48 protein-coding genes, 3 tRNA genes and 2 pseudogenes (2 of these 53 cut by a window edge) are annotated in these 57,671 nt (G+C 39.2%); 22 read left to right on the forward strand and 31 right to left on the reverse strand.

Going from position 1 to position 57,671, the window contains the following annotated elements:
• Together HMPREF9018_RS08060 and HMPREF9018_RS08065 are read right to left on the reverse strand one after the other, a co-directional pair.
• Positions 1-2,009, reverse strand: the 5' portion of a protein-coding gene (locus HMPREF9018_RS08060) for a transketolase family protein (RefSeq protein WP_039864686.1). 10 nt of this gene lie to the left of the window's left edge; the window shows 2,009 of its 2,019 coding nt (coding positions 1-2,009); it begins with the start codon at positions 2,007-2,009; its stop codon lies off the left edge, out of view.
• Between the two features lie 108 nt (positions 2,010-2,117).
• Positions 2,118-2,759 (reverse strand): HdeD family acid-resistance protein, encoded by a 642-nt coding sequence (locus HMPREF9018_RS08065; RefSeq protein ID WP_008450412.1) that lies wholly within the window; start codon positions 2,757-2,759, stop codon positions 2,118-2,120.
• Between the two features lie 82 nt (positions 2,760-2,841).
• Between HMPREF9018_RS08065 and HMPREF9018_RS08070 the strand changes: the two genes are divergently transcribed.
• The 5 genes from HMPREF9018_RS08070 to pyk all read left to right on the forward strand — a co-directional run bounded on the left by HMPREF9018_RS08070 (position 2,842) and on the right by pyk (position 7,193).
• Positions 2,842-3,366: a histidine phosphatase family protein gene (locus tag HMPREF9018_RS08070; RefSeq protein ID WP_008450507.1), complete on the forward strand. Its 525-nt coding sequence runs from the start codon at positions 2,842-2,844 to the stop codon at positions 3,364-3,366.
• Positions 3,367-3,427: 61 nt separating this feature from the next.
• Positions 3,428-4,522, forward strand: a complete 1,095-nt coding sequence (gene dinB / locus HMPREF9018_RS08075) for a DNA polymerase IV (RefSeq protein WP_008450399.1) — start codon at positions 3,428-3,430, stop codon at positions 4,520-4,522.
• A gap of 76 nt (positions 4,523-4,598) precedes the next feature.
• Positions 4,599-5,345, forward strand: a complete 747-nt coding sequence (locus tag HMPREF9018_RS08080; RefSeq protein WP_008450240.1) for a hypothetical protein — start codon at positions 4,599-4,601, stop codon at positions 5,343-5,345.
• A 25-nt stretch (positions 5,346-5,370) separates the two neighbouring features.
• A complete protein-coding gene (locus tag HMPREF9018_RS08085; protein ID WP_008450428.1) occupies positions 5,371-5,727 on the forward strand; it encodes a hypothetical protein in 357 nt (118 codons plus the stop codon).
• A 20-nt stretch (positions 5,728-5,747) separates the two neighbouring features.
• Entirely contained in the window at positions 5,748-7,193 is a 1,446-nt protein-coding gene (pyk, locus tag HMPREF9018_RS08090; protein ID WP_008450246.1) for a pyruvate kinase, read from the forward strand.
• A gap of 373 nt (positions 7,194-7,566) precedes the next feature.
• Here pyk and HMPREF9018_RS08095 read toward each other — a convergent pair whose 3' ends face one another.
• Both HMPREF9018_RS08095 and HMPREF9018_RS08100 read right to left on the reverse strand, forming a co-directional pair.
• Complete coding sequence (locus HMPREF9018_RS08095) at positions 7,567-7,965, reverse strand: hypothetical protein (RefSeq protein WP_157794594.1); 399 nt, start codon at positions 7,963-7,965, stop codon at positions 7,567-7,569.
• 151 nt (positions 7,966-8,116) lie between these two features.
• Positions 8,117-8,827 carry a DUF4468 domain-containing protein gene (locus tag HMPREF9018_RS08100; protein WP_008450263.1) on the reverse strand — a complete coding sequence of 237 codons (711 nt, stop codon included), beginning with the start codon at positions 8,825-8,827 and terminating at the stop codon, positions 8,117-8,119.
• A gap of 443 nt (positions 8,828-9,270) precedes the next feature.
• On the opposite strand from HMPREF9018_RS08100, the gene HMPREF9018_RS08105 reads away from it, so the two are divergent.
• Both HMPREF9018_RS08105 and HMPREF9018_RS08110 read left to right on the forward strand, forming a co-directional pair.
• A complete protein-coding gene (locus HMPREF9018_RS08105) occupies positions 9,271-9,612 on the forward strand; it encodes a type II toxin-antitoxin system RelE/ParE family toxin (RefSeq protein WP_008450391.1) in 342 nt (113 codons plus the stop codon).
• 2 nt (positions 9,613-9,614) lie between these two features.
• Positions 9,615-9,953 carry a helix-turn-helix domain-containing protein gene (locus tag HMPREF9018_RS08110; RefSeq protein ID WP_039864689.1) on the forward strand — a complete coding sequence of 113 codons (339 nt, stop codon included), beginning with the start codon at positions 9,615-9,617 and terminating at the stop codon, positions 9,951-9,953.
• 84 nt (positions 9,954-10,037) lie between these two features.
• On the opposite strand, the gene HMPREF9018_RS08115 is transcribed toward HMPREF9018_RS08110, so the two are convergent.
• From HMPREF9018_RS08115 to HMPREF9018_RS08125, 3 genes are all read right to left on the reverse strand, one after another.
• Positions 10,038-10,110: transfer RNA gene (locus HMPREF9018_RS08115), tRNA-Lys, on the reverse strand.
• Between the two features lie 61 nt (positions 10,111-10,171).
• Positions 10,172-10,819, reverse strand: coding sequence for a cation diffusion facilitator family transporter (locus HMPREF9018_RS08120; RefSeq protein WP_008450359.1), 648 nt, complete (start codon positions 10,817-10,819; stop codon positions 10,172-10,174).
• Between the two features lie 51 nt (positions 10,820-10,870).
• The gene (locus HMPREF9018_RS08125; protein WP_008450467.1) at positions 10,871-11,659 is read right to left on the reverse strand and encodes a Cof-type HAD-IIB family hydrolase; all 789 of its coding nucleotides are present in this window, start codon (positions 11,657-11,659) and stop codon (positions 10,871-10,873) included.
• A gap of 268 nt (positions 11,660-11,927) precedes the next feature.
• On the opposite strand from HMPREF9018_RS08125, the gene HMPREF9018_RS08130 reads away from it, so the two are divergent.
• Positions 11,928-12,734, forward strand: a complete 807-nt coding sequence (locus tag HMPREF9018_RS08130; RefSeq protein ID WP_008450338.1) for a gliding motility protein GldB-related protein — start codon at positions 11,928-11,930, stop codon at positions 12,732-12,734.
• Positions 12,735-13,019: 285 nt separating this feature from the next.
• Positions 13,020-13,147, forward strand: a pseudogene (locus HMPREF9018_RS11295) (site-specific DNA-methyltransferase); the annotation flags it as partial.
• Positions 13,148-13,167: 20 nt separating this feature from the next.
• On the opposite strand, the gene HMPREF9018_RS08135 reads toward HMPREF9018_RS11295, so the two are convergent.
• From HMPREF9018_RS08135 to dut, 7 genes are all read right to left on the reverse strand, one after another.
• Positions 13,168-16,566 (reverse strand): glycosyltransferase, encoded by a 3,399-nt coding sequence (locus HMPREF9018_RS08135; RefSeq protein ID WP_039864691.1) that lies wholly within the window; start codon positions 16,564-16,566, stop codon positions 13,168-13,170.
• Between the two features lie 29 nt (positions 16,567-16,595).
• Entirely contained in the window at positions 16,596-17,939 is a 1,344-nt protein-coding gene (mnmE, locus tag HMPREF9018_RS08140) for a tRNA uridine-5-carboxymethylaminomethyl(34) synthesis GTPase MnmE (RefSeq protein WP_008450526.1), read from the reverse strand.
• Positions 17,940-18,017: 78 nt separating this feature from the next.
• On the reverse strand, positions 18,018-18,893 hold the full coding sequence (locus tag HMPREF9018_RS08145) for a nucleoside phosphorylase (RefSeq protein WP_008450227.1): 876 nt from the start codon (positions 18,891-18,893) through the stop codon (positions 18,018-18,020).
• Positions 18,894-19,039: 146 nt separating this feature from the next.
• Positions 19,040-21,013 carry a murein hydrolase activator EnvC family protein gene (locus HMPREF9018_RS08150; protein ID WP_008450510.1) on the reverse strand — a complete coding sequence of 658 codons (1,974 nt, stop codon included), beginning with the start codon at positions 21,011-21,013 and terminating at the stop codon, positions 19,040-19,042.
• Positions 21,014-21,934 (reverse strand): lipoprotein insertase outer membrane protein LolB1, encoded by a 921-nt coding sequence (locus HMPREF9018_RS08155; protein ID WP_008450363.1) that lies wholly within the window; start codon positions 21,932-21,934, stop codon positions 21,014-21,016.
• Entirely contained in the window at positions 21,931-23,652 is a 1,722-nt protein-coding gene (locus HMPREF9018_RS08160; RefSeq protein ID WP_008450495.1) for a tetratricopeptide repeat protein, read from the reverse strand. Before HMPREF9018_RS08160 ends, HMPREF9018_RS08155 begins: the two co-directional genes overlap by 4 nt.
• 48 nt (positions 23,653-23,700) lie before the next feature.
• Complete coding sequence (dut, locus tag HMPREF9018_RS08165) at positions 23,701-24,138, reverse strand: dUTP diphosphatase (RefSeq protein WP_019036481.1); 438 nt, start codon at positions 24,136-24,138, stop codon at positions 23,701-23,703.
• A gap of 179 nt (positions 24,139-24,317) precedes the next feature.
• Here dut and dgt point away from each other — a divergent pair, with 179 nt between their 5' ends.
• From dgt to HMPREF9018_RS08180, 3 genes are read left to right on the forward strand one after another with little or no spacing between them, the layout of a single operon-like run.
• Positions 24,318-25,655: a dGTP triphosphohydrolase gene (dgt, locus tag HMPREF9018_RS08170; protein ID WP_024992700.1), complete on the forward strand. Its 1,338-nt coding sequence runs from the start codon at positions 24,318-24,320 to the stop codon at positions 25,653-25,655.
• Between the two features lie 9 nt (positions 25,656-25,664).
• Positions 25,665-26,651 carry a YqiA/YcfP family alpha/beta fold hydrolase gene (locus tag HMPREF9018_RS08175; protein WP_039864696.1) on the forward strand — a complete coding sequence of 329 codons (987 nt, stop codon included), beginning with the start codon at positions 25,665-25,667 and terminating at the stop codon, positions 26,649-26,651.
• 42 nt (positions 26,652-26,693) lie between these two features.
• The gene (locus tag HMPREF9018_RS08180) at positions 26,694-30,101 is read left to right on the forward strand and encodes an AAA domain-containing protein (RefSeq protein WP_008450384.1); all 3,408 of its coding nucleotides are present in this window, start codon (positions 26,694-26,696) and stop codon (positions 30,099-30,101) included.
• A gap of 67 nt (positions 30,102-30,168) precedes the next feature.
• Here HMPREF9018_RS08180 and HMPREF9018_RS08185 read toward each other — a convergent pair whose 3' ends face one another.
• Together HMPREF9018_RS08185 and recO are read right to left on the reverse strand one after the other, a co-directional pair.
• Entirely contained in the window at positions 30,169-31,494 is a 1,326-nt protein-coding gene (locus HMPREF9018_RS08185; protein ID WP_008450357.1) for a UDP-N-acetylmuramoyl-tripeptide--D-alanyl-D-alanine ligase, read from the reverse strand.
• Positions 31,495-32,053: 559 nt separating this feature from the next.
• On the reverse strand, positions 32,054-32,779 hold the full coding sequence (recO, locus tag HMPREF9018_RS08190) for a DNA repair protein RecO (RefSeq protein ID WP_008450342.1): 726 nt from the start codon (positions 32,777-32,779) through the stop codon (positions 32,054-32,056).
• Between the two features lie 111 nt (positions 32,780-32,890).
• On the opposite strand from recO, the gene HMPREF9018_RS08195 reads away from it, so the two are divergent.
• The 10 genes from HMPREF9018_RS08195 to mobV all read left to right on the forward strand — a co-directional run bounded on the left by HMPREF9018_RS08195 (position 32,891) and on the right by mobV (position 42,052).
• Positions 32,891-32,962, forward strand: a tRNA-Glu gene (locus HMPREF9018_RS08195).
• Positions 32,963-32,986: 24 nt separating this feature from the next.
• The gene (gene rpsT, locus HMPREF9018_RS08200) at positions 32,987-33,241 is read left to right on the forward strand and encodes a 30S ribosomal protein S20 (protein WP_008450530.1); all 255 of its coding nucleotides are present in this window, start codon (positions 32,987-32,989) and stop codon (positions 33,239-33,241) included.
• A gap of 157 nt (positions 33,242-33,398) precedes the next feature.
• Positions 33,399-35,369 carry a DNA topoisomerase (ATP-hydrolyzing) subunit B gene (gene gyrB, locus HMPREF9018_RS08205; protein ID WP_008450348.1) on the forward strand — a complete coding sequence of 657 codons (1,971 nt, stop codon included), beginning with the start codon at positions 33,399-33,401 and terminating at the stop codon, positions 35,367-35,369.
• Positions 35,370-35,463: 94 nt separating this feature from the next.
• Entirely contained in the window at positions 35,464-36,354 is an 891-nt protein-coding gene (locus HMPREF9018_RS08210; RefSeq protein ID WP_008450486.1) for a helix-turn-helix domain-containing protein, read from the forward strand.
• 131 nt (positions 36,355-36,485) lie between these two features.
• Positions 36,486-36,567, forward strand: a tRNA-Leu gene (locus tag HMPREF9018_RS08215).
• A 237-nt stretch (positions 36,568-36,804) separates the two neighbouring features.
• Positions 36,805-37,725 (forward strand): hypothetical protein, encoded by a 921-nt coding sequence (locus HMPREF9018_RS08220; protein WP_008450297.1) that lies wholly within the window; start codon positions 36,805-36,807, stop codon positions 37,723-37,725.
• Between the two features lie 124 nt (positions 37,726-37,849).
• The gene (locus HMPREF9018_RS08225; protein WP_008450389.1) at positions 37,850-38,143 is read left to right on the forward strand and encodes a helix-turn-helix domain-containing protein; all 294 of its coding nucleotides are present in this window, start codon (positions 37,850-37,852) and stop codon (positions 38,141-38,143) included.
• 4 nt (positions 38,144-38,147) lie between these two features.
• The gene (locus HMPREF9018_RS08230; RefSeq protein WP_008450528.1) at positions 38,148-39,338 is read left to right on the forward strand and encodes a primase-helicase family protein; all 1,191 of its coding nucleotides are present in this window, start codon (positions 38,148-38,150) and stop codon (positions 39,336-39,338) included.
• Between the two features lie 268 nt (positions 39,339-39,606).
• Positions 39,607-40,518, forward strand: a complete 912-nt coding sequence (locus HMPREF9018_RS08235) for a toprim domain-containing protein (protein ID WP_008450404.1) — start codon at positions 39,607-39,609, stop codon at positions 40,516-40,518.
• A 217-nt stretch (positions 40,519-40,735) separates the two neighbouring features.
• Entirely contained in the window at positions 40,736-42,052 is a 1,317-nt protein-coding gene (gene mobV / locus HMPREF9018_RS08240) for a MobV family relaxase (protein WP_039864732.1), read from the forward strand.
• Positions 42,053-42,109: 57 nt separating this feature from the next.
• On the opposite strand, the gene HMPREF9018_RS08245 is transcribed toward mobV, so the two are convergent.
• The 15 genes and pseudogenes from HMPREF9018_RS08245 to HMPREF9018_RS08310 all read right to left on the reverse strand — a co-directional run.
• Complete coding sequence (locus HMPREF9018_RS08245; RefSeq protein ID WP_008450350.1) at positions 42,110-43,654, reverse strand: RNA-binding domain-containing protein; 1,545 nt, start codon at positions 43,652-43,654, stop codon at positions 42,110-42,112.
• A 19-nt stretch (positions 43,655-43,673) separates the two neighbouring features.
• Complete coding sequence (locus HMPREF9018_RS08250; protein ID WP_008450453.1) at positions 43,674-44,858, reverse strand: DNA phosphorothioation-associated DGQHR protein 1; 1,185 nt, start codon at positions 44,856-44,858, stop codon at positions 43,674-43,676.
• 12 nt (positions 44,859-44,870) lie between these two features.
• Positions 44,871-45,272 (reverse strand): hypothetical protein, encoded by a 402-nt coding sequence (locus HMPREF9018_RS08255; RefSeq protein WP_008450307.1) that lies wholly within the window; start codon positions 45,270-45,272, stop codon positions 44,871-44,873.
• Positions 45,273-45,277: 5 nt separating this feature from the next.
• Positions 45,278-46,864: a DndE family protein gene (locus HMPREF9018_RS08260; RefSeq protein WP_008450280.1), complete on the reverse strand. Its 1,587-nt coding sequence runs from the start codon at positions 46,862-46,864 to the stop codon at positions 45,278-45,280.
• A 1-nt stretch (position 46,865) separates the two neighbouring features.
• Positions 46,866-48,953, reverse strand: a complete 2,088-nt coding sequence (gene dndD, locus HMPREF9018_RS08265) for a DNA sulfur modification protein DndD (protein ID WP_008450432.1) — start codon at positions 48,951-48,953, stop codon at positions 46,866-46,868.
• Positions 48,950-50,290 (reverse strand): DNA phosphorothioation system sulfurtransferase DndC, encoded by a 1,341-nt coding sequence (gene dndC / locus HMPREF9018_RS08270; RefSeq protein WP_039864703.1) that lies wholly within the window; start codon positions 50,288-50,290, stop codon positions 48,950-48,952. The genes dndD and dndC overlap by 4 nt, the downstream gene beginning before the upstream one ends.
• Positions 50,280-50,504: a helix-turn-helix transcriptional regulator gene (locus tag HMPREF9018_RS08275; RefSeq protein ID WP_008450231.1), complete on the reverse strand. Its 225-nt coding sequence runs from the start codon at positions 50,502-50,504 to the stop codon at positions 50,280-50,282. The genes dndC and HMPREF9018_RS08275 overlap by 11 nt, the downstream gene beginning before the upstream one ends.
• A 329-nt stretch (positions 50,505-50,833) precedes the next feature.
• The gene (locus HMPREF9018_RS08280) at positions 50,834-52,057 is read right to left on the reverse strand and encodes a site-specific integrase (RefSeq protein ID WP_008450535.1); all 1,224 of its coding nucleotides are present in this window, start codon (positions 52,055-52,057) and stop codon (positions 50,834-50,836) included.
• 832 nt (positions 52,058-52,889) lie between these two features.
• On the reverse strand, positions 52,890-53,921 hold the full coding sequence (locus tag HMPREF9018_RS08285; protein WP_008450386.1) for a virulence RhuM family protein: 1,032 nt from the start codon (positions 53,919-53,921) through the stop codon (positions 52,890-52,892).
• 125 nt (positions 53,922-54,046) lie between these two features.
• Entirely contained in the window at positions 54,047-54,874 is an 828-nt protein-coding gene (locus HMPREF9018_RS08290; protein WP_008450518.1) for a GIY-YIG nuclease family protein, read from the reverse strand.
• Between the two features lie 5 nt (positions 54,875-54,879).
• A complete protein-coding gene (locus HMPREF9018_RS08295; protein ID WP_008450329.1) occupies positions 54,880-55,077 on the reverse strand; it encodes a hypothetical protein in 198 nt (65 codons plus the stop codon).
• A 13-nt stretch (positions 55,078-55,090) separates the two neighbouring features.
• A complete protein-coding gene (locus tag HMPREF9018_RS08300; protein ID WP_008450238.1) occupies positions 55,091-55,294 on the reverse strand; it encodes a helix-turn-helix transcriptional regulator in 204 nt (67 codons plus the stop codon).
• Positions 55,295-55,409: 115 nt separating this feature from the next.
• Positions 55,410-55,532: pseudogene (locus HMPREF9018_RS10900) on the reverse strand (site-specific integrase); the annotation flags it as partial.
• 166 nt (positions 55,533-55,698) lie between these two features.
• Positions 55,699-57,270 (reverse strand): Rne/Rng family ribonuclease, encoded by a 1,572-nt coding sequence (locus HMPREF9018_RS08305; protein ID WP_008450301.1) that lies wholly within the window; start codon positions 57,268-57,270, stop codon positions 55,699-55,701.
• A gap of 292 nt (positions 57,271-57,562) precedes the next feature.
• A protein-coding gene (locus HMPREF9018_RS08310; RefSeq protein WP_008450471.1) for an HU family DNA-binding protein crosses the window boundary here: on the reverse strand, positions 57,563-57,671 show its final stretch. It continues 170 nt past the right edge of the window; only the last 109 of its 279 coding nucleotides appear in the window; its start codon lies beyond the right edge, outside the window; its stop codon occupies positions 57,563-57,565.

The raw sequence follows: 57,671 nt of genomic DNA on the forward strand, positions 1-57,671 counted from the left end.
ATATATTTTTTCACTTCTTTAAAGATATTGTCAGGGGTGAATCCAAGTTTCTCTTCAAGCACTTTAAATGGTGCCGAAAAGCCAAAGCTCTTTAGTCCATATACCTTTCCTTGTGCGCCTACTAATGCCTCTAAGGTTACTGGTAAGCCTGCCGTGAGACCAAATATTTTAGCATCAGAAGGTAACACCTCTTGCTGATACTCCTTGCTTTGTCTACGGAAAAGCCCTTCTGAAGGAACGCTTACTACACGCACCTTATAGCCTTCCTTGCGTAGCAGGGTGGCAGCATCTACAAGGGTAGATACTTCAGAGCCATTTGCCAAGAGTATAACATCAAACTTTTCATCAGATCCTTTCACTATATAAGCTCCTTTGCGCACATCGTCATAGTTGTTACCTTGTGGCAAGCTCTTAACATTTTGTCGTGAGAAGATCAGGGCTGTAGGCGTTTCCATGTTCTCCATAGCCATTTGCCAGCATACGGTGGTAGCGTCGCTATCCTCAGGACGGAACACCCTAAGGCTGTCTTTGCCCTTGTGGTTCTGAAGCTTTTCCATAAGGCGTATTTGTGCTTCCTGCTCCACAGGCTCATGTGTAGGACCATCTTCGCCAACGCGGAAGGCATCATGACTCCACACAAACTTTACTGCTACTTGCATTAAGGCTGCCATACGCACTGCGGGCTTCATATAGTCTGAGAAAACAAAGAAAGTACCCATTGCCGATATCACACCACCGTGAAGCATCATTCCTATACACATACAGCCCATAGCAAGCTCCGATACTCCTGCTTGGAAGAAAGCACCACTGAAATCGCCTTTTACAAGGGAGTGGGTTTTGTTAAGGAACCCATCTGTCTTGTCAGAGTTGCTAAGATCGGCAGAGGCTACTATCATGTTAGGCACTTGCTGGGCAAGTATCCCAAGGCAAGCTGCCGATGCGTTTCGGGTAGGAATGTCGCGCTTTTGCTCTAAAGAGCTCCAGTCTATCTTAGGGGCTTTCTTAGAGAACCACTCGTCCATCTGTGCCGATAGCTCTGGGTTTTGTTTCCGCCATTCTTCCTCCTGCTTATGACGTAAGGCTACTATGCGGCGCAGCTCTTCCTTGCGATCGTCGTATAGCTTTTTCACCTCTGGGAATATCTGGAAAGCATCTTCGGGGTTACCACCTAAGTGTTTTACCGTGTTAAGGTATGCTTCGCCACCCAAGGGGGCTCCATGTGTCTTCACACTTCCCTCATAGCTTGTGCCGTCTGCCTTAATGCCTCCCTTAGCCATTATGGTATTGCCAATTATCAGTGTGGGGCGTTCTGGCTCGTTAATAGCATTAGTGAGAGCCTGCCGTATCTCTTGCACATCGTTACCGTCGATGGTTATTACGTTCCAGTTCCATGACCTGTAACGCATTGCTGTATCTTCGCACGACACTGCACCGCAAGCCGTAGATAGCTGCACGTCGTTAGCGTCGTAGAACATTATAAGGTTGTTTAGCCCAAGGTTGCCTGCAAGCCTGCCTACTTCAGAGCTTATACCCTCCTGTATACCACCGTCAGAGATGTAGGTATATATCTTATGCTGCATCATAGCCTTTGAAAGACGTGCTTCTAAAAACTTTTCTGCCACAGCGGCACCGGCAGCATAGGCATGACCCTGACCAAGAGGGCCAGAAGAGTTTTCTATCCCATGCATTAAGTCGCGCTCTGGGTGTCCCGGAGTAACAGAACCCCATTGACGAAAGTTTTTAATATCGTCAATGGTAAACTTGCCTTGTAGGGTAAGGGCAGAGTAAAGCATTGGCGACATATGACCAGGGTCTAAATAAAAACGATCTCTACCTGCCCATAATGGCTGGTCGGGATCGTAGACAAGAAATTCCGAGAAGAGCACATTGATAAAGTCGGCACCACCCATAGCACCTCCTGGGTGCCCAGAGTTAGCTTTCTCTACCATTGATACTGATAAGATTCTGATGTTGTCCGCTGCACGGTTCATCAACTCTTTGCAATTCATAATAGGCTTGATTTAAATTTTTATTTAGTGCAAATATATAGAAAAAAAAGATAACACAGAAACGAAATATCTGTTTTATTCAAAAAAAAACATTTCTTTCCTCGTAGCTTATTCCACCTCTTCTGCCTCTACGTCTTGTATGTCGTCTTCTATAGGAGTGGCAGTATAAGTGGGGTTTTGGCTTTCAAAGACGCGCTTTACACGCAGACTGCGAAGCAAGATTACTATCTCTATAATGCCATAGAACACAGCCAAATACCCTATTATCATAAGGGGCAGAGCTGCCGCTGTGATGGGCTTGAAAAGTAAAAAGCCAGCCACTACCAATGTAACCGTAGGAAAGAGCCAGTAAAAGAAGGGCACGTGGCCATAGCGGCGTGTGGTGGATATGTTTATAAACTGGTTAATGGCACCTATGAGCAATAGCACTGCTAATATGTAGGATATCCACTTTATAAAGGTGTTAGGCATTAGGGCTAAGGCTAAGCCTATACACATACTCCCAAAGGCGGTTAGCGGTACCGATGCTTTCCATGAGGCTTTTTGCTTAACTACTCCCTCTACGTCTATGCGCCTCTCTTTATCCTTGGCATGATAAAAGCTTAGGCACGAGATAAGACCAGAGATAAAAAACAACACTCCTATGGTTATGGTTAACCATGTCATCATTTGCTCACGATAAGTTATAAGCAGTATGCCGATAACAAGCACGGCAATGGCTCTGATAGCCGAAATATAAGATACCTTCATAATGTGCAAAAATACAAAATATTATTTATCACAAAGGATTTTAACATAAATATTTTTGTACTTTTGTAAAAAACAATATTATATGTCTACAGTGTTATACCTCCTTAGGCATGGCGAAACTTTCGACAATGCCTCACACATCATGCAGGGACAAACGCAGGGACAGCTTAACGAAAAAGGCATCTCGCAAGCATTAGAGATGGCTCAAAGCATAGCCTCTGAGCATATAGACGTCTTCCTTTCGAGCGACTTGCTTAGAAGCTTGCACACCTGCAAGATTATTGCAGCAGCATGCGGTGAGCAGCGAGTAGTTACCACTGCCTTACTTCGCGAAAGAGACTGGGGCAGCTTTACCTCTATGTATATACCCTCTTTAGCTCATCTCAGCGATCCCGACCTTTGGCCTAAAGATATAGAGTCTCTTGAGGCTTTAAAGCTAAGGGCTTCCGCTTTCCTTTCTTGGGTAAGGCAGCAATATCCACAAAAGAAGGTGCTTGCCGTGGGGCATGGCATAATAAACAAGGCTGTGCAGAGCGTATATTATAAAAAGCCTATGACAGAGATAGCCCCTATGAAGAACGTAGAGCTTAGAAAGCTCATTTTATAACCTTTCGCTCTTTAGAAATGTTTCGCTCTTTAGAGATGTTTTTGTAAAAGAAAAGATATAGATGAAATGGCGTAAGATAATACATATCGATATGGACGCGTTCTTTGCATCGGTAGAGCAGAGAGACGATGCCTTCTTAAGGGGCAAGCCCGTGGCAGTGGGCTTTGATGGTCCGCGCGGTGTGGTGTCTACAGCCAGTTACGAGGCGCGCCGTTATGGGGTACACTCGGCTCAGCCTATAGCAAAGGCAAAGCGGCTGTGTCCGGAGCTACATATTGTTAGTCCGCGCATGGAGGTATATAAAGCCGTATCGGCACAGATACACGACATCTTCCATGAATATACTGACCTTGTAGAGCCTATATCCTTAGATGAGGCTTTCCTCGACGTTACCCATAACAAGAAAGGTATGCTCTATGCCACTGATATAGCCGAAGAGATACGCCAAGCCATCTTCCAGCAGACACACCTCACAGCCTCTGCAGGGGTTAGCTATAATAAGTTTTTAGCAAAGATAGCCTCAGACGTGCGAAAGCCTAATGGCTTCTTCCTCGTACACCCCGACAAGGCGCAAGACTTTATAGACTGCCTTCAGGTGGAAAAGTTTTGGGGCGTAGGCAAGAAGACTGCCCAGAAGATGCATTTCATGGGCATCTTCACAGGGGAGCAGCTACGCAAAGTGTCTCGGGCGCACCTTGTAGAGGTCTTCGGAAAGGCAGGCAATACTTATTACGACTTCTCTCGCGGAGAGGATAGCCGCGAGGTGGTGGCAGATAAAGAACGTAAGTCGGTGGGGTGTGAGCAAACCTTTTTAGAGGATATACATATAGGGTCGAAGATTATTATAGAGCTTTATCACATCATTCTTGAGCTTGTCAGCCGCATAGAGCGCACACAGTTTCAGGGCAGAACCTTAACCCTTAAGATAAAGTGGGACGCCACTACGCAGGTTACACGTAGCCTTACCCAGCCGACTGCCATTCTCTCTAAAGACGACATTCTACCACTTGCCAAACACCTCCTTCACCAGACCGACTATGAAGCCCGACCCATTCGACTCATGGGGCTTACCGTGTCTTCACCCATAGAGCCTAAGCCTAAGGGTAAACACCTATGGAAAGAGGGCTGGTTACCCTTTGAGGGGGAATGGGGATAAAATAGAGCGTAAGGAATGTGCTTTTTGTTTTCTAATCTGAAAGAAAATCATTAAATTTGCAAGAAAAAGCAAGGCTATGCAGTATCAGGTAACTTGTAATAAATGCGGAAAGTCTTTTCTTATCAATGGCGAGGGCGGTAAGGAGATGCATTGCACCTGCCCTTATTGCTCGCAAGAGCTCTTTGTAAGCTTGCCCATTGTGGCACAGCCTGCCCAGCGCGAAGCCCCTTTGCAGGGAAGTATGCCCACAGAGCAGCCCATAGCTAAGAAGCAGGGGTTAAAGGCGTCAAAGGTGCTTTTAGTGGTGCTCATCATAATAGTAGTCCTCGGAGCAGGAAGCTTTGCCTTCTTACAGTGGAGAGAACATGAAGAGCTTGCTATAAAAGAGCTGCAAGAAAGCCGCAAGGCACATCAAGACTCCCTTTTCCGTGCGCGAGAGCAGCAGGAAGCTGCCAAAAGGGCTGAACAGCAAAAGCAGGAGCAGCAGCAAAGGGTGTGCAGGTTTTTAGCCGACTTCTATAAAAAAGCCGTCATTCCTTATGGCGACCCTACTTTTTACACTAAGTATCTCACGCGTTATTGCCAGCAGCTCATCTCTTCAGGCGAGGTGGCTAACGACGGCGATGCATGGCAGATGTGGTGGGGGCTGTTTGGCATGATGAACTCTTCGCCTAACGATGAGGAGCTTATACGCAACCTTAGGGTAACCCCTATTAACGACACATGGTACAAGGTGCGCCTGTCTGAGGGAGGGCAGACGGAGTTTAGGCACGTAAAGGTGGTTATAGACCATGGCGAGGTGCTTATAGACGATGTAAGGTAAAAGGTTAATATAAGAGTGAGCTAAGATGCAATATGAGGTAGTTTGCAAGCAATGCGGCAGAAATTTTACCCTTTCCTTAGACAAAGGCTCTAAGACAAGGTGTAAGTGTCCTTACTGTGCTAAGGAGCTTATAGTGGTAACGCCATCTAGCTTTGCGGGCGAAGTAGATGCCCGTAAGTGGGCAGGGGGGCAAGCCTTTCAAGAGGCACCCGTGCAGCCTTTAGTAGATAATTTAGGCACCTTCCAAGAGCCACTTATTATAGGAAAGCCTGAAAAAAGGTCGTTGAGATTAAAGGTTATCATAGTCTTCGTTATTGTTTTGGTGGCGATACTGCTATGTAATACATTATTATATATAATATTTTCGGCAATTTCTAAATAATAAAATAATATTTTCACGATATGAAACAAACAAAGATAGTATGTTCTATTAGCGACCGTCGTTGCGAAGTGGACTTCCTTCGTAAGCTGTTTTTTGCAGGAATGAACGTAGTAAGAATGAATACTGCCCACGCCAGTAAGGAGGGTATACGTAAGATTATACGCAACACCCGTGCCGTATCGGATAAGCTGGCTCTGCTCATAGATACCAAAGGTCCCGAGGTACGCACAACGGGCTGCCCTTCACCCATTAAGTATCTTACCGGCGAAGAGGTAACCATCATGGGCTGCCCAGAGAAAGATACCTGCCACGATGTTATAGACTTGTCGTACCCTAACTTTGCTGCCGATGTCAAGGTGGGCAACCATGTGCTCTTCGACGATGGTGCTCTCGACATGCTTATAACAGGCATCGAAGGCAATAAGGTAGTAGCTAAGGTGCAGAACGAGGGTTTTTTAGGTGCGCATAAGAGCGTTAATGTGCCGGGAGCACATATAGAGCTGCCTGCCCTCACAGAGAAAGACAAAGCTAACATAGAGCTTGCCATAGAGGAGGATATCGACTTTATTGCTCATTCCTTCGTGCGCTCGGCTGCCGATGTACACGCCGTGCAAGACATCTTAAATGCACACAACTCTAAGATAAAGATTATCTCAAAGATAGAAAACCAAGAAGGAGTGGATAACATCGACGAGATTATAGACGCTTCCTATGGCATCATGATAGCACGAGGCGACCTTGGCATAGAAGTGCCAATAGAGCAGATACCGGGCATTCAGCGCGACATAATATCTAAATGTCTTCTTAAACAGAAACCCGTTATCGTAGCCACACAGATGCTACACACCATGATAGAAAACCCACGACCTACACGCGCCGAGGTTACTGACATTGCTAACGCCATATATAGCAGCACAGACGCACTCATGCTGAGCGGCGAAACGGCAAGCGGTAAGTATCCCCTTGAGGCTGTGCAGACTATGGCACGCATCGCCGAGACTGCCGAGCAGGACAACCACCGACGTGGATACATAGACGTGCCAGTGAGCAACACCAAGAGCCAAAGAGAGTTTCTTGCTAAAAGTGCTATAGAAGCCACCGAGCAGGTAGGTGTGAAATGTATCATTACAGACAGTGCCACAGGAGCCACTGCGCGCCACCTTGCCTCTTTCCGTGGTCCTAACCCAGTGCTGGCTATGTGCTATAACGATAAGGTGCAGCGACTCTTAAACCTTAGCTACGGTGTCTTACCGGTACACTTAGCTAACCACACCGATAACGAACACATGTTTATGGCTGCCGTGCGTATGCTACGACAGAAAGGATACATAAAGCTCGACGACAAGATAGCTTACTTAGGAGGTTACCTCACACACGAAGGAGGTACTAACTATCTTGAGATAAACACACTTAAGCAGGTATTCGACCCAAGGTATAAGTTCCATAAAGCAAAAGATAAAAAATAAAAACTCTCTACCTCCCTTTAGAAAGAGCGTAACACAAATTTTCTTCCTTACGCATAAAGCGTACTTATCTCTTTCCTTGAGGGAGGTTTTATAGCAACAAGCTATTATCGTTTTAAGGGGTAGAAGAAAGAATAGAAAAAAAGAGTCGCCTACACTCACGTGTAAGCGATCCTACATGAAATAATCAAGTTTTTATATTTACCAAAAACATAGAGAGACTCTATGTACAAACTTAACTGTTAGGCTTCACAGCCTTTTTTTGTTTTTTTTTATCTAACCTTATGAGATCATAAGATTAAACCAATTAAATTCTGACCATTAGGCTTCACAGCCTTCTACTTATTATTTTTTTAATAATTACAATTCTTTTATATTACCAATTTCTAATTTTCCTTGCTCTAAAACTTACGGGGTAGTAGATGCCAAATATGCTTATCTTACCCTCTAAGATGTCGCCGTACAAAGCTGAATACCTAAGGTAAAACTCTTTATAAAAATCTCCTCCTACAAAGGTAGTTATAACGCCGTGGTCTATGTCCCACGTGCCTCTAACGAAGCCTAAAGAGCCTTTTGTCATGAAAGAGCCATCGCTAAAGAAAGTTAGGCTGCCACCATACCTCGAGTAAAGGCTTACATCCTGCCATTGGTAGGCGTATTGCTCCACAGAGGTTATAGCCCATGTGCCTATTACAGCACGTTCATCTATATCATTTATATAGTCGTCTTTCTCGCATGCGCTAAAGGTTACCATCATGGTAAGGGCAACGAGCATAAGAGATAAAATATTTTTCCTTTCCACTATATATATAATATTGTTTTTACTCAGCTCCTTTTTTCTTTTACAGCTTTATATGCTTGCAAAGATAATAATTTAATTGATATTGGAAAACAAAAGCACCAATTTTTTTTATATGCAGTGTTTTTTACCAGTTGTCGTTCTCATTACCCACTAAGCCGTGTTTGGCAGCCTCTTCTATCTTGTCGAGCAAAACGTTAGAGTAAGCGTAAGACATAACAAACGCCTTGCTCGATGTTATCTTAGCCTGATGCGTATCTTTCTTGGCAAAGGGAAAGCTCTGGTCGAGCAGCCATTTCTGTTCTATCCTTGCAGGTATAGTTCCAGTGAGAGCTCCCATGATGCCGCCTCCTTCAAGCATCGTAACGTCGTAATGGTCTATAGAGTAAGTTACCCTTATCTTACCTTCTTTGATGTCCACTCTTATAACGGGTCTTATGCTTACGTTGTAAGAGTTCATGCCCCCAACATGCTCCGCAATGTTTGCCATATAGCCCGAGGCAATGATGACGCCGCTTTCTTTGTCGTTTAGCTTTATTACCGAGTTGGCATCGTTGAAAGTAGCGGTAAACCAGTAGTTAAGGTTTATGTAAAGCTGCTTTGCCGTCTGCCCATTACAAGGTATTATCTGAACGAAGGTCATGGCTTTGTTTTTGTCGAGCTCAACATTCTTTGAGATCTTTTCTGCGGCTTCTGTCCACTCCATCTCGCCATCCTCTGTCCATTCCCCACCATACTTCTCTTTGGCATATTTCTCAAGTTCGTCTAAACGCATTATCTGTGCATTTGCGCATACTGTTGCCATGACTAAGGCAATCATCAATAACAATTTCTTCATAACCCGATTAGTATTAAAAAAAAAGAAATTTGAGGTTTACTTATATCTGCAAAGTTAATACATATTAATGTAAACTCTCAATATTTTAAAAAAAACATTACCTTTGTGTTGTAAATCATTTCAACTACTAAACAATATGGAAGAAAAAGATTATTTGAATTGTTTGGAAGATATTGTTAGGGACAAGTGGTCTTTTTTACAGAAATAAGCAAGAGTCACGTTAAAAACAAAGGACGAGGTTCATAATAACATCAAGGTAAAGGGACGAATAAACGCATTTAATGACGTTCTAAGCGTTCACTACACAGACACGCTTTGACAGATAGCTTTTGATAAGTAGTTTTTTGAATGTTAAAAATCAGTAACACGGAGCAAAAACAAACCTAAATGTTTCATATTATGTAAACATATCACGATCTTTGTACCAACAAATAAAGTCTTATATGGCAAAAGGATTTGAGTTAGTAATGCTTGAGGAAGCAAAGAAGTTTGTTCTTGGTCTTCCTCAATCGCCAATGAAGAAGGTACTCTACAATGCTCACAGAATAGCATCGGGAGAGCAGAACGCAGAGTTGTTCAAGAAATTGGAAGGCTCTGACATTTGGGAGTTCCGAACTCTTTACAATGGCATACAATACCGCCTGTTTGCCTTTTGGGACACGAAAGATGAAACGTTGGTGATAGCAACTCACGGTATCGTCAAAAAGACACAGAAGACGCCACCAAAGGAAATTGTCAAGGCGGAGAGAATAAGAATAGAGTATTTCAATGAAAAAGGAGAATAGATATGGAACAAGTAGGAAAATTCAAAGTGTATTCAATGGGTGAAGTGCTCGATGAGGCATTGGGGACTATCGGTACTCCAGACAGGGACGAGCATGAAAGGAACGTTACCGATGCTGTCCACGCTTTCCAAATAGGCGAGATCATCAAGAAAGCAAGAATCGAGCAAAACCTCACACAAGAGGAATTGGGAGAGCGCATCGGTGTGAAGCGTGCCCAAATCTCACGATTGGAGAAAGGGTACAGCATAAGCATTCCCACTATGAGTAGGGTGTTCAAGGCTCTTGGAGTATCAACGGCATCACTTGATTTAGGGAAAATAGGCAAGGTGGCTCTTTGGTAAATATTGATGCCTGTGCCTCTCTCTGTGTCTGAACATAAAAAAAAAGAGGACTTCATTGCTGAAATCCTCTTTTTTAGTACTTTGTGACTCGCATGGGGCTCGAACCCATGACCCCAACATTAAAAGTGTTGTGCTCTACCTGCTGAGCTAGCGAGTCTCCCAAATATTATAGTTGTTATGTGGGTGCAAAGGTAATAAGTATTTCTTAAACGACCAAATTATTTTGTAAAATTTTTCGTTAAAACTTTCGCCATCTTCTTTGTAAGGTTAATAGCCCATACCAAAACGATGACGCCTGTAATTATGGCAAGGGCAGCATCTATCCATGTTATGTCCCATAAGTGGGAGCATACGAGACCTATGATAACTCCTATTTTTACTAACACGTCGCTCATGACGTGCAGGTAAGCAGCGTGGTTGTTAGGGTTGTCTTCAAAGTGTTTTGAGTGTAGGGCGCGAGCACTTATAAAGTTTACTATAAGCCCTATCGTGGCAATGCTTAGTGCTAAGGGGTAGCTTGTCATGTGGTGATGTGCCTCCATGTGCTCAAAGCCCTCACTGCAAATGAATATAGATGCCACCATGAGCATTATGCCGCTGGTGAAGGCAGAAAGCTGCATTACTTTTTGGGTGTTGTAAGTGTCGTTATGTCTTTTTTGTTGTTTGTGAACGAAGTAATACGCAAAAAGGTTTAAGCCTATAAGCAGCACGTGCGAGCCCATGTGTACGCCGTCGGCAAGTAGTGCCATAGAGCTGGAAAGGTAGCCTATGATAATTTCTAAAAGCATTATTATAAAGGTGAAAACTATCACAAAGAGTGTGCGTCGTTCCTCTTTATAATAAGGTGAGAAATTGTTATTATACATGGTCTTCTTTCTTTATTTTTTATTTTTACATGTGTTGTGTATGCTAAGAGGTTAGTCTATAAGCTCAAAGTGTTTAAGAGCGTTTGCTATGCCGTTGTCGTCTACAGAGGTGGTAACATAGTTGGCGTGTTCTTTTACCTTATCGTTAGCGTTGCCCATAGCCACTCCTATGCCTGCTACCTTTAGCATATCTCTATCATTGCCCCCATCTCCAAAGGCTATACACTCGTCTATGCCTATGCCTAAGTGTTTTGCTACCTTAGGTAGCGTAAGCCCTTTGTTTATGCCTATTGGCGAGACGTCGGCAAAGAGCGGGTGCCATCTTGAAGCCTCACAGCCCGTTAAGGTAGGCATTATGCGCTGCTCTTCTTTCTCGGAGAAGAAGGGCGACATCTGCAGCACAGCTCCGTTAAGCAGAGGCTCTATGGGGTCTTTGATGTTTACAGAGTCTACGCCTAACCCTTTTACAAAAAGCTCTGTAAAGATGTCGCTATAATTGTGTATAGCCACTTTGTCTTTACCGCATATTGCTAAGGTGTAATTGTGCAAAGTGGCATCAGCTATCATTTTTTTTATATCTTTCTTAGGCAGTTCTTTCATAAATATAGTCTCTTCGCCTATTTGTGCTAACGCTCCGTTAAAGGATATGTAGCCATCTATGAAAGGTTCTATATCTTTTAGGTTGGTAATAAAAGACTTTGGTCGCCCCGTAGAGATAAATATCTTGATGTCTTTTCTTTTCAGTTCTTTTATAGCCTCTATGGTAGAGGGCTGTATCTTGTGTGTTTCAAAAGATACTAAGGTGCCGTCTATATCGAAGAATGCTGCTTTTATTGTCATATAATCTTAATGTGTTTAATTTACAAAGGTACAAAAAGTTTTTTGAGTGTTATCAAAAGTAGTGGTTAGACTGCTTAATTTTTATTAAATACCATTTTGCCCTACATTTCTTGCTAAAGAAGCCTTTTTTAGTGGAGGTGTGGACGCTGCGGGGTAGTCTTTTTTTAGTATTAGTTAAGAAAAAAGAGCAGATTTTTTATATAAAGTTTGCGTAAATATATATTTTTTTAGTATTTTTGCATTGCGGAATAATCTTTTTAGGTAGATAGTGAAGAAGGCTTATTACATATTGCTGTTATTGTTTCTTATTCTTGTTGGTTGCCAGCTGCGTTGGTCAGATGAGAGTAAGCCGGGTGGTGTGTCTATAAAAATAGAGCGTTTCGACCGTTTAGAGTATCGTTATCTTACCATGGGCGATTATTCTGCTTTGCAGCAGATGGGTATGGAGTATCCTTTTGAGACACGCACCTTAATAGAGAAGGTGCTCAAGATAGGTCAGATAACCGATCCTGATATAAACACTAAGTTTTTAAAGTTTTATCAAGACACTACGTTGCAGACGATAATCTCTTCAGTGCAGTCGAAGTTTAGCAAGATAGACGATATACAAAAGGATCTTAACATATCTTTTTCGAGGCTTAAGCAGCAGATTCCTGATATTAAGCTGCCAAGTGTTTATACACAGATTTCGGCTCTCGACCAAAGCATCGTAACGGGTGATGGCAAGATAGGCATCTCTTTAGATAAGTATTTAGGAAAGGATTACCCTGTTTATAGCCGTTTTTATGATAAGCAGCAGCGTCTTCAGATGAGGCGTGAAGACATTGTGCCAGACTGTCTGACGTTTTACCTTATGAGCATTTTTACCCTTCCCAATTATGATTTACGTTCACAGTTTGAGCGCGACGTTTATATGGCAAAGATACAATGGGTGGTAAATAAGGCTATTGGCTTAAATTATTATCAAGGCAAATATATAGACATGGTGTCTAAGTATATGAAGGCTAATTTGTATATTAAATATGAGGATCTTTTAAAAGATACCGATTTCTCCCCGTTTTTAAGCATTATTTAAGGCTATAAAACATCATCTTTTCATGTGTAAAACATCATCTTTTCGTGGGTAAAACATCATCTTTTTTAGGGCGAAACATCACCTAAAATTATTGCAGGTAAATTAAGTAACGGAATAACTATTATAAAGGTCATTAACACTGGTGAAAGAAAGGCAGATATTAAAGCCGTTGTTGATTATCTTTGGGAAGACGAGCATAAACACTTTCAAGAAGGGCATTATCCTAAGAAGCATATATACAGAATACTAAAACGTATAGAAAGTTCTTATGAATAAGAAACTCACCTTAAAGAGTTTGATTTCTATTTTGACATGATATATTTGCCTCCTCCCCCTTATATTCTCTCCAATGGGGTGGAGTATCGTTGCAGAGTGGTAAGGTGGTGTGTGTGGATAAGGGGGAGTGGGAGAAAGATAAGCCAGCTTGGTGGTTTTATATTTTTACATTTCCCGTTCTTTTCAGGATACCCCACTGCTGCAGTTCGCCTTTGATGGCCTTGAAATAACTCTTGAAAATCACATAGTACATAATCCAGCGATAGAAGAAACGCTGCGGTATGATCCATAACAATGTCCACAACGATTCTTTTTCCACGATGAAAGCCATGATAGATACGCTTGCATCTACAATGAGGAAAATCAGATAGTAGATGAATATCTGCCAGGCATTGCCTGAGAACAGTCCTGCCAACATCAGAACGTCGGCTATTGGCGAGAACGTCGGGATAATGTACTGGAACACGAGCATATTTGGCAAAGCCCACAAGCCAAATCCCTTATAACGGCTGCTGAACAGGTTTCGACGATGTTTCCAGAAAGTCTGCATCACTCCGAAACACCAGCGGGTGCGTTGCTTTACAAACTGTCTGATATTTTCGGGAGCTTCGGTCATTGCTATGGCATGGTTTTCGTTCTCGATAACGTAACCCGCCTCGATGATGCGCATCGTCAGGTCGCAGTCTTCAGCAAGCGTGTCGGTTGTGAAATATCCGGCTTTCTCCATGGCTTCCTTGCGGAACGCTCCTATGGCACCAGGCACTACGGTGATGGCGTTAATGGCAGCGTATGCCATTCGATCGAAGTTCTGAGAGGTGATATATTCTATTGCCTGCCAGTTGGTGAGCATGTTGCGGCAGTTGCCAACCTTCACGTTGCCGGCAACGGCTCCCACATGGTTTTTCTTGTCGGCAGCGAAGTGTCTCATTAGCTTGCTCACGGCATCATGGCGCAGCTGCGTATCAGCATCTATACATACCACGAAGTCGGCATCGGTGTGGCTCAGTCCGAAGTTCAGTGCAGCCGCCTTACCGCCATTGGGCTTAGTGAAGATAGCCACTTTCGGGTGGTTGCCGAATTTTTCTTTTAGTATGGCAAAGGTATTGTCCTTGCTTCCGTCATCTACTACTACGATATTGAAAGAAGGATAGTCTTGTGCAATAAGATTGTAAATCGTGTTCACTACGTTTACCTCTTCGTTATAGGCTGGTACAATGATGGAAACCTTAGGCATATCTTCCTTGTCGAGGTTGTTATAATTGCGTATGCGTTCTTTTCGTTTTTCCTTGAAGACAAGACCATACATGAATATGAGTCGCATAAATCCGAGAACGAGGAATACGAGGAAGAGTGCGGTGATGAAATCGCTCAGATGGTAGATGAATTCTGCCAGTGTGAGGTTCATCTGCATTGCATAGTAAGCCTCTCCTTTCTGTATGGTAGGCATAAGTGTTTCGCGTTTCATTCCCAGATATTCCTCCAGCGAGATGAAGTGATAGCCTTCTTTCTGTAGGGTGGTGATGATGCGCGGCAGTGCTTGTATGGTTGCCTTGCGGGTGGCGCCGCCAGCATCGTGGAGCAGTATGATGTGACCGTCTTCGCGGTGTACGCCGTCGGTAACACGCTGGTAAATCTGGTCGGCTGTTACGCCCGGCATCCAGTCGTTAGGGTCAATGCTTTCGCCCACCATCAGGTAGTTGCGTCGTGAAGCAAGGATCATCGGCTCTATTTCTTCATACTGTGTTGGGTCGCTGTCGGCGTTATATGGGGCACGAAACAGAATGGTACTGTGCCCGGTTATGCTCTCTATCAGCATTCGTGTGAGTTTCAGCTCTGCGTATGTGCGGTAGTCGGAGTTTTCTATCACGTTGTGATGGGTAAAGGTGTGGTTGCCGATGGTGTGTCCGGCTTCATACACTTTCCGCACAATGGGCAGGTTTTTCTCCATCTGCAGACCTACCATGAAGAATGCGGCAGGTACGTGATGTTCCTTCAGAATGCTGAGCACCAGAGGGGTCCACTTGCTGTCGGGACCGTCATCGAAAGTGATGACGAGGTCTTTGGCGTGGCAGTGTCCTATTTTTGTTACAGTATAGTTAGATGGCAGTTTGCGGTATATTTCATTGGCTATAAGTCCGTCGTCCTTGTCTTTCACTATGGATATGTAGCCCGGCTGCGGTTCCGACTCCACCTGCAGCACCTCTCCGTTGCCCACGAAGTTCACGTCGTCAAGACTTCTTATCTGGAGCATCTTCTGAAGGTTCCACCTGGAGGAGTTTTCGTAACTCATGTCCTTACCGTAGAAGTTCCATATACGGGAATCTTCCGTACCCAGTCGCCATACGCTGAATCCGGCAAGATGGTATTCTGCTCCGAAGCGCATGATATTATATGATGTGGCAGCGTCAGTGAGATAGACCTGATGAGTCTGGTTTTCTCCGTCGATGTAGGAGAAGTTGAGGTTGTAGGAATCTTCATTGAAGTCTATCGGAGTACCAGCGTTCAAAGCAGATGCCACGGCTTGGTTGAAGGTTACGGTTTCTCCATTTTTATTCTCGCACCAGTCGTAGCCATAGGCAGCCAGTCCCAGGACGAGCTTGTTGTTAGGGATATTGCGTGCTGCCCAGTCTGTGGCACGTTCTACAAACTGCTGTGAGCAGATGTCGCCCGGCTTGCTTGTCGAGTTGTGCTCGTCGTAAGCCATTAGGAAAAGATAGTCGTTGTACTTGGCGAGCTGCTCCATGTCGTAGTCTTCATTAAAAGGAGCTACATCTTGGGTAACATAGAGTCCTTTCTTATGGAAGACTGCCGAGAGTTCTCTCACAAAGGTTGTGAGCAGGGCGTTGTCGTTTATCTGTAGGTCTTCCAAGTCGATGTTTATTCCGCATAACTTATATTTGATGCAAGCTGCGAGAAGTTTCTCTGTAAAGAGTTTTCTCTTGCCTGCATCCTTCATGATGTTGCCGATGGCTTCGCTTCTGAAGTCTTTGCCATAGTTGTTGGTAAGCATCGCCATAACGGGCACGCCTGCCTTCTGCGCCAGGCGAAGGGCTTTCTTATTTATCTGAGTACTTAACGCTCCGGTTTTCGGATTGATGAACAGCCATTCGCCTATGAGCAGGTTGATGTGTCTGATGTTGCGCTTGAGCGAAAGCAGCGATCGCTTGTCCCAATTTACGTACCATGCTGCTCTGATTCCCATGCTCGGATCGTTCCACTCTCTGAGATATTTCTCTTTGAGCTGGTTGCCCTTTCCTGTAAAACGAGTCTTTTTGGCAGCAGCCTCTGCATAAGCGTTGTGCATCTTCTTCTCGTGAAAGAAGCGGCGGAAGGATTTGTATTCCTTTGCCGTCTCATTGTTGCGCATGAGTGGCTTTTCTGCGGTCATCACCTTGTGATAGTTGTGTACGAAGGGAATCTTAGGACTGCCTTCCAATGCGAATAAAGTTAGGAATACAATGACGAAGAATATGATGATTGCTCCTATGACTCTCATGCTCCACAGAAACTTTTTCCAGCGAGAACGTGAGTCTGTTTGAAAAATCTGCTTATCCATATCCTGAATATATTTCAAAAAAAATCGCTTTACTTTCCTATGCAGAAATGTTTAAAGATATTGTTAAGTGTTTCTTGCGAGGATATTTGTGTGCCTGTAATTTCGCCAAGGAGGGAAAGGACGTCTTTAAGGTCTTCAGCCACAAGGTCGCCAGGTAGGTTTGCTTTAAAGGCGTTATGAACACGGCATAGGGCTTCGTGTGCTTTTGTGAGCACATCATAATGGCGAGCATTGGTTACTATGACCGAGTTTTCGTTGAAAGCCGGAATATTAGCTTTTTTATAGATAGCTTGCTTAAGCTCTTCTATGTTTGTTCCTTCCTTTGCAGAGACCGATAAGGTAATGAAAGAAGGCAGAGCTTCTTTATTTACTATAGTGTCTACCTTGTTTCTTACAATGATGAAAGGTCTTTCGCCTACTTTCTTTTTTATGTCTTCATACTCTTTTCTGGAAGGGTTATCATCTATTACCCATATCACCATTTGTGCTTTATCGAGCATTTTGTATGTGCGCTCAATACCAAGCTTTTCTACTTCATCTGTTGTCTGTCTAATGCCGGCAGTATCTATAAAGCGGAATGATATGCCATTTATCTCTGTTACATCTTCAATAACATCTCGTGTGGTGCCTTCTATGTTAGATACTATAGCACGTTCTTCGCCTAAAAGGGCATTGAGGAGGGTAGACTTTCCTACGTTTGTTTTCCCTATGATGGCAACGGCAACGCCTTCTTTAAGTGCCTGTCCTATCTTAAAGGAGTGGAGTAGTGATAATACTTTTTTGTCTATTTCATCTGTTAGACTTATCAGCTCTGTGCGGTCGGCAAACTCAAGGTCTTCATGTTCAGAGAAGTCGAGCTCCAGTTCAAGCAGTGAGGTTATCTTTAGCAAGCGTTTTCTTAAAGATGATAGCTCGTTGCTGAAATGTCCTTTCATCTGTGAAAGGGCTAATCTGTAGCTTGCTTTGTTAGAAGAGGCTACCAAGTCTGCCACTGCTTCTGCTTGTGAAAGATCCATTTTACCGTTGAGGTAAGCTCTCTGTGTAAACTCTCCGGGAAGGGCTTGATAGCAGCCTGCTTCTATTAATAAGTGTAACACCTCTTTAAGGATATAAGCAGAGCCGTGGCATGATATTTCTACAGCATTTTCTCCTGTGTATGAGTGGGGTGCATGCCAAATAGAAACAACCACCTCGTCTATAACTTTTCCTGCCATATCTATAATATTACCATAACAAAGGGTATTAGCAGGCATAGATAGTATGTCTTTAGAAAATATCCTGTTTACAATAACAATAGCATCTTTTCCAGATACCCTAATAACGCCTATAGCCCCTCCGGGCAGAGTGGCTAAGGCACAGATAGTATTATACATTTTAAAATATTAAATATAGAAAGTGTATATGTGTTTTATATTATAACAGCAGGCAAAGTGCTAAACGGGCAGTGAGGGTTATATTCTGTCAAGCACTTTTTCTATAAGCCCATCTATGGTGTTCTTATATGCGCTATTAGCCTCTTTTGCTAACCTGTTAGCTATTACCATGCAGCATGTTAAAGCCTTATGCCCCATTAGTAGAGAGAGCCCTGCTAAGGCTGACGACTCCATTTCGAAATTGGTAACACGCAAGCCTTTATACTCAAAGGACTCTATCTTTTCATTAAGCTTAGGGTCTTGTAGTGGCAGCCTAAGCTCACGCCCTTGTGGCCCGAAGAAGCCACCACAGGCTATGGTTACGCCACGTACCATATCTTCCTTGGCAATGTTTTCTATTAGCTCTGTATTAGAACTAACTACGTATGGATTGCCAAGCTGGTTGTCCCATTTTACTTGTCTTTTAAACTCGCACTCAAAGTCTAAATCGCAAACTTCATTACGCCGGGCATAAAAATTGAGTAAGCCGTCGAAGCCTATGCTTTTTTGCGAAGCTATATATGTGCCTACAGGCGTGTTAGGCTGTAATCCGCCACATGTACCTATCCTTACAAGGGTAAGGCTGCGAAGCTTGTCTTTTTCCTCTCGTGTCTTAAAATCGATATTAGCAAGCGCGTCAAGCTCATTTACAACAATATCTATATTATCACAGCCTATACCTGTGCTTACTACGGTAATGCGTTTTCCTTTATATATACCAGTTACTGTACGAAACTCACGGCTACTGGCCTCACTCTCTACTTTTTCAAAATGAGATGCCACCAGCACTACACGTCCAGGATCTCCCACTAAGACTACCTTGTCAGCAAGATCCTCTGGCTTTACATGTAAGTGAAAAATACTTCCGTCTTCATTGATAATTAATTCGGAAGGAGCAAAAAATTTCTTTTTCATAGATATGTGGTTTTAATATATTTATAATATACAAAGATAAGATTTTTTATCTGATATGGCAATAACATTTCCATATAAAAAAAACTTATTTATTAAGCATTTCCCCACATTTAGCAGTGGGCTTTTGTAAAATAATCTCTGTAAAGCTATCGTATCCATTGTTCTGGGTTAAGTTTTGCTGTTTCTTTACGTAACTGGAAGTGTAGCACCCCGGTAGAGTTTACTGTTCCCAGTGTCTGCCCAGTACCTACGTTTTGTCCACGATGTACGCTAACGTTAGCAAGATTACAGTAAACGGAGATGTAAATGCCGTGTCGTACCATAACTATAGTAGACCCTCCTGCATTGAATATTCCGCTTACCTCTCCCATAAAGACGCTACGTACGGGGCTGCCAGCTGCTCCTTTTATGTTTATACCATTGCTGTTAAGGCGAATATTGCTCATACCTGCAACGTTATATTGTCCGAAGTGTGTAACTATCTTGCCAGCCATAGGCATGGGCAAGCGTCCTCTGTTGTTAGCAAAACTACCTGTCATGGCACGGTCGGCATTGGTAAGGTTATTGTCGGCGGTGTTAGCCTTTCGGGCAGCCTCTGCTTCGCGTGCAGCGCGTTCTTTGTCGGCGGCAGCTTTACGCTCTGCAGCTATACGGTTAGCCTCTGCCTCACGTGCTTGCTGATAGGCAAGAGCTTTCTCTGCAGCTGCCTTTTTTTCTGCTTGTTGCTGTGCTTCTTTAGCTTTGCGTTCGGCGTCTTCAGCTTTTTTGCGTGCTGCTTCTCTGCGTGCAGATGCTTCTTGTAAAGCTGCCTGTCGTGCCTTCTCAGCTTCCTGTCGTGCTTTCTCTGCCTTTTCGGCAGCTTCCCTTCTTTCTTTTTCAGCCGCTCTTTCGGCAGCTTCTGCCATAGCTTTAGCCTTAGCCTCTCGTGCTTTGGCTTCAGCCACGCGGCGTGCATTTTCTTGTGCCGCTTTTATGGCAGCTTCTCTTTTGCGTGCCATATCCTCTGCTCTTTTCTTAGCTGCGGCAGCCCGTGCGGCAGCTTGTGCTCGTGCTTCGGCTTGTGCTCGTATGCGTGCTTTTTGTATTTCTATAGCTACCAGCTTGTCTATCTGTGCGTTTATGGTCTGCTGCGTTTTGCGGCGTTGTGCTATGACGGTTTGTAATGTTTGCTGATCTTTTTTTAGAGAGTTTACCACTTGTTGCTGTTCTAAGCGTTTGCTTTGCATCTGTGCATGAGCCTGCCTGTCTTTATATAATAAGGTGTATTTCTGCCCCCGTACTTGTTTTAGCTGTATATGCTTGTTATCTACCTGTGCTTGTTTAGCTTTTAAGAGCTCTCCTTGTGCGCGCTGATATGAAGCATATTCACGTACGAAGCGCAATCGCCTATACATCTGTGAAAGGCTTTTTGCAGAGAAGATAAACATTATCTTGTCTTGTATACTACGATGGCGTGCCATATAACGCATGGATAGTATAAACTTTTTTCGGCGTTCTGTAAGCTGTGTTTGAAGCGACTTTAATTGTCCTTTTAACACTTCTATGTTGCCATTTATGCCTTTTACGTCGGTAGCTATTTGGTCAATAGTCTTTTGTTGTTGTCCTATTTCAGTATCTAATAGCATTATCTTTTGCAAGCGCTGATCAACGTCTTTTTGTTTTTTCTTTACCTGCAACTCGTTTTCCTGTATTTCTTTCTGTATGGCTTGGTTTTTCTCTCGCAAATCTTTAATGGCTGATGTTGTAATATATCTTATGTTAGCCTTTTTGCCTTTTTCGTGGCTGATATTTTGTTTTTCCTTTGTTGCAGCCTTTCCCTTTAAGTGGTTAGGGGTGATCTTTCCTTTAAGGGAGGAATGTTTCTCTGCTGGCTTTTTTGATATTGCTCGCCTGGTAATGTTTGTAGCTTTTTTAGCTATGTTTTTTACCTTTTTTTCGGTGTTATGTAGCTTTTCTATTGTAGGCTTTGGTGCTGCAGGAATCTTTTTAATAGCTTTTTTATGTGTTTTCTGCGATGTTTCATTAGTTGTTTTTTGCTTTATTTGCGTATGTGTTTTTTGTGCAAAGAGAGCAATTAATGAAAGAGTAAGAAATATGATAGATATTGTAAATCGTTTCATTTATAGGTTTATTAATGTTTTAAGAATGTCTTCAGCCTTTACTCTTGAGTAAGAAGAGGAAGGTGTTGTTATTGTTTCCCAATTGTTTTTATCGCTAAATCCTTCTAAGCTAAGTTTTATGTTAATGTTATTTTTCTTATTAGCTATTGCTGTGTTAAGGGTGATATAGTGTAATGCAGGAAAGAGTTTTGAGCCAAAAGGTGTGAATGAAGAGTATTCCCAAGAGAGTGTAGAAGTGGAGTTGTTAGAGCCATGGTATATGGCTTGTGCTTTGTTTATGTGGTTAGAGATGTTCGAAATAAGCCATGTATAAGTAATTTTGCCGTCTTTTAGAGTAATGGGCGTTGTGCTTTGTAGAGCTTGAAGAGTAGTTGCCTTTACGTCAAAGTTTGGTATATGGTATTTGTTTATATATTTATTTGTTGGCATAAAGAGTTCGTTCCAAAAGAAAGCCTGCAGAGAGTAAAAGTTTATGCCATTATTACGTAAGAAGTTTATATCATTATAATTAGCTTTAACATACTGCTTATGAATGCGATCCATGAAGAGTACATAGTCTTTAGTAAACTCTATTCTTCCCACTTCGCTACGTAGTAATGGTATAAGTAGTTGTAGCCTTATAACCTCGTTTTTACGCATACGAAGTATTCCCGGTACAGATATGCTGTTGCCATTACGTGTTAGTGTAAAGGTAAGATTGGAAACTAAATTTTTTTGATACAGATTTTGTTCATAAACTTTTTGTAAGAAGCTCACAGACCTTTGCCTGCTAATATCATCATGATTAGTTTTAACGTTAGTAGTGGCATGGCTACTGTTGGCAGGTAAGATCTTTGCTTGCCTTTCTATGTTTTTCTTTGTGCCACAAGCAAAAAGCGTTACTACCGTAGTGGTAGCTATTATTATTTTGTAAAACTTCATTTTGCTATGTATTTTCTTGTTTGTAACTTTTGTTTTAATATATCGTTATTATTACCTTCTTCGAGCGACTTTTTCCAAAACTCAATAGCCTTATCGGTATTTCCTGTCATGCTATAAATATCTCCAGCATGTTCAAGTACTGTTTTATCTTGTTTTGTATAGTTTCTCATTGCTTGCTCAATGTATATTTTAGCTTCTTCGTATCTTTTTAGCTTAAATAATATCCACGCATACGTGTCAAGGTATATGCCGTTTTTAGGTTCTGCCTTAATGGTTTTATAGCTCATGCTTTCTGCCTTTGATAGGTTTTTACCTGTCTGGCTAAGGTAGAAAGCGTAGTTGTTAAGGGCAAGGTAATTATCAGGCTTCCAGCTAAGACAGCTGTCATAAGCATTGAAAGCCTCTGTGGTTAATCCTTTTTCGTAAAGAATGTCGCCCATAATGGCATAGAAGTCGGACACGATGTCGGGTTTGCTGTCTGGTTTTATTTGTGTAACACCTTTTTTAAAAGCCTCTAAGGCCTCATCGTTTTTGTGTTTTTGATATAAGGCAGAGCCTTGAAAATAGTAGAAAACCATTTCTGTAGGGTTATATAGCTGTGCTGCCTTACAAAGCTCTATAACCTTATCAAATAGGTGTTTGTTCCATATATTGTATATCAGATTGATTCGTGCAGGCACATTATCAGGCTCTATTTGTAATACTTTTTGGTATATGTTGTCAATAGAATCGTTTGGCATTTTTATAATATCCATGAAAGCCGCCTTAAGCATATAGATGTCTGCACCACTCTGTGGTGGAGTTAAGGCTTTATCAAAAAGGTGTAATATCTTTTTACTGTCTTTAATGTTAGATGTTTGATAGATGTTAATATATTGTCTTAGAACAGCCATCTTTATATCAGTATCTGTCTTTTGAGATAGCAATATATCCTCTACTAAAGCCTCTGCGTTGTTGTTGTCTTTAATGGCATTATAATAATCTACCAAAGATAGCTTGGCTGCAGTTTGCTGAGGGTCTTCTTTTAATACGGCTTTGTAAATGGCAAGTGCTTCTTTTCTTTTTCCTTTGTTAAAAAACCAGTTACCTAACATTACCTTATAGTTTAGCTCTAATGGGTGATTATCTACCAGCTTTTTTAGTTCTTCATATTCTTTATTCTTATCGCCCATCTCTTCATATATCTGCATTTTGCTTAGTGATAGCTGTTCGCTTGTTCCGTTAACAAGCTCTAAACGGTTTAACACGTCTATCATCATTTTCTTGTTATCTTTCTGTGCATATAGCTGTAGCAATGCTTGCAATACGTCTATGCGTGTTTTGTTAATGGCATAAAGGCGTTCATAAGCATTTATGGCATCGTCATAGTCTTTTTGAGCAGTGCATACCTGTGCCAGATGTTCTTGAAAAGTGTCGTTTTGAGGATCTATTTTAGCTGCTTTGGCTAAATATTTGCGTGTAGTAATGGTGTCTTTTAACTGGAAATAATAGCTTGCGAGCTTATAATAGACCTCTGCTGCTTTAGGGTTTAGCTCTAAAGCTCTACTAAACATGTCGAAAGCCGCGCTTTGATAGCCTTTTTGCTCTTGGCAGATGCCTTCTAAAAAGAAATAGTTATAGTGTTGTAAGCTGTCTTTTTCTTGTGCCTTTAAGCATGTAATATTACATAAGAAGAACACAAAAAACATTACTCTGTGTATGAAATATCTTTTTATCATTATGGCTATTAGTCCTAATATTTTAAAGAGTATGTTGTAGAATAAATATTATTTTATGCCAGTATGCCCATAGCCTCCAGCTCCACGTTCTGTTTCATCGAGCATTTCTACCTGCTCAAACGCCACTTGTTCATGTTTGGCTACTACCATTTGGGCTATACGTTCGCCATCGTTAACAGTAAAGCTTTCAGAGGAAAAATTAATTAGTAGCACCATCAGTTCCCCACGATAGTCGGCATCTATAGTCCCTGGCGAGTTTAAAACAGTAATGCCATGCTTTAAAGCTAAGCCGCTTCGTGGGCGTATTTGTGCCTCATAGCCTACAGGAAGAGCTATGAAAAGCCCTGTCGGAACTATTTTTCGTTCCATAGGGTGGATCGTGATGGGTGTGTCTATATTAGCACGAAGGTCTAAGCCTGCGCTTTGTGTAGTGGCGTATTCTGGAAGAGGGTGATGCCCTTTGTTTATTATTCTGACCTTTATCATTTTGTAGAAAGTAATCTGTTTTATATTATTAATAAGGTACAAAAGTAAGGAATAAAGCTCAAAAAGATGCACTTTAAATAGCAAAAAGCCTTATTTTTAGTCTATTTTAATTACTTTTGTATTGTCCTTTGACATCTTCAGATAGGAATTTAAATAAAAAGAAAAATATGCAAAACAGCATGCAATGGCAGCAACTTATCTCTAATAAGCGTCTTGGTCAAGAGGTTAGGCACACTATGCGTAAAGATGATCGTTCTGAGTTTAAGCGTGATAGCGACCGTCTTATCTTTTCTGCTCCTTTTAGGAGGTTACAGAATAAGACTCAGGTGTTTCCGCTTCCTGGTAGTGTCTTTGTGCATAATCGTTTAACCCATTCTTTAGAAGTGGCAAGTGTGGGTAAATCGTTAGGCGACGATGTGGCTCATCTTTTAAAGGAAAAGCACCCCGAGCTTATAGGTACATTATTTGAGGAAATAGGTACCATAGTGCAAACAGCATGTTATGCTCACGATATGGGTAATCCTCCTTTTGGTCATAGTGGTGAGAAAGCCATTCAGTCTTTCTTTACAGAAGGTAATGGCAGGGCTATAGAGGGCAAGGTTAGTGCTCGTTTTTGGGAGGATATTACCCATTTTGAGGGTAATGCTAATGCTTTTAGGCTTCTTACCCATAAGTTTTTAGGGAGAAGGGAGGGTGGTTTTGTAATGACTTATACCACTCTTGTAAGCATAGTGAAGTATCCTTTTAGCTCTACAAAGGCAGGTGCTCATGGTAAGTTTGGCTTTTTTTCTTCAGAAGAGCCAGTCTATAGGCACATTGCAGACGATTTAGGCGTTATAAAAAAGCAAGACGATGAAAGTGGTGTGGTATATGCTCGCCACCCTTTAGTGTATCTTATGGAGGCAGCCGATGATATATGTTATGAAATAATGGATATAGAAGATGCCCATAAGCTAAAACTTCTTTCTTTTGAAGAAACAAAGGATTTGTTATTAGGCTTTTTCGATTTACAGACTAAACGGGATATTTTGCAGCGTATAAAGGAAGACGACCTTACCGATGAAAACGAGCAAGTGGTATATTTTCGTGCATGTGCAGTGGGTAAATTGGAAGCAGAATGTGTGAGGGCTTTTGTGGAAAATGAAGATAAGATATTAGCAGGCACTTTTAAGGGTTCGCTTATTGAGCATATAGACGAGCTTCCCCGTGAGGCTTATAAGGCTTGTAGCGAGGTGTCTATGCGCAAGATTTACCGTAGCAAAACAGTGTTAGACGTAGAGCTTTCGGGCTATAAGGTAATGGAAACGTTGATGGAGTCGTTGATAGGAGCAGCGGTAGAGCCTAATCATTTTCATAGCCAACAGCTTATAAGGCGTTTCTCTTCACAATACGACATACAAAGCGATAATATAGAAACACGTATTATGGCAGTGTTAGATTATATAAGTGGTATGACAGATATATATGCTTTAGATATTTATCAAAAGATAAACGGTATAAGTTTACCTATTATTTAACGTAAAAGAATGGAAAAGAAAAGTTATCCCAGCCTGATGTCTGGGAAGAAGATAATATATGTACATGGTTTTCTCTCAGCAGGTTCCACACATACAGCGGTGTTGCTAAGAGAGTATATGCCTAATGCTACGGTGATAGCTCCAGACCTTCCTGTGCACCCTTTAGAAGCAATGGAACTTCTTAAAGAGCTGGTAAAAAAGGAGCAGCCCGATATTATCATAGGCACTTCTATGGGGGGAATGTATGCAGAGATGTTATATGGCTATGACCGTATCTTAGTGAATCCTGCCTTTCAGATGGGAGATACTATGAGTAAAAACAATATGATAGGGAAGCAGACCTTTGCTAACAAAAGGCAAGATGGTGTGCAAGAAATTATTGTTACAAAGAGTCTTGTAAAAGAGTATCGTGATATGACGCAGCAATGTTTTGGGCATGTTGATGAAAAAGAGCAATCGCGCGTATATGGGCTTTTTGGCGATAAGGACCCTATGGTGCATACTTTTGAGCTTTTTGAAAATTACTATCCGCAGGCTATACACTTTCATGGAGAACATCAGCTACTTGAAAAGGTGGTATATCATTACCTAATACCTATAATAAGGCAGATAGATGACAGGCAAGAGGGCAGAGAGCGTAAAACAATATTTATAGATTATACTACTCTTAGTGACGATTACGGGAAGCCAAAATCGAGCCTTCACAAGGCATATGAATATCTACAAGAATATTATAATATCTTTTTCACTGTACCTGCTCCTACTAATAACATATCGTTTATAGATAAACAGCGAGCATGGATAGAAGATGTTTTTAGTGCTCCTGCATGGAATAGGGTGGTGTTTACTAATCATATCCCACTGCTATATGGTGATTATCTTATTACAACAAGTAAAACGGACAATTTTCTTGGTACAACGATAGCTTTTGGCAGTGATGATTTTAAGACATGGGAAGATATTATCTTGTTTTTTGAAAGAATGGGAGGACAGTAAAAAAAGTGTTTTGTATGAATGCGTGTTAGGTGATAGGTGTTTATGAATAATGCAGGCGAACTATATAAAAAAGTATCGGATATATTACAAGCTACTGCACAGCAGCAGAATAAGCTCTTACATGAAACTCTTGTATTAGCATGCCACGAAGGGCTTAAAGATACACACCACAGCTTTGGCAACCTGTCTTCACAAGTAGAATCTTTATGCCGTTATTATAATATTCCGCCTAAAGAGACACTTGCCATACAGCGTATGCGCCGCCATAGCAACACTATAGCTCCGATATTGCCTAACGACTTGCTATACGATTGCAGGTCTTTGGCACTATTTATATCCTATATCTTTAAGCAAGACATTCCCCATTTTCTTACAGGCAGGTTGCCCGATGCTTCACAGCAATACTCTTCTTTACCCATAGCTAACTATAAGTATATACGTTGCAGCGTGCGGTCATGGAACGAAAAGCTCATATATGTTACAGTACATAATCAAGAGTCTGAAGACGAACTATTGTCCGTAGATTATAAGGATACGCCACAATATGTAGACTTTTCTTATCTTGCTATATTATTACGTAAAGGAATGCAGCTTAACTTAATAGATTGTGATGTGAAAGGGAAGAAAGTCTTTCCGCGTAATATAGTAATAGAACCCGATTACCTATTAGACATCTCTACCATAGCCAATTGCTTTGAAGACTATGGTCATCACCCATTGCTATACACCTTACAACGTTTCTCCAGCAGGCCTTGTAACAAATATACCATATTGGGTAATTTTGCAGGGGCAGCCTTAGATGATATTATTAACAAAACATCGTTTAGTTTATCACAAACCATATACGCTAACTTTCGTGATAAAGCATTAGATTTTGCTACCGCGACCGATTTTGACAGTGCTGAATTTAAGCAAAACGCGGCACAGCAGGTAGCTAATATGCAGCAAATAGTAAAAGAGCTTTTTAATAGTATAGACAAAGCAAAGGCCATCTTAGAGCCTTCTTTTATATGTGAGGAGCTTGGCATACAGGGGCGTGTAGACCTTATGACCACTGATATGCAGCTACTTGTAGAACAGAAGTCGGGTAAGAACATATATATAGAGCGTAAAGGAATGTGTAACAGATACGGGTCCATTCATATAGAGAAGCACTACGTACAAGTATTACTATATTTTGGCATACTTAGTCATAACTTCAGTTTGAGTCCTCGCAAGACAAAGATACACTTGTTATATTCTAAATATCCTCTTCCTGATGGACTTATAGAAATAGAGTCTTTGCAAAAGCTTATCTTTGAAGCTATAAAATATCGTAACCAAGTGGTAGCTACAGAGTTTTGGATAGCACAGAATGGTTTTGAAAAAGTGTTACCTCATCTCACGCCCGAAACGCTCAATGTAGAAAAACTATCAAGCAGATTTTTTTACGAATATAAGCTCCCCATGTTGACAAACACCCTTGATCCTCTTCATGCTCTTACTCCTTTAGAAAAGGCTTACTTTACACGTATGGTAACGTTTGTCATTAGGGAGCAGATAATAAGTAAGGTAGGGATAGAGGAAGGTGTGGGTAATAGTGGTGCCGACCTGTGGAATATGCCGCTTTCTATAAAGAAGGATACAGGGAATATATTTACAGAGTTATCTATAAAAAGTAAGAAGCAGAGCGGCATCTTTAATGGCTATGATATTATAACGCTTAACATACCCACGCAGGCAGACGACTTTTTGCCCAACTTTCGCCGTGGCGATATGGTTTACCTCTATGCTTATCCACGTTGGAAAGAGCCCGATGTAAGGAAAAGCATTCTTTTTAAGGGTGTGATAACAGAGATACGCTTAGATGAGGTAACAGTAAAACTTAACGATGGGCAGCAAAACAAAGATATTATAAAAGGCGATTTCTTTGCCATAGAACATGCCTCAAGTGATGTGATGTCAAATACAGCTTTACGCTCGCTATATACTTTTATTACATCAAGCAAACAAAGAAGGGATCTTCTCTTAGGTCAGTGCGCTCCGAGGGTAGATCTTACAAAAAAACTTTCACGCTCCTATCATTCCACCTATAACAATATTATATTAAAGGCTAAACAAGCCATGGATTATTTTCTCCTTGTAGGACCTCCCGGAACAGGCAAAACATCTATGGCTTTACAGTTTTTAGTGCGTGAAGCCTTGGCAGAGAAAGCTGATAGCAATCTGCTTTTGTTGTCATATACTAACAGGGCAGTAGACGAGATATGTAGTATGCTTTCTGAAAATGGTATCGACTATATACGTATAGGTAATAAGTTTAGTTGTAATCCGCTGTTTATAGACCATTTGCTAACGGAGAAGATAGCTGAAAAGACACAGCTTAAAGATATAAAAGATATTATTTTTAGCAGTCGTGTCATAGTATGTACTACTTCTACGTTAGCCTCTCATACTAATATTTTCCATCTTAAGACGTTCGATTTAGCAATTATAGATGAGGCAAGCCAGATACTTGAGCCAAACATTGTGGGGATACTTTCAGAAAAGTCAAAAAGCATAAAAGATAAAGGTGAGAAAATAAAACTTGCTATTACAAAATTTATACTCATAGGCGACTATAAACAGCTACCTGCCATAGTGCAACAGCCCGAGCAAGATGCCAAGGTGGAAGACGCTTCATTGAAAGACATTGGGCTTCATAGCTGCGCCATCTCTTTATTTGAACGCTTAATATCCATAGAACGGAAAGCCGGGCGTGAACAATTTATAGACACACTTCGCAAGCAAGGACGTATGCACCCAGATATAGCAGCTTTCCCCAACAAAATGTTTTATATTCATGAAAAGATAGAATGTGTACCACTAAAGCATCAAAAAGAGGTTAATCTGCCTTACAAAAAGCAAAGTAGGGATAATATAGACGATTTTATAAAAGTTCACCGCATGATATTTATTTCCTCAAAATCATGTAGAGATCTTAACATATCAGATAAAACTAACGTAGAGGAAGCACGTATCGTAGCAGATTTGCTTAAACGGATTTATTATCAAGCGTCCGACTACTTTGATGCAGAAAAAACAATTGGCGTCATAGTGCCTTATCGTAACCAGATAGCTATGATACGTAAAGAGATAGAAAAGCTGAATATCCCAAGTATAGAAAAAATAAGTATTGACACTGTGGAGCGGTATCAAGGAAGTCAGCGTGATGTTATAATATATTCTTTTACTATACAGCAGCGTTACCAATTAGATTTTCTTACAGCAAACACGTTTGTAGAAGATAATGATACTGTTATTGACCGCAAACTGAATGTAGCTATAACTCGTGCTCGCAAGCAAATGATTATGATAGGAAACGAAGCTACGTTAAGAGAAAATGCTATCTTTTCAGCCCTCATAGAGCATGTGAAGCAGGCGGGGGGATATATGCAAGATTATAAAGAAAGTAAGAGTATGTCGGAATAAAACATACTCTTAACAAAAAAGCATAATAATATATTTATCTGCTACCTTTTACCTTATTGTGTGTTTTTTATAATAGCTTAGGTAGCTCGAAGAGCTTGGTAGTGTTGCTACCTTTTATAAGTATATAATGCTCTGTTGGCTTTTTAAGAGCAATGGCAGCTTTAACCTCTTCTACGTTAGCAAATTTACGAAAATGGCAGTTTGTTTTAGCGAAGTTTTCCCCTACTAACCAAACGTTTTCTATTTTAGATGCATCTATCTGGTCTACAATGCGCTGGTGTTCTTCTGCTGTAGCATCACCCAGCTCGTGCATATCTCCGAGTATAGCCATTTTGTTTTTTACCTCCATCAATCGGAAGTTTTCTATAGCAGCTTTCATGCTTGAAGGGTTAGCGTTATAGGCATCTACGATAAGATTGTTATCCTTTGTCTTTATGAGCTGTGAGCGATTGTTGGTAGGTGTGTAGCTCTCTAAGGCATGACATATCTTATGTGGTTCTACTCCAAAATGTAAACCTATGGTTACAGCAGCAAGCATGTTATCTAAATTATACGCTCCAATAAGGTTTGTTTGCACTTCATAAATGGCAGAAAACACTTGTTCTGTTCCTAAGGACAGTGCTGCTTGCCATGAAAATTTTAAGAAAGGACAGCACGATATTACCTCGCCTTTTACATCGGCAGTATCATCTTGACCATAGGTTATTATTCTGTCAAAATTACGTTCTGTTGCCATTTCTACCAAATCGGGATTACTCTCATTGAGAAAGAGTAAGGCGTTGTGCGCCTTTAAGTAATCGTATAGCTCGCCCTTAGTCTTTTTTACACCTTCAAAACTACCAAAACCTTCCAAATGAGCACGTCCCACATTAGTGATAAGTCCACAAGTAGGCTCTACGTATGTAACTAATTTTTTTATGTCTGTGGGGTGAGAAGCTCCCATTTCTATAACGGCAATCTCGTCTTTGGTAGTCATCTCGAGTAGTGTACGAGGCACCCCAACGTCGTTATTATAATTGCCCAAGGTATGATGTACTTTGTATTTTTCTGCTAATACTGCCGAAATAAGCTCTTTAGAGGTAGTCTTGCCGTTAGTACCCGTTATGCCTATAACAGGAATGTTCATGCTGCGACGGTGCTCACGAGCCAGCTCTTTATAAGCAATGAGCGCATCGCTAACAAGGATAATCCTCTCATTATCAGGCTCGGCGTATTTAGATTCGTCAACGATAGCATAACTGCAGCCATTCTCCAAAGCAGTTTTTGCAAAAGCATTACCATTAAACGAGGCACCTTTTAAGGCTATAAAAATACTTCCTTTAGGGCAGTTGCGGCTGTCTGTGGTTACTACTGGGTGCTGTTTATAAATCTCATATAGCTGTTTTGCATTCATAACTTTCAGTGTTTTATTAATGCAAAGGTAAAATTAATAATTGAGAAAAGTTATATATAACTACTCAACTTTGATGTTTTAAATATCCTATCCTTATTTTATAAATCTGTTTGGCTCCTTTTTTTTGTTAGCCTATGGTTTATAATACACCAAAAGACTAAAGCATAATGTTAAGGGTAACGGTTTTTATAAGTAAGGGTAAAAAATGCAGTGATATAGGCTTGATGTAAGTTAAGGGGATTGATGTATGGCAATAAAACATGGCTTTTGGAGATATTTTTATGCTTTTTCTTGGTTGTGTGCGATAACAGCAGTACCTTTGCAGTACAAAAATTAAGGATAACAAATATTAATAAAGAGGCAAAGGGTCTCTTAAAAGAAAGGAAAAGATTATGATGACAATTATTTTAACATCTGTTGCAATAGTAGCAGCAGTAATCGTAAAAGCAGTAAACGTTAATAATAAGATGACTGCTTAAGGTTTGTAAAAACCTTTATTTAGAAAGTTTGTATTACACGATATTCCGCGTTTTTCATTATGAAAGATGCGGTTTTTTTATTAGTCAAAAAGCTCTTTTAGTATGGTGAGGCTGTTTAGTTTTGGCATACTTGGAATGTGTAGGGTGTAATATTTTAATATTGTTTCAGTTATTTCATTACGTTCGTTGCGTGAGAAACGGAATAAGCGCATGTTATTATAGTTCATTCGGAATAGTTTTAAGAGAGTTTTAGCGTCATTAGGCTTTAAGTAGTCTATATGTATGGGTGCGTATTGGCAAAATTCGGCATTTCTAAGATCGAAGAAATCGTATGACTTAGGTTTAGAAAGGTTTGGGAAAAATCCTATAAATTTGCTTAAATGTAGCATAAAGGTTATATGAAAGTTAGCAAAATTGCTTACTGAAGCGTCAAGCCACTCAATGCTTTTTTTTACAAACTGGAATAAAGTCTTGTTATATTGTTCGCTGCGAGTAGCATAAAGTAAAAATTCTGATATAAAAAGCAGTATAGACGTTTTTATGGGGTTAAAAGGAATTGTAGTGAAAGGAATGTCTATTCTTATGTCTTTTATGTGTTGCATATTAGCATTAGGGCGAAAATCGAACTCTATGTCTAATAATGTCATAGGCTGGAAATATTGTTTTTTCATTTTTCCTTTCATCGTTTTAGATAATTTTACGATAAAGGTTAAACGCCCTTCTTCCTCTGTTAACAGATCGATTATTAACGAGGAATCTCCGTATTTTATGGTATGTAGCACAATGGCTTTCGACTTTCTAAGCATATTTTTATGAACAAAATTACAAAAAACATACGATTTAGATTAAAAATATAGTATAAATATTTGGAGGAATGAAATAATTGCTATACCTTTGCACCCGCAAAACAGCACAATGGTCTCTTCGTCTATCGGCTAGGACACAAGATTTTCATTCTTGCAAGAGGGGTTCGATTCCCCTAGAGACTACTAATAATAAAAGTATTTACAAAGATGGCAAATCATAAATCATCATTGAAGAGAATACGCCAAGATAAAGTTAAGGCGCTACATAACAAATATTATGCAAAGACTATGCGTAACGCAGTACGCAAGTTTCGTAATTTAACTGACAAGGAAGAGGCTACAAAGCTTTATCCTACTATTCAGAAGATGTTAGATAAGCTTGCTAAGGTTAATATTATCCATAAGAATAAGGCAGCTAATTTAAAATCGAGCCTTACTAAGCATGTTGCTTCTTTAGGTTAATTACTTATTAGTCATAGCTAAGAAAATATATTAGGGTTGTAATCTATTATGATTACGACCCTAATTCTTTTATTTATTTTTAGAAAGGAAAAAGTTCTTTTACTAAGAAAAAAATAGTATCTTTGCATATTAGAATAAAAGAACAATCTAACAAAAGATGACAGAAAATCAAGAACACGAGAATAATTATTCCGCCAGTAATATCCAGGTATTAGAGGGCTTAGAGGCTGTTCGTAAGCGTCCTGCTATGTACATTGGCGACATTAGTGAGAAAGGTCTTCATCACTTAATAAACGAGACGGTAGACAACTCTATAGATGAGGCTATGGCGGGTTATTGTACCGACATAGAGGTAACTATAAATGCTGACAATTCTATTACTGTGGAGGATAACGGTCGTGGTATCCCTGTTGATGAGCATAAGAAGCTACATAAGAGTGCATTAGAGGTTGTAATGACAGTGTTGCATGCAGGAGGTAAGTTTGACAAAGGTTCGTATAAGGTTAGTGGTGGTTTGCATGGTGTAGGTGTTAGCTGTGTAAACGCTTTATCTAAGCATATGTTATCTCAGGTGTTTCGCGATGGGAAGATATATCAGCAAGAATATGAAAAAGGAAAGCCTCTTTATCCTGTAAAGATAGTAGGCGATACTGATAAGACGGGTACTCGCCAGCAGTTTTGGCCTGACGGTACTATTTTTACCACAACAGTATTTCAGTGGGACGTTGTAGCGCGCCGTATGCGTGAGCTTGCGTATCTTAATGCTGGTATAAAAATTACTTTAACAGATCTTCGTCCTAACGCTGAAACAGGTAAAACCCGTACAGAGGTGTTTCATGCTAAAGATGGTTTGAAAGAATATGTACGTTATGTAGATCGTCATCGTCAGCATTTATTTGACGATGTTATTTATCTCAAGAGTGAGAAGCAAGGTGTGCCCATAGAGGTTGCTATAATGTATAATACCGATTATACAGAGAATATACATTCTTATGTAAATAATATTAACACTATAGAGGGTGGTACTCATTTGCAAGGGTTTCGTACAGCTTTAACGCGTTCTTTAAAGGCGTATGCTGATAATGATGCGCAAATATCAAAGCAAATAGAAAAAGCTAAGATAGAAATTACCGGTGAAGATTTTCGCGAAGGTTTGACGGCTGTTATATCTGTAAAGGTAGCCGAGCCACAGTTTGAAGGTCAGACAAAGACTAAGCTAGGTAATAGTGAGGTTTCTGGTGCTGTTCAGCAGGCAGTAGGCGAGGCTTTAAGTGCTTATTTAGAAGAGCATCCTAATGAGGCAAAGATGATTTGCAATAAGGTGGTTATTGCAGCTACAGCCCGAATAGCAGCCCGTAAAGCTCGTGAGAGCGTACAGCGTAAGAACGTTATGACTGGTGGAGGCTTACCCGGCAAGCTGGCAGATTGTTCTAATAAAGATCCTAAAGTATGTGAGATATTTTTAGTAGAGGGCGATTCTGCAGGTGGGTCTGCTAAGCAAGGGCGCGATCGTTATACACAAGCTATCTTGCCTCTTCGTGGTAAGATATTAAATGTAGAAAAGGTGCAGCGTCATAGAGTGTTTGAGGCAGAATCGGTAATGAATATCATTCAGTCGATAGGAGTACGTTTTGGGGTGGAGGAAGATTCTGATTTTGAAGCAAATATAGAAAAGCTACGTTATGATAAGATTATTATAATGACCGATGCTGATGTAGATGGTTCACACATAGATACTCTTATAATGACTCTTTTTTATCGTTATATGCCTAAGGTTATAGAGCAAGGTCATTTGTTTATAGCTACTCCACCATTATATAAATGTACTTATAAAAAGGTAAGTGAGTATTGTTACACAGAGCAGCAGCGTCAGGCTTTTATTGATAGATATGGTGCTGGTGAAGAAGGTAAAAATATTCATACTCAGAGATATAAAGGTTTAGGAGAGATGAATCCCGAACAGCTTTGGGAAACAACTATGGATCCTAGCAAACGGCTTCTAAAACAAGTTACTATAGAGAATGCTGCAGATGCAGATGAAGTTTTCTCAATGTTGATGGGAGATGATGTAGAGCCGAGACGTGAGTTTATAGAGCAAAATGCTAATTATGCAAATATTGATGCTTAAGTTTTATGTAAAGAAATAAATTTTAGAATCCCTTTCCATCATAATGGTTAGGGATTTTAATGTTTTAAAAACTATAGTATATATATTTTTTTAAATGGAGAAGAAAAAGATAGATAATTTAAAAGAGATAACTGTAGAGCATGCTAAAAGCAGATATGCAAAGGGAGGATATATCGAAGATGAGTTTATCCTGTTTGAAGAAATTGCAGAAGTCCCTATTCCTATTGGTTATTTACGGTTTCAAAGCGTGTTTTTTGCTATTTGTACAGCAGGCGAAGCTAAATATAAGCTTAACACAAAAGACTTACATGTAGAAGCTGGAGATGCTGTTATTGTTACCAGTGGGCAAGTAGTGAGTGATGTTTGCTTATCAAGCAATTTTAAGGGCTTTGGCTTTATGTTGTCTTTAGATTTCTTTCATTATATCCTTAGTGGTATAACTAACTTGTCTTCTCTATTTATGTTCTCGCGCAGTAACCCTGTTTTTAGAATTTCTAAAGACCAGATAGATGATATTTTAGAGCATTGTAAACGTGCCAAGAAGCGTCTGATAGATCGTACTCATCCTTTTAGAAGAGAATTAATTGCTTGTTTGATACGTGCTATGATTTATGATTTTGGAAGCATTATCTATAAAGCACAGCATTCTAAGAATGTAAAACAAAATCGGGCAGAGGTTATATTTAATAAATTTATGGATTCTGTTCAAGAGAATTTTAAGACAGAACGACGTGTGGCGTGGTATGCAAGAGAGCTAAATATTACAGCAAAGTATCTTTCAGAAGTAGTAAAACTCATTAGTAAACGCACGCCAAGAGAGTGGATAGATTATTATGTTGTACTCGAAATACGAGTTCTTCTCCGCTCAAGCGATCTTAGTGTAAAAGAAATCTCTAATGAGCTTCATTTTGCTAATCAAAGTTTTATGGGTAAATATTTCCGCGAACATGTTGGTATTAGTCCTTTAAAGTTTAGAAGGAGCTAAACTTTAAAAGCTGATATTTATTATTCTTATTTAATAGCATAAAAGGCTGTTTGTAATGTAAGTTTTTACTTAAATATTTGTTTATTTTATTTTTTATACCTAACTTTGCACCACTTTAATAGGAATATTAAGCCCAGATGGCGGAATAGGTAGACGCGCTGGTCTCAAACACCAGTGGAGCAATCCATCCCGGTTCGAGCCCGGGTCTGGGTACTATAAATCCCTTGTAAGTCTTTGATTTACAAGGGATTTTTCTTTTTCGATGCGTACTAAAAGTGTACTATATAACAATGCAATGAGAAAGGTGTACTTTTATAGTTTCTCGTCACTCAGATTTATATTTAATTAACGACAACTCTTCCCTTTTATTCTGTTTGTTTCCCTTTCTTGGCTTTTTCTCCAACGAATGCCCTATCTTTGTAAACAGTACCCACCATAGAAAATTACAAAATGGAAAATGACAATCTAAAGATACAGCTTGACAGTATTCAACGAATATTAAACTACTGCATTACTCAGACCTACAATGTGCTCATTGGAAATATTCTGAGGAAGAAAGGTTGCATCAACAATATACAGTTCAAAGAGATTTTGCAAAAAGAATATATCCGAATAACCGATGAACTATCTTCCATTTATCTGAATCATCCTGCTCTTGCATGTGTAGAGGAATATTACAACGATGATGACTTTTTGTGGGAAAGCACTTTCTTTGAATCACTGACCAAAGAACAAAAACAGAAATATACCTCCTTCTCTGTATCTTCATTTGAATATACGAAGTACATTGACCGACACACCTCATATAATGATGTTCTACCGATGTTCTCGTATCTTGTCGATGCGATTCTATATGAACGCTATGCAAAATACCTCATGGCAGAAATAGAAAGATTTGAATTGACAGAGGTACAAACCGATCGGACTCGCTCTTCAGTCTTGATAAACGACGACCCATGTGAGCAGAAAAAGAAACCGGTCATCATTGGTAAAGGAACAAATCCATTTCAATCTGATTTTACAGATGAGCAAATTGAGGTTCTAACCACTTGCATCAACGAAATTCAATTATTCACTACTCGCATATCTCCCAAGATACTCAAAGACTTTTTTGCTTGTAAACTAAAAGGTGTTCTGAAATCAAACAACAACCGCCAACTGGCATATCTCATGCAAAGTCTTAATCTTCGAGGGTTCATTACTGATGAATGGCAATCTGCGATTGCTCGTAATGAACTTGTCTTGGGGAAAACAAAAGATACGCCACTGACACGCACCGACCTTTCCACTGCAACAGATCAAATCAATATGAAGCAACCGAAAGGATGGGAAACCATTGATAACTACATCAAACAACTGAAAAAAGGTTGAGCATAGGTTGATACCTCAAACATTGCTCAACGTCATTTACTTTTATCGTTTCTAATTTTGCCCTCGTTAACAAATAATTAACGAAGGTGCACCTTCATATTGTTTAATTTAAAATGTTTTCAATATGAACAAGACATTAGAAACTCGAGTTGAAGAACTCGAACAAATGGTTTTCATGAATAAGAATGTGTTGAGCTTCGAAGAAGCCAGCAGGTTCTTAAACCTCTCTAAGAGTTATCTCTACAAACTCACATCGGGCAATCTGATTCCTCATTATAAGCCACAAGGTAAGATGCTTTATTTTGAGAAAGCAGAACTCGAAGCATGGCTGCGTCAAAATCCCATCAAGACTTCTGCGCAAATAACCCAAGAAGCACAGAGATATATCATGGGTAGCAAACCTTTAATGCAGAAGTAAGGCTATGGAAAACGAGAATTTCATTCGTGTTGGCACAACCTTGTATAAGATTGTGAACCAACCTCGCATTAATGGTGGTTTTTTCAAAAAGCGTATCGTATGGAACAACGAAACGCTACGGCAAGACTATGGCAAGGACTTCATTGCCACTGTACCGAAGTATGATGGTTTCTGTACTGTTCCTAACCATGTGAATTATCAACCAGTTATTGACAAGTTTCTGAATCTCTACGAACCGATAGGACACCAGCCAAAAGAAGGAGAGTTCCTACACATCGAATCCCTGATAAGGCATATCTTCGGGGAACAATACGAGTTGGGAATGGATTACTTGCAATTGCTCTATCTCCAACCCGTGCAGAAACTCCCCATCCTCCTGATGGTGTCAGAAGAGCGCAACACAGGTAAGAGTACGTTCCTCAATTTCCTCAAAGCTGTTTTTCAGAACAATGTAACTTTTAATACCAACGAGGATTTTCGCAGCCAATTCAATGCGGATTGGGCGGGAAAACTGCTTATTGTTGTGGACGAGGTATTACTCAACCGCAGGGAAGACAGTGAACGATTGAAAAATCTCAGCACAACGCTTTCCTATAAGGTGGAAGCCAAGGGCAAAGACCGAGATGAAATCTCCTTTTTTGCCAAGTTCGTGCTATGTTCCAATAACGAGTTGCTCCCTGTTATTATAGATATGGGAGAAACCCGATATTGGGTAAGGAAGATAAATCGTCTGGAAAGTGACGATACCGACTTTCTGCAAAAGTTGAAAGCCGAAATTCCAGCCTTTCTCTATTTCCTGCAGCACCGCCCCTTATCTACCCAAAAGGAGAGTCGCATGTGGTTTGCGCCCCAACTGACCTTTACGCCAGCTCTGCAGCGCATCATCCGCAGCAATCGCAACAAGTTGGAGCTTGAGTTGGCTGAACTCTGTCTAGACATCATGGAAATGAACAATGTAGAGGAATTGTCCTTCTGCATCAATGACATGATGCCGCTCATGAGTAATACGCAGTGCAAATACGACAAGGGACAGATTAGGAGAATCGTACAGGATATTTGGAAACTGACTCCAGCGCCCAATACGCTGACTTACACTACCTATCAACTCAGCTACAATACTCCGCAGTATTATTCTCCCATCCGAAGGACAGGACGGTTTTATACAATCACCAAGGAGCAGCTCAAGAGTTTATAAACAATTTTATATCCATTATTTTGATGAAATGATGAATAAGCTATATAAAGTATTCAGTACAAGTCATTTGTGTTCTCATCTTTTACTCATCGTTAATATACTACTGATGAAAAAAGAAAAGGAAGGTATTTTTCTTTTTGTCAGCGATTCCATTTTGAAAAGTAGTATGATGAGGGCATGATGAGTTTTCAACTCTCTGATAACCATATAGATAAAAGCAATTTCATCAGTTCATCAAATTTATTATCAATTTAAATTTTACATAATCATGAATACTGAAAAAATAAAACAGATAAAGTTGCAGGACTTTCTTGCAGCAATGGGCTGTAAGCCTGTAAAACAGTATGGTGTCAACCTCATGTACCTCTCTCCACTCAGAACGGAAAGGCACGCATCGTTTAAGGTAAACACCGAACTCAATCTATGGTACGACTTCGGCATTGGCAAAGGTGGCAACATCATCGACCTTGCAGCGTTGCTCTACAACTCTTCGGACGTGTCGTATCTTATTCATCAGATAGAACGCAATGCGCCAAGCTGTGCGTCGGTCTGTCAGCCCATAGTCAAGTCGACTACACCACAGAACTCCTTTGAGCATCTACAAGTGCTTTCTCTCACGCATCCTGCCCTTATCCAATATCTTGAGAAAAGATGCATCAACATAGAAATGGCCAAAACGGTGTGCAAGGAAATGCACTTTGATATTAGAGGTAAACATTACTTTGCTATTGGTTTGCCCAATATCTCTGGTGGGTATGAATTGCGCAATCCATTCTTCAAGGGATGCATGACGCCAAAAGATATCAGTCATTTCTGTATGGGAGAGCAGAAGAATGTATGTTTTCTTTTCGAGGGCTTCATGGACTTCCTATCATTCCTTACGATTCGAAGAAGGGAGAACAACGGACTGATACGCCAGGACTATATGGTGCTCAATTCTGTGGCGAATGTCCGTAAGTCATTAGAGCGTTTGTCGCACTATGACAAAGTACAATGCTTCTTGGATAATGATGATGCAGGACGGAAGGCATACCAAGAGTTGCTCACGGAACTAAAAATACCCGTCATTGACTCTTCAGGTCTATACGCTGACTGCAAGGATCTCAACGAGTTCCTTTGCCGTCAGGACAGTCTCCTGCAGAAGCCTGTTAGGGAACAACGAAGAGGGCTCAAGCCTTGAGACTTTCGTTCCTCTTGCCTACGGAGTTTTTATGGCAATAAAATGCCATAGCTCATTAGGGAATTTTTCGAGCCGCAATACAAGTAATGCTAAAAAATCCCAATGAGCCAAGGGCGTTACACCCCTCTGGACTCCCAGTTTCAAAAATCGGTACTTGCACCATCTTGTCAAGTGGATGATGCAAGTACCTCTACAACGAACTAAAAATTTTCATGATATGGCAAATTTTGTAGTTCTCCATCTGGAGAAAGCAAAGGGGGCAGATACCAAGATGTCTGCCCATATTGAACGCACTTTCATTGCAGGCAACGTGGATGAAAGTCGCATACACCTCGACCGAGAAATGATTGCTTTTCCCAAAGGTGTGAAATCACGGTCGGCAGCTATTGAGCATCGAATAGAGAATGCGCACCTCAAGCGCAAAGTGGGAAAGAACCAAGTGCATGCCATCCGCGTGATGCTTTCAGCAAGTCCCGAAGCAATGGAAAGGATACAGCACGAAGGAAGGCTTGACGATTGGTGTGAGCAGTCGGTGAAGTGGATGCAGGATACCTTTGGGATAGAGAATCTGGTCTCTGCTGTTCTACACATGGACGAACAGACTCCTCATATCCATGCAACGGTAGTTCCTATCGTCACTGCTGCACGCAGAAAGAAGAAATCAGAGGACAGCGTGAAGAAGCACTATCGCAAGAAAGCCGAAGGCTCCCGTCTGTGTGCCGATGATGTAATGACACAGGCAAAACTCAAGAATTATCAATCATCGTATGCCGAGGCGATGCAGTCCTTTGGTTTGGAACGTGGTATTGACGGGTCGGAAGCAAGACATATCTCTACCCGTGAGTATTATACCGAGCAATACCGCAAGGCAGAGAATCTCAAGGAGGATATTGTACTTTTGGCAGAGCAGAAGGAGCAAGCAGCAGAAGACCTTTCAAAGGCGAAGTCTGAACTCAAACAAGCTACGTTGAAGAAAGACATCAGCAATGCAGGTTCCCATGTAGCCCGAGCCATTGGTTCTCTTTTCACAAGCAAAGACCAACAGGTAATAGTAGACCTTAACAAACAGCTCTTCGAAAAAGACGCAGTCATCACTACACTCAAGAATATCATCCGTGAACGTGAAGCTGTGATTGAAACGGAGAGAGGAAATGTGAAATCGGCAGAAAAGGATTTGGAGCAGTTCAAGCGGGATATTGAGAAATGGTATCCTGATACTTGTATGAATGTGGCTTTTGCCAATAGGTGTTCACATACTTATCGAATCAGCGATGAGATCGTCAGACAGTTATTGAATGACAAAAGAGTGGTATGTTCAGGTAAGTTCACGCCAATGGGTGAGAAAGTCCCGTTTGAGCTCGATTCTGCCATATTCTCTTCCCGAAAGGTGAAGCAAGGCTACCGTGAGTTGTTTATCAATGACGTATCCATCAATGATATGATACGGAACAGGCGTAATCAATGGTATCTTGACAGGAAACAGAGAGAAGCTCTTGAACGAGCGCAGAGGACTTCGAGAGGAAGGAGAATGTAAGATATTAGAACGTACAAGCCCAGCCAATCATAAATTTGGTTGGGCTTGTTATATTGTCTATTCTATAATTTCCCAAAATCCGCCATTATCTGGTCCAATACGACGGAGGTACTTATTACGCATATATTCGATATTACGCATGATAGAGGTGGCACTGATTCCTACGGCAGCAGCAAGTTCTATCTTGGTAATATAAGGATTTTCAGCCATTAATTGCAAGATGGTAATACGATTTGACGTTAATTTATCACCATTTTCTAATGCCTTTTCTACTACTTTTTCTATTATTTCTTTTCGCCTATCAGTCACCTTGGTTTGCATATCAGACACCCTGTCAGATACCTTTGACAGACTATCAGTCACCTTTTCAGATACCTTTAAGTGGTTATCAGTAACGTTATCCTCATTCCCTTTCACAGATTTCTCTTGTACTGACTTAACCTTTGGCACTGTAATTTTCAAAATAAAATCATCAAGATGAAAGGATAGATGTGGTGTACCATTAGCTTCCAATTCCCTGCATACACGATCCACACCCTCTCCAAACTCTTTTACATAGTCGTATGCTTTTAAGAATTGAGCAATTTTCGGATTGCGTGAAAAATGGGTATGACGAATATTAGAAGGCTTGACTGTTCCGGGTAATCTACCGGGCGACTCGAATACAAGACGATCGTCAAGCATCTTTATTTGGATTTCCGTACCCTTAATATTGTAGGCGCGGTGGCAGCAAGCGTTGACAACCATTTCTTGAATAACAAACTTTGGATAATCTCTGTTGGTTACAAACTGCCCATGCTGTCCTAGGAAAGTGTGTTCTTCCACTTGGGTTTCAAGATAAGTTATCGTGGCCTTCACCTGATCAAGTATGGTTCCTTCAAAGGTTACGTCCTTAATCACGTTCATTTCTGCACCCACTCTCTCTTCTGTACCTTTATAACGGATAAAGCGAGTACGCCCACGAGGAAAGAACTTTTGAGGATATTTACCAAACAACAGAATACAAGCTACACTAACCTGCTCCTCTCCCTTAACATTGGTAGTTATGAAGCCATTATTCTCATGTAGATATTGATTGGCAGACTTGGTATAACCAATTAATTCTGTATATCTTTCTACAGCAGCTATATCAATGTCATCAACCGTAGCACCATACACAGCCGTATCTTCATAGTAGCGCTCGCCCTTGTCATACATCAGCTGTATGCGCTCCTCAAAAGACAATTTCCTACTTTTGTCACCGACACGCATAAAGGCTTCATCAGCTTGATTGGCATGCAATTCAGAACTTGCAGGAATATGCATCAATAAAATGTGATTATCATTCCCATCTTTATCTGTACATGGTAACAGGTCGCTGGTAATAGACACAGAGGGATTACAAAAGTCTAAAGGAACACGCACCAACTCATTCAACTTTTCCGTATGCTGGTCAACCCCCTCTATCTTCCTTGCCTTATCAGACACACCGATAGTAATATCACCACCGTCAGCATTAGCAAACGCCACGATGGTAATAGCCAATGCTTTCGGATCAATTTGAATGCTTTTGCAATCAAATGTCTGGTCTTCTTTGCGAGATATTATTTCTTGTATGGTCATATTTTTGACATAGAGTAAATCATAATTGGACAAAAGCCTTATCTTCTTCCTTTAGTCCCGCTTCTGTTATTAGTCCAACTCTAAATTTAAGAACTCTTTTTAATCGGGTTTTACCAGCTCCAGATAGTGAAAAATAGTCATTTAGGTAATCAATATTATTTATTTTATTGATGTACTGATCAAAATTACTTATATTCCTATCTTTTTCTAAAATAGCTTTCAACAAATCAAAAAGAGCAGATATACCAATAGTCTTGAATATTACACTATTTGAATCCACTTGACTCCATAATATCTTATTTATCGAAGAGAAATAAGATATTAATACTTCATATATTTTCTCATCCTTATTATTTAAATACCACTCTCTTAAAACCGTTTTGTCCTCTTTCAATATGCGGCGAGTTCTATCTCCCCAAAAAGAGTCCTTCCTGAAAGCTAGTGTGTCTCTGTCAAGTTGTGGATTAGTAGAAATTAATCCTAATATTCCCTCAACCATTGCTGCTGTTGACAATATCCATTTTGATCTATCAACAATCCCCTCAATTCCTGTAAACAGAGGGGCTAATTTAATTTTTTGATAAAGAGGGGAATCTTGACTGAAATTTAATTTTCTAGTTAAGTATACAGCCAATTTCTCTGGAGACCAAGTATTTTCTGGTTCATTATCAACATTAAATCCAAACAGTTCTAATGCAAGACTTTTATCTACCCTCTTTTGGTTACCATTAATTGTCGCAAACAAATATGCTTGATAAGGCATTGGTAAATCAAAGAAAATAGAACATACCAATTCGATATCCTTGAATTCATCGGATGTAAGCTCAAACGATTTTAGGCGATGTTGCCCGTCAATAATCAAGGAAGAAATATTATCTTGATTTGGAATATCCAATTGGTACACGTCATTATTTATACGTTCAATCTTCCATCTTCTATCTTCATCTTCGAGAATCTCCCCAGAGCTATCTATATTTGCTGCTACTATAATTGAAGTGGGGAAACACATTTCCTCTGACCTTATAAAATTAGCAATAGCTTTTAGCCTATCTGATCTTAAAGGACGTTGATTTCCTTTCAAAGTTCCATCTTTATCGTATCTCAATACTGAAGATGTTGAAACTTTTAATAAATCACGAGCTTTTATCTTAGCGATATAAAATTCACCTAAAGGTTGAATTACTTTAATTGCACTTATAATCATTTCCTAATTATTTCAAAAATTATCTCCCCCTAAAGCATCTGAAGCAGAAGTTTTTTCTAGATTTTTATTGTTCCAATTTTGAAACCACCAAAATAAACAGGAAAACACATAAACAACAATAGAAACCCATATTGTTGTTGGCTTTAAAATACATATACACACATATATCGTACACAATAAAGCTATCACCAATGCTATAAGATTTATAAACATTTCTGTTTTTTGGGAACGAGAATTAGAATCATATAGTTGCATAATTCTTTCAGAACCATTATATCCAATAGTTGACATCACAATAGTTATAAAACCTATCGAAATTTCATTTGGGGCAAATTGTTGGCTTATTAAGACAGGAATAGTAATTCCTGTTGTGCCTAAAATGACATAGAAAATCAAAAAGAAAACAAATTTCATTTTTATCACTTTATTTTTTCTTTCCAATACTGTACAACATCAAAAACATCTGTTCTTGAGTATTCTTTTATGTTTGATATTGCTTGACCATTCTGAAGTTTTTCTAAGTTACGTAAAGCGGCAGTTCCATCCTTTGGAGTAAGTCCTAGGAATTTATTGATAGCCTTTGTATTAGCCATATCATTTATTGGCAACAAGAACGAAGTTTCACATTCTTGCGAAAAATCAAAGTTTGCTGTATTATATTCTGCTATTCCTTGTGATAGCAGAAAAACAGATACACCATAAGAACGAATTTTTCGAAGTATTACCTCTAAGATTTCTAATGATTTTCTCTCACGGAAAAGATCATGAGCTTCATCTATCATTAAAACATAACGCATTTCTCTATAATTATCGTTGACATCAGTACTTCCCATATTAGAGAATACATTAAAAATATAATTTATAATCAGGAATACAGAAGTAAATCTAACGGTATTATCAAGTTCACCAGATAATGACAAATAGTAATTGTTATTTAGGAATGCACTAGGATTATTTACCTTAGAAGCAAACAATTCATACTCACTCAAACGTCCCATTATTTCTGTTAGAGTGTCTCGATTTTCCCCTACTTGATCTATTATCAAATCATAGACATCTTTCATAGAAGGGTAATCTCCACTTGTTTGCTGGATAAATGCTTCTTGCACTGCATCTTTTAATGTTTGCTGTTGTTTCTTGCCGATGTTTGAATATTTGGCTATAATGTCAACAAATTTATTTATACCAACAAGTTTATTCCTATCATTTATATTGTCTATGAACGAAAGTGGGTTAAGTGGGAAAGGTTCATCTGGGGCATTGATACAAGTTGTATGAGTTTCTGTAAAGAAATCATGCATCTTATTTTTATCTTCTACTGATATTCCTTTAAAATCGAGGAAAAGGAAATTAACTTGTCCCTGTGTCTTAGATACTAATTGCCTTAAAAATTCCAAGGCAAATTGAGATTTTCCAGAACCAGATTTTCCTGCAACTGCAATATGTTGATTATTGTAGATTTTGGTGTTGTTAAAACAAAATATTACTGGCTCTTTTGTCTTAGGCTTATATCCCACTTTAATATCAATAGCCCCTGTAAAACTCGTCTTGTTGATGTGCTGATTATTGTTTTTAACTGCATCTAACGAAACAGGTGCGTCTTCGATTGCGTCAATACCTTTTCCCAGATATTCAACCAGAAAATCAAAAAAGGTATATTGCGGACGATTCTCAAACAGATAATTAATCTGCTCAAGACCATGATCTATGTGCAATTTCACATATTTGGCAATTAGTTCATCATTCTTATTAATGCCATAAGCTTGGCAAATAAGAGCGATATAAAAATCTCTGTTAGCAGAATCAAATAAAATATGTTCTTTATATTCTTTGCCTTGTGAGTCGTAAGTATTAAATTCATTTTGCTGAAATCTTTTCCCTGAAGCCAAGGAAAATCCTAAAGCAATACGTGCTATAATATTCTCTTTTGCACCACCAGGTAATTTTTGAGTCAAGTTAGAGACTATGCTCTGGTTTGCTGCGGAAGTTTTTATATTTATTTGCATGTTATTGATGCTTATAAGTGTCAAACAATTCTTCTATTTTTATTTCCTTAAAACAGGATCCTTTCTTTGAATTCTCAATGAGATAAGTTTTACTTATATATCCATTAATCAAAGAATATTCCTTCTCCGTTAATTCTTTCAATAAAAGAGGGAATAGTATTACTTGTTTAGAAACATTTGGATAAAATTTTGTCAGAATATTTTGACTGTGATTTATATCAAATTTTTGCATAGGACTATCTATGAATACAGGAAAAGCCAATCCAGTCTCCTCAACAAGTGCACCAAGCAACGCAGAAGCGAACATCTGGCGCTCTCCCATCGACAGAATCCCTTTATCTATTTTCTTGTTATTAGCATCAAATAAATTTATATCAACATCCTCACCATTACCTTGGATATCAACAACGACAGAACTTACAAGATCTTTTTTGTGTAAAAAACTTGTAAGTTTATCTTTCAATTTCTTCTCAAGGGCTTTTTTCTTCTCGTCCTTAAATTTTAATAAGAATTTTTGTATTGTATGTATCAAGTGGGTTGCTTCGTCATCTACAGCTTTATTCTTTTGAGAAACATCTATTTTCTTAGATAGAATTTCTTTCTTCTGCTTTGATGCTTTTATTCTATCTTTTGCCTGTTCTATCTCTATATTCAAAAACGCAATTTCTTGATGCAAATCAGAAATAACATCCTCTTTCTCATTCTTCTTTCTACGCAAAGATTGAATATATTCGCTTTCGGCATTCTTTTCTGCTTCTCGAATTTTTTTATCTATAGAATATAACTCCGCTTTTGCTTTAGAATACTTTGTTGCAAGAGACTCAAATGAAGATTTACATTCCTTTAGTTTTAATACCAAGTTTGTAAAATCATCATTTTGTAATTCTGTAAAATCGTGCAAGGTTTGAAAATTCTCATACCTATCCACATCACAATCATTATAAAAATGTTTGAGTATCAGCTTTCTAATCTCTGCTTCGTAAAAGTCCCTTACTCTGATATCTATATGAGACCCAAAGTCATTTCTAGCTCTGTCAAGATCATTAAGAATATCGTCTGTTTTTTCCTTTACCCCTTCAAGTTGCAACTTATTTTGTTTATACGCCTTTTCTTCCTTTAACTGGGCCGCTACAATAGAAATCAGATTGCCAGCCAAGCCAAATGGAATATAATTATATAACTCCTTTAATCCTTCCTGAGCATCAGAAACATCTAATTGACAACGCTCTTGTTTTTTTTTGAGCTCTGCTAGACGTTCGACACTCATTAAATCACCTTCACGAATAAGTTTCTCTTGTAACTCATTACATTCGTATCGAAGAATGGATATTTTTTCCTGTTTTTCCTCAATCCGATATCCAAAGTCTGCAATACTGTCTTCATCATTCTTAATTGAAAGGATGAGTTCATTAAAATCCCTTTTATCTTGCGGTTGAGCAGACTCTTTTCTATAATCATCTTGTATTTTCTCTAACTCGGATTTTAATTCTGCATATTTCTGAATGCCCAAAACCTGAGAGTATGCTTGACTCAGTTCTGCTCTTTGTTGTGGAGTATTTACCTGAGCAAATGATACGATTTTCTCGGCATCAAAGAAAAAGAATTTAGCAATTTCTATAGGCAATATATAATCCCTGATGAACATTTCTTCTTCATCTTTATCACTAAATAAATCACTTTCACGCCCATCAATCAGTATTTTCAATTCGTCTGATGTATTAGTCGCTCTATCATACGAACGAACTATTGTAATCTCTGTACAAGTTGTATTTGGTATTTCTACATCAGTAAAAGTAACACTCACGGAAAATCTCGTTTCTCCCTCTTGAGCTGCAATAGTATTCAGACTATTTCCTATATATTTGCTATAAGAACCTTTTTCATCAATCTCTTTCTTATACAACTCATCAACTTTCTCCATATTCTTGCCATAGAGACACCACACAAGAGACATTAGGAAAGTTGTTTTTCCATATCCATTGTTACCACTTACTATAATAATATTCCGTTCTCCATTAGGTGTCAAATCAATTTTATTAACCCCACGATAGATACGAAAGTTATATAATTCTATAGACTTTATTATCATGATTTTTTTGAATTTATAAAATCTTTCAGTCGTGATTCTATCTCATTTTTTAATCCCCTCCTACGCTGCATAAGGGATTTACTCTTTTGAAGAAGAAGTAATTGTTCTATTAACTCACCTTCCTCTGGATTGTTGACACATACTTCACGCATCAAATCGGTTTCTAATTTATTTTTTACATTCTCCTCCATAATGAAAGATTCTTTATAAATTGAATTATATATTTCTGATACTTGATAACCAAAATTAAAGTCCCTATACCAATTAACCTGAATTGCGATTAATTCTTGGTCAGAGACTAATCTTATTTTAGGATCCACTTGTTGTAATTTATGCTGTACCTCAAGAAGTCTTTTTAAGATTTTAGCTCTGTATTTAAATATATATGGTCCCATATCATTAACAGCCCTCCGTCCATCTCTACGAAATGGCATACGATTCTCTAAAATATTTCGCTCTGTGTCCAATTCCATTCTAAAATCATACAAGGGTCTCATCCATTCTCGTCCATTCTTTATTAAAGAGCGCATAGATTTATCATCCTTCACAACGGTACAAACCCAACATCCAAAACGACTTTGTCCACAAGAGCCATGACTCTTATCTGTTACAACTGTAGGGCATTCATAATCATCTGCACTTGCATCCATGTATATATTAAAAAGTACAGAATTATCAAAGCCCCATGGGCATGGAATCGCATTAATTATATACCAAACTTCTTCTAACATTAGTTCTTTAATAGGGGCATACACATAAGTATTATGTAACAGTGTATGATGAGTAAGTCTTTGACCATGTATTTCATGCTTTTTTATAGATCGTGCACGCGTAGCACTCTCTGCTTTTCGTGTCCCAATCAGTATAATAGCCTCCCCACATTCGTCCACTTGTTCCGTAATGAAACGAGCAGTAGGCTTAATTTTCATTTTATCAGTACACCATCGGAATGCAGTATTTGGAACAGGATACCCTTTTCCTATAACATTGACCCAGAAAGAATCTTCAAGTTTGGGAATTGTTTTACGAATAAAAATAGGCATATCCTCTTCCCTTGCTTTTTTTTCTATCTGGCTAAGTACATCATCAACATAAGAAGATATTATGGGGTTTTCCACTAATGTGTCATTGCAAACAACATACACAGGTCTTCTAAGCTGAAATGGAGCAAGTACATCATCTTTAATTTTCTTCAACGCAAGCCAGACCAATGTCAGTAATACCGTAGAATCCTTACCTCCACTAAAACCTATAATCCACGGGCGGTGAGTATCATCAGCATACATATACTGATCTTTAATTTCATCTATGATATATTCTATTCGTTTATTCATTATCTAAAGAAGTTAGATGAGACTTATTCAATAATTCATCTAATTCAACATTAAGTATTTGGGCTATTTTTAGAAAAGTTTCCATTGGCGGTTGGCTGGCATTTGTACACCATTTCGATACCGTGGTCGTAGCACATCCTAATTGCTCAGAAAGCCACTTATTAGTCTTTTTCTTTTCAACCAGCACAACCTTTATACGATTAATATCTTTACCCATAATATTTTGATTTCATTATTGAGTACAAAAATACACAATATATTTTATAACGCATATAAAATTCTGCGTTATATTTCATCAGAGTTAATTTGATTATCGAATATGTCACTTTAATGAGATAAAATGCACTATAATCAATCTCTTCTTTTATAAATATGAGATGTCTTAAAACTTCCTTGTAAAGGAGGTTTTAAGACATGTAACTTGTTGGTAATCAATAACGGCCATTTTTAACAAATTAGGCTTTGCTGAGGTTTCAATGTATGAAGATAATGATTTAGAGTCATTTATCCTGCCAATATTCATTATTGTATCTCATATAAACACCACTATAGCTTCAATTCTGGCAAACTATTTATCGCCTCAGACTTCAATTTATCCACAGCACGGGTGTATTTCTCTGTGTGCTTCAATCCGCTATGCCCCAATAGGCTGGCGACGGTTTTAATGTTAGCCCCATTATTGAGGATGTTCACGGCAAAGCTGTGGCGAGCACAATGCCAACTGATGTGTTTATTAATGCCTGCGCGCTTCACCCATCGTTTTACAGATTTGCTGCAACTTTCATAAGAAGGTAAATTGAATATCGAGGAATCCAAATCTTCAGGTGCATCACCAATCAATGACAGTAAACCATCGTTCAGAGGAATAACTACACCACTATGCGCCGAATGTCCTTTTGTCTTATTCTGCTCAAACTTCAATAGGCGATTGGTGTAATCTATATTTTTATAAGTTAAGTCTTTCACATCGCAGAAGCGCAGACCACAATACAGACAAAGGATAAAGGCACGCCTCACATTGGGGTTCTCGTTGTCGTAATGACATTGAATCAGTGATTGTATCTCATCCATTGACAACACATCTTTGCGCAAAATCTGGTCATCCACCTTGCACACCACATCCTTACAAGGGTCTTTCAACATCACTTCGTGATCAATAGCATAACGCACCACTTTCTTGAAACGTTGGTAGATACTCTTTGCCCCTTCACCCACACTTCGTGATTGCAGATACTCCACAAACCGTTCCATCATATCCTTGGTTATCAAGTCAGGCTTAATACTAAACTCATAGAGTGGGTATTGCTCTTTCAGAAAATCCTTAAAACGATTCAAGGCTATCTTTATCATCCGCAAGTCTTTCTTGGTGTAACTGTCAATGTAAGCCTGATAATAGTCTAAGAAGTTGATATTTCTATCTTTCTTCAGACGATAACCAAGCATGCTTTCCTTAAACTGCTGTTCACGCTCTGCACGGATCTTGGCAGCCAGTTCAAGCGTTTCTTTGTTTTGTTGTCGTTCTATAGGAGTACGGGGCTTAGCTATCAGGTACAACTGCAAGTTTTCTTTTCGCCTGTTGTGTTTGATGTGAACTTTGGGTTTACCCACCATTTTACCTGTTTCATACAAAACAGGATTACCGTTTTCGTCCAAAACTGGTGTTTCTTCTCTACCGAGATAATACTCCAGATAAAGACTTATCCGACCATCAGAAAGCACATTTTGCTCCAATTTTGGGTTTTCTTTTGCTTTATTTTCTAATTTTGCCATAGTTGATAGTTATGTACCTAAATGTGTATCAAATCGAGTAAAATCATTAACTCGTTTATTTTCAGATGTTTTCTTATTTTGCAAAGATACTAAAAAGTTTGAAATATCAAAGTGTACTAAAAGTGTACTATCTAACAAAAAACAGGCAAAAAAGGGCAAAATCACCAAATATAAGAAAATTGCAAATAGCTGATTATCAATATAATATATTCTTTTGGTTTCTCTTGTTTTTACGATATTGTACCGGGTCTGGGTACTTTGTAAGAAAAGGAAATAACTGAATATCAATTAGATATAGTTATTCCCTTTCTTTTTGGTGCAACATTTCGGAAAATGTTTGCTTTCGGCTAATGCTGAGGCTCTACATTCTGACCTGAATAGGAATAAAAAAAGCTACCCAAAGTTAGATAGCCTTTTATAGAAGATCATCGAAATTTATCATACTCTTCTTTACTGATTTCATAACCGTACATCTTAGACTCAAAAATATCTTTGTCCGTAGAATCAACCTCAACTTCTTTACGTCCTCTACGCTTTATATAACAGTGTATTGATTTATCTATAACTATAATTCTTAAAACAATACCTCGTAGTCATCTTTGAGGTAAACGGCTCCATTTTTGAGTTTGTCACATAATTCTATCAAATCCATAGTATATCATTTAACATCCTTCAAACCTTTATCTAATTCGTCCAAAATTATTTGTAAGCTGTTAACTGCGTAGATTCAACTTCAAAAAGCAACTATGTTTGCAAATATTGCCCGATGCGAGGAATGCTGTCTTTTGCAGCTTCAGCAATTCCTGATTTCCCAAATATTGTGTATGGACTATCATTGATTATTCTCTTCGTTGTCTTTCTTCTTTTTATTGTTCTTTCGTGGTGCGATACGCTTCAGGTCTTGGTCGAGCTGCTTAATACTTTCAAGACGTTCAATTTTCCGTTGTTGTTCTTTGTAAGCAATATATTCCTTTGTAGCTTTGGCTACTGCCGCTTCGTGAGAAATGGTGCCGGCATGCTCAAGAATATTCTTCTCGTTCATGGTGAGTACAAGTCGAAGTTTCTGCACCCAGTCGCTCATGTACATTGGTTTTTCTGCTAATGCCTGCGCCTCAGCATAGGCAAGGAACTGTTCTACGATAAGTTTTAGTTGACCAATCTCTTTCTCATTCAGGTAGTTCTTACCTATTAGGGCATCATTCTTGGTAATTTTTCTTTCTTTCTCCGTAGAAGAAAGCCCCATCATTGGCAATGAGGCATTGGCGCGATAGTACATGAGTTCTGCAGCTGTCTTTCCGCTGACAGCCCAAAGCAGTTTGTTCTGTACTTCCTTGAAGAAAGCCAATGTCATCTCGGCAGACGGATTATAGTCGATACTTGTTGCGTATATATCCTTTATCTGCTGATAAAACACTTTCTCAGAAAGGCGTATCTCACGAATACGGTCTAAGAGTTCCTTGAAATAATTGTAAGACGAACCTGTTTTGAATCGCTCGTCATTCAATGCAAAGCCTTTGATGATATATTCTCTTAGCCGCTGAGTAGCCCAGATGCGGAACTGTGTGCCTTGTTGCGACTTCACCCGATAGCCTACCGAGATGATTACGTCAAGATTATAATAATCCACTTGATAAGTTTTTCCATCCATTGCAGTTGTTGCATAATTTGCAACAACTGAAGGAGCTTGCAATTCTCCTTCCTCAAATATATTCTTAATATGTCGTGAGATAGTAGATTTATCACGACCGAAGAGTGTTGCCATCTGGCCTAATGACAGCCACACCGTTTCCTTTTCAAACCGAACATCTATTTTTATCTTTCCATCTGCCGACTGGTAGATGAGCATGTTGTCGTTTGCTTCCATTATACTTTTATTAAATTATTGTTCCTCTCAGTAAACACTTTACCTTCATTAAACCCAAATCGGTCATTAGGATTTCTTTGTGTCGTACGGCAAAGAGAAATCCTAATGACCGATTTGGGTTTATATTACTCTAATTGTTTTCTATACACAGAATCTAAAGTGTTTCCATCTTTATCTTTCCAAACAAGCCAACCATTATTACTACTCCCTATACAGAAATCAGCAGCAGTACTCGGGCTATTAAAAGTTGTATCTGAACTCAATTCTAATTTCCCTTTAGAAGAGTGCGTATATTCGCTCAACAGCTTCTTACGCTTGTCTTCCCACTTGAAAGACGGAACTGAAGAACTTGTAATCGTGCTGCCTTTTAATACTGTAAATCCTTTGCTATGATAAAACCCTCTCGCATTGCAACCACGTCCCTTTGTAAAGAACAGATGTTCTTCTTTTGGTTTGGCAATATCAAATATACCACAACCAATGAAAGATGTGAGAAATTTTATATCCTCGAAAAATTCGTCCATATCATCCTTACGATATTCTGGAAGATTAGGTGCTTTAGGCGTTTGCTTGTTTTCATTTAATATGAAAGAATTTGAAACTTTCGCTTCCGCTATCGCTTTATGCTCCAAGTATTGCACATCGGCTTTAGTCATTGCTGCATCTTTAGAAATAAAAAGCAAGGCTTTTTGCCAAAAAGTTTTTTTGCTATCATGGTCTCTCACTCGTTCACGAAAGTTTTCAGTCTCTCCAATATATGCTTTCGGTTTCGTCTCTTCGTCTTCACCCAATAGAATGTAAAAAGCAGGTGTCTGCAATTCTATTCGTTCATTCAAGATTGAAAGATGTGAGCGAGGAATTACATACATTTGACAAATCTTATTGCTAATAGAAACATACTGTGTTCCTTTCGGATCAGCATCTATTAAATATGTTGTTACTGTTTTTCCCATTAGTTCTAATTTAAATCGAAAGTGTTTAATAATTTATCTGATATATTTTGAACGCCATTATAAAAATTATCTGCAAAAATTGAGGCATTATCTTTTATTTGATTACTTGTTGATGTGTTTTTATCCTTAAAATCTCTATATGCTTCAAGCTTGTGAAGATCCTCTATAATACAACTATACACTTCTTTTATTTGTATTTCCATATATAGTTTTTCTTTATTCTGTCCACAACAAATCATCAACTCTCACTTCCAATATCTTTGCCAACTGAATGAACATTTCGACATTGGGCTGGGCAACATTCGTTACCCACTTGGATATAACGGCAGGGTCTTTGTCAAGGATTTCTGCCAGTTGCTTATTTGTCATACCTTTTTCGGCAAGTACCACCTTTAGGCGATTGATTTTCTTCCGTTCCATGCTTATGTAATTTGATTACGCCATAAAGTTATTCATTATTTCTTAAAGCTCATGCTTTTTTAAGCAAAAAACAGTCTTGTTGAATCAAAAAAATGTTTTTCAATTCATTTTTCATCTTAAATTCTGGTAAACTATTTATCGCCTCACTTTTCAGTTTGTCCACCGCCCGAGTATATTTCTCGGTATGTTTCAATCCGCTATGCCCTAAAAAACTTGCAATGGTATTCGTTCCGTCGTTGGTACAGTCATGGTTTTGAGTTTTTGCTTCGTATTCTTCTTAGTAGTAGTGGTAACAATTTATTTTTTTTGTTGAGCGTAGATTTAATAAAAGGGATTTATATGCTGTGAGATATAAGAAAGTAAGAGGGTATGTCAATATTGGCATACCCTCTTACTTTAATATTTTATTTTTTATCTGTTTCTTCCTTCATATCTATAAATTGCTTATCTTCACCATAAAACTCATATTGTAGGTAAGCTAATTTTTGTGAAGGAATAACATGAACTCCTATTCCGTATTTTAGTTGCCATTTTCGCTTTAAAGAGATAAAGCCCTTATTAATATAAGCAGCTACATAAGGATGAACATGTAGATAAAATTTCTTCACCCCAAACTTATTAACTAATCTGTCAATCTTATGCTCTAATTGATCTGTAAACAGGATACTTGCTCGTACCTTACCTGTACCAAAACATGTTGGACACGTTTCATCTACATCTACGTCCATAGCAGGACGAACGCGTTGACGTGTAATTTGCATTAAGCCAAACTTACTTAATGGTAATATATTATGGCGAGCCCGGTCTTGTTGCATATTCTTGCTCATTCGTTCATACAGCATCTGTCTGTCTTCGGCAAGATGCATATCAATAAAGTCTACAACAATAATTCCACCCATATCGCGTAAACGAAGCTGACGTGCAAGCTCATCTGCTGCTCCAAGATTAGCATCAAGAGCGTTTTGCTCTTGACCTTTTTCTTTAGCTCTATTACCACTATTTACATCAACAACATGCATAGCTTCAGTATGTTCTATAATAATATAGCACCCATGTCCATAATTAATAGTTTTACCAAAACTAGATTTTATTTGTCTTGTGATATCAAAATTATCAAAAATAGGTAACTTTCCTGTGTATTGCTTTACTATGCTTGCTTTTTCTGGAGCTATCATAGAAACATAGTGGCGGACAGCTGTGCAAATATCTTTATCGTTTACATAAATATTTTCATAAGTTGGATTGAAAAGATCACGTATCATTGCAACTGCTCTACCAGTTTCTTCGTAGACAAGTTGTGGACGTTCTTGTGTCTTTTGCACTTTGGTGATAACATCATTCCAACGTTTTAGCAATATTTGCATTTCTGCGTCCAGTTCTGCAACGCGTTTCCCCTCTGCAACCGTACGTACTATAACACTAAAATTTTTGGGAGTAATACTACGTATTAGTTGTTTTAAGCGAGCTCTCTCTTCACCACTTTTTATTTTTGAAGAGACACTTATTTTGTTTCCGAAAGGAAGTAATACAATGTAACGGCCTGCAAAAGAAATCTCTCCTGTCAGGCGGGGACCTTTTGTAGATATAGGCTCTTTGACAACCTGCACTAATACTTCTTGCCCTACTTGCACTACCCCTTTTACTGTACCGTCTTTTTCTATATCTGGCAGTATAATGGCCTTCTGTATAGGATAAAGGCGTTTACGATCGCTCTGTACCTGTTTAAGATATTTAGCATAAGAATTAAACTGACTTCCTAGGTCTAAGTAATGGAGAAAGGCATCGCGTTCATAGCCTACATTAACAAAGCAGGCATTAAGTCCTGGCATTAGTTTTTTAACCTTTGCCATATAGATGTTGCCAACAGAGAAATTAGCTTCTCTTGGTTCACGCTGATATTCTACCAGCCGTTTATCCTCAAGTAGAGCTATAGAAATCTCTTTTTCTTGGACATCAATAATAATTTCGCTTGTCATTATCCTTACTTTAAGTAATTATACTCTACTATTTTTTTTGAAGAGTATGAATAATTAAAAAAAACAGGACTTGTCATCGCATCTTTAAAAAAAGGTTATACGCGAAGACATGCCCCATTTCCATTTTGAAAGTCTTTAAATACTTAAGTGCTTTCAGCCTTATTAGGGGATTACTTGCTCTTATGTCTATTCTTTCTTAATCTTTTTTTACGCTTATGCGTAGCCATCTTATGTCCTTTTTTCTTTTTTCCGTTTGGCATAATTTTAAATTTTTAAATTGTTATTTATTATATTATTTCTTCATATCCTCTATAAAAGTCTTAGCAGGCTTAAAGCTGGGAAAATCATGTGCAGGAATAGTAAGCGTAGTGTTTTTTGAAATATTACGGGCAGTCTTTTCT

Origin of the sequence: Prevotella amnii CRIS 21A-A (genome assembly GCF_000177355.1) — a bacterium.
Lineage (GTDB): Bacteria > Bacteroidota > Bacteroidia > Bacteroidales > Bacteroidaceae > Prevotella > Prevotella amnii.

Coding starts and splice junctions, on each gene's coding strand:
- HMPREF9018_RS08065 (WP_008450412.1), bottom strand. CDS start 2,759: ATGAAGGTATCTTATATTTCGGCTATCAGAGCCATTGCCGTGCTTGTT.
- HMPREF9018_RS08070 (WP_008450507.1), top strand. CDS start 2,842: ATGTCTACAGTGTTATACCTCCTTAGGCATGGCGAAACTTTCGACAAT.
- dinB (WP_008450399.1), top strand. CDS start 3,428: ATGAAATGGCGTAAGATAATACATATCGATATGGACGCGTTCTTTGCA.
- HMPREF9018_RS08080 (WP_008450240.1), top strand. CDS start 4,599: ATGCAGTATCAGGTAACTTGTAATAAATGCGGAAAGTCTTTTCTTATC.
- HMPREF9018_RS08085 (WP_008450428.1), top strand. CDS start 5,371: ATGCAATATGAGGTAGTTTGCAAGCAATGCGGCAGAAATTTTACCCTT.
- pyk (WP_008450246.1), top strand. CDS start 5,748: ATGAAACAAACAAAGATAGTATGTTCTATTAGCGACCGTCGTTGCGAA.
- HMPREF9018_RS08095 (WP_157794594.1), bottom strand. CDS start 7,965: ATGCTCGTTGCCCTTACCATGATGGTAACCTTTAGCGCATGCGAGAAA.
- HMPREF9018_RS08100 (WP_008450263.1), bottom strand. CDS start 8,827: ATGAAGAAATTGTTATTGATGATTGCCTTAGTCATGGCAACAGTATGC.
- HMPREF9018_RS08105 (WP_008450391.1), top strand. CDS start 9,271: ATGGCAAAAGGATTTGAGTTAGTAATGCTTGAGGAAGCAAAGAAGTTT.
- HMPREF9018_RS08110 (WP_039864689.1), top strand. CDS start 9,615: ATGGAACAAGTAGGAAAATTCAAAGTGTATTCAATGGGTGAAGTGCTC.
- HMPREF9018_RS08120 (WP_008450359.1), bottom strand. CDS start 10,819: ATGTATAATAACAATTTCTCACCTTATTATAAAGAGGAACGACGCACA.
- HMPREF9018_RS08125 (WP_008450467.1), bottom strand. CDS start 11,659: ATGACAATAAAAGCAGCATTCTTCGATATAGACGGCACCTTAGTATCT.
- HMPREF9018_RS08135 (WP_039864691.1), bottom strand. CDS start 16,566: ATGGATAAGCAGATTTTTCAAACAGACTCACGTTCTCGCTGGAAAAAG.
- mnmE (WP_008450526.1), bottom strand. CDS start 17,939: ATGTATAATACTATCTGTGCCTTAGCCACTCTGCCCGGAGGGGCTATA.
- HMPREF9018_RS08145 (WP_008450227.1), bottom strand. CDS start 18,893: ATGAAAAAGAAATTTTTTGCTCCTTCCGAATTAATTATCAATGAAGAC.
- HMPREF9018_RS08150 (WP_008450510.1), bottom strand. CDS start 21,013: ATGAAACGATTTACAATATCTATCATATTTCTTACTCTTTCATTAATT.
- HMPREF9018_RS08155 (WP_008450363.1), bottom strand. CDS start 21,934: ATGAAGTTTTACAAAATAATAATAGCTACCACTACGGTAGTAACGCTT.
- HMPREF9018_RS08160 (WP_008450495.1), bottom strand. CDS start 23,652: ATGATAAAAAGATATTTCATACACAGAGTAATGTTTTTTGTGTTCTTC.
- dut (WP_019036481.1), bottom strand. CDS start 24,138: ATGATAAAGGTCAGAATAATAAACAAAGGGCATCACCCTCTTCCAGAA.
- dgt (WP_024992700.1), top strand. CDS start 24,318: ATGCAATGGCAGCAACTTATCTCTAATAAGCGTCTTGGTCAAGAGGTT.
- HMPREF9018_RS08175 (WP_039864696.1), top strand. CDS start 25,665: ATGGAAAAGAAAAGTTATCCCAGCCTGATGTCTGGGAAGAAGATAATA.
- HMPREF9018_RS08180 (WP_008450384.1), top strand. CDS start 26,694: ATGAATAATGCAGGCGAACTATATAAAAAAGTATCGGATATATTACAA.
- HMPREF9018_RS08185 (WP_008450357.1), bottom strand. CDS start 31,494: ATGAATGCAAAACAGCTATATGAGATTTATAAACAGCACCCAGTAGTA.
- recO (WP_008450342.1), bottom strand. CDS start 32,779: ATGCTTAGAAAGTCGAAAGCCATTGTGCTACATACCATAAAATACGGA.
- rpsT (WP_008450530.1), top strand. CDS start 32,987: ATGGCAAATCATAAATCATCATTGAAGAGAATACGCCAAGATAAAGTT.
- gyrB (WP_008450348.1), top strand. CDS start 33,399: ATGACAGAAAATCAAGAACACGAGAATAATTATTCCGCCAGTAATATC.
- HMPREF9018_RS08210 (WP_008450486.1), top strand. CDS start 35,464: ATGGAGAAGAAAAAGATAGATAATTTAAAAGAGATAACTGTAGAGCAT.
- HMPREF9018_RS08220 (WP_008450297.1), top strand. CDS start 36,805: ATGGAAAATGACAATCTAAAGATACAGCTTGACAGTATTCAACGAATA.
- HMPREF9018_RS08225 (WP_008450389.1), top strand. CDS start 37,850: ATGAACAAGACATTAGAAACTCGAGTTGAAGAACTCGAACAAATGGTT.
- HMPREF9018_RS08230 (WP_008450528.1), top strand. CDS start 38,148: ATGGAAAACGAGAATTTCATTCGTGTTGGCACAACCTTGTATAAGATT.
- HMPREF9018_RS08235 (WP_008450404.1), top strand. CDS start 39,607: ATGAATACTGAAAAAATAAAACAGATAAAGTTGCAGGACTTTCTTGCA.
- mobV (WP_039864732.1), top strand. CDS start 40,736: ATGGCAAATTTTGTAGTTCTCCATCTGGAGAAAGCAAAGGGGGCAGAT.
- HMPREF9018_RS08245 (WP_008450350.1), bottom strand. CDS start 43,654: ATGACCATACAAGAAATAATATCTCGCAAAGAAGACCAGACATTTGAT.
- HMPREF9018_RS08250 (WP_008450453.1), bottom strand. CDS start 44,858: ATGATTATAAGTGCAATTAAAGTAATTCAACCTTTAGGTGAATTTTAT.
- HMPREF9018_RS08255 (WP_008450307.1), bottom strand. CDS start 45,272: ATGAAATTTGTTTTCTTTTTGATTTTCTATGTCATTTTAGGCACAACA.
- HMPREF9018_RS08260 (WP_008450280.1), bottom strand. CDS start 46,864: ATGCAAATAAATATAAAAACTTCCGCAGCAAACCAGAGCATAGTCTCT.
- dndD (WP_008450432.1), bottom strand. CDS start 48,953: ATGATAATAAAGTCTATAGAATTATATAACTTTCGTATCTATCGTGGG.
- HMPREF9018_RS08275 (WP_008450231.1), bottom strand. CDS start 50,504: ATGGGTAAAGATATTAATCGTATAAAGGTTGTGCTGGTTGAAAAGAAA.
- HMPREF9018_RS08280 (WP_008450535.1), bottom strand. CDS start 52,057: ATGGCAAAATTAGAAAATAAAGCAAAAGAAAACCCAAAATTGGAGCAA.
- HMPREF9018_RS08285 (WP_008450386.1), bottom strand. CDS start 53,921: ATGGAAGCAAACGACAACATGCTCATCTACCAGTCGGCAGATGGAAAG.
- HMPREF9018_RS08290 (WP_008450518.1), bottom strand. CDS start 54,874: ATGGGAAAAACAGTAACAACATATTTAATAGATGCTGATCCGAAAGGA.
- HMPREF9018_RS08295 (WP_008450329.1), bottom strand. CDS start 55,077: ATGGAAATACAAATAAAAGAAGTGTATAGTTGTATTATAGAGGATCTT.
- HMPREF9018_RS08300 (WP_008450238.1), bottom strand. CDS start 55,294: ATGGAACGGAAGAAAATCAATCGCCTAAAGGTGGTACTTGCCGAAAAA.
- HMPREF9018_RS08305 (WP_008450301.1), bottom strand. CDS start 57,270: ATGACAAGCGAAATTATTATTGATGTCCAAGAAAAAGAGATTTCTATA.